We start from the raw sequence: 43226 nt of genomic DNA, 5'->3' as shown, positions 1-43226 counted from the left end.
ATTCTTACGAGCCATTAGCTCAGTTGGTAGAGCACCTGACTTTTAATCAGGGTGTCGTAGGTTCGAGTCCTACATGGCTCACCATTTAGGTGACAAGTAAAGAGACCTCAAAGGGTCTCTTTTTTGCATTGTACATACTTTTTTACTTCACGACTGAAGTTTGTCGCGGACGGAGCGAAGTTTTTGCTCCATCGAGGCGTTCTTGTCACGGCGGTCGTCGATTTTGATCGATGTAGAGACCCGTTGGGCTCCATGCTGGAACGGGGCTTCGTGCAGACGCTGAAGCACCTGAAATAAATCTTGTAGCTCTCCTTCGATAATGGTGCTCATCGGCGTCATTTGGAATTGAATCGGTTCCGGAGCTTGTTCCAGCAAGCGGTGCAGATCGGCGACATATCCGCTTAAGCTGGTCGTTGCGGTTCCGATGGGAATAACGGTTACTTCGACTATAGCCAACGGTTTTCCCTCCTTAGTAGCTTGTATAACACAGCATGTGGTTATTTTACCGTAAAGGATGGGCAAGGTATAGTCTACAGTTCCATTCGCTTCATGGTCGCCTTGATATAATCGGCAGAACGGGCTGCTAGTGCCATGACCGTATTGGTCGGATTACCGCCTCCGGACGTTACGAATATACTGGCGTCGCATATAAATAGATTCGGAATATCGTGCGTTTGCCCGTAGGAGTTGACGACGGACGTCTCGGGATCGTTGCCCATACGGCAGCCTCCCATTAAATGAGCCGTATCGGGGACAATGAATTCGGGTTTGCCGCCCGCGGCGCTTAAAATTTCGCTCATCGTTCCGGTCGCATGCTGGATAAGCCGGTTGTCGTTTTCCCCATAGCTGAAAGTGACTTTCGCGCGAGGCATGCCGAAAGCATCCTTTTCATCGCTGAGGGTAATGGCGTTGTCCGGGTTCGGGAGCACTTCCCCGACCAAAGTAACTCGTCCGAAGTAATTGTAGTCGAGTACCACTTCCCGCAAACGTGTCCCCCAAATCGGACCGTTCTTACCTGATTGGGTAATCCCGTTAGCAAAGCTCACGGGCCTGACCCCGTGGGCGTGCAGCGTATAGCCGCGGGCAAAATCGCGTTCGGGGGAAGTACCGTAAAAGTCCTGCGTCGTCGCAAGCACCGGCGTTCCTTTATACAGGCGGACCTCCTCTTCGAATCGCGCATAGACATCGTGGCTGCTGTGGGTCATGAACGCTTTTCCGACCCATCCGCTGCTGTTGGCAAGTCCGTTTGGAAACCGGCTGTTGGCTGAATTCAGGAGTAAGCGCGGAGTTTCTACGACATAGGCGGACAAAATGACCAGCCGCGCCCGCTGCTCATAGGTCACATCGTTATGAACAAATGTCACTCCTGTGGCCCGGCCGCTCTCGTCCGTATTTACTTGGGTCACTCTGCAATCGGCCAGCACTTCCGCACCGGCTTCAATCGCTTTGGGAATATGAACAATCAGGGTGCTGAATTTGGCGTTTGGCATACAGCCTTGGTTGCAAAAACCGCGATTGATGCAGGGCGGGCGGTCTTCGAAGGGCGCGGACAATATGGCCAGCGGACTGACAACCCAGCGAATGCCGAGCTTTTCGCAGCCTCTGGCAAATACCTGCGCGTTCGGGCTGATCGGATCGCGTTCGGGATAAGGATAGGGGCCGTGAAATTCGCCCCAAGGGAAAAGTTTTGGGCCCGAGACGGCGATTTCCTTCTCGATCTTGGTATAGTAAGGTTCAAGATCGGAATAGCCGATCGGCCAATCTTCTCCGACGCCATCGAGCGTTTTGATTCGAAAATCGCTTTCATGAAGACGCAAAAAGACGCCGGTAAAATGCGTCGTTCCTCCGCCAACGCCCCAGCCGGAATTGTTATGCCCCATTTGCAGCGGGTCATGACCATCCACGATTCGCGCCTCCTGCCAGCCCAAGCTCTGCATAGCCAGTTCATCACTGGCAAAATCATGCTGCGGGTCCCGGAACGGTCCGGCTTCCAGTACGACGACGCTCATCCCGGCTTCGCTCAGTTCTTTGGCCAGTACGCCACCCGCCGCCCCGGCTCCCACAATGACAACATCGACCGTCTCGCCCTCATATTTACGCTTCATGCTGCTGTTTCTCCTCCTTGGGCTCCCATGGATCAAGCTGTCCCGGATGCATACGTACATAACCGCGCGGATAAGCGGGACCTCCGTATCCGATCTCCGACCATATTTCAGGGTGAGAATAATAAGCTTCGACTGTGAGGTTCAGCAATTTCTTGAACAATGCGGCCTGCGGCACGTGCTGCCATACTTCGAGAGGCACCGCTTGATTGCGGCTGACATCGAGCATGAGCTGCTTTTTTTGCTTCGATTGAAGGTGAAAGAAGCGCTCGGTATGGATCGTTTGACAGGCGACATCCAAGGCATGAAGCCCTTCGCGCACCAGTACGGCTGCCTCAGGCTCACCGCTTTTACGCTGGCTTTCTTGTCCGCCTGCCAGTGTCCGATCGATATGATCCACTACAAACTGGATGATGTCCGGACGTTCGTCATCAACCAAGAGAGAGCACCAGGCCCGCAAATGTTCAGACTCGACGGTCGTCAGGAACACATAATCGCCGGTCGTGTGCAGCCGGGAAAGCACGATTCGCTGGGTATGATCGTCCCAAGCGTCTTTTTCGTGCATGACATCGTAGGAAGGGTACCTTGTGAGCTTTTTCATCGTTCTACCTCCAATAATAGGCGAGAAGCCCAAGGACACTCAAAGCGCTGAACAGGACCGGAAGCACGACAGGAGGACCGACAAGAAAGTTGCGCATCGTATAGCCGCCGACGCGAACGCCTACCCCGTGGAAATGAAAGTAAAACCCGATGCCGCCTGCAACAACGCCGAACCACATAAGATAGGAAAAAAGGTAAAGCAGCCAATCCAGCCGGTAATAGGCAAGCAATACGGCAAGCAGGCTGAAGATAGGGGCAGAGACGACGGGAACCCACATGGCTTTATGGTGAAAGTTTTGACGGTAATGTGAAATGGTCACTTGTATCCAAATGGCAAAAAAAGCGACGCCCACGAACAAAAAAACGACGCGTGCCATGGGCCATCCGATCCAGTTCATACGATTCTTCCTCCGTTTCTGTTAGCGGTGATGACGCGGATAGGTTAACGAGCCGAACGGCATGAGAGCCAGCTTCGCATTGGGGTCTTGCAGCAGAGCTTGAGCCGTAGCGCTCAAATCGTCGGCCGGATAAAAGCCCAGCAATTCAATCAAGTGGCGAGGCAATGAGGAATGGATGAATACCCGGGCGCACGATAGGACTTCGTCCACATGCAAAATTTTGTGGGCACCCAGTACGAATCGTTCCCGCAGCTTGTCCGTCATTTTTCGACGGTCGCCCACCGTCTCGATCCAATGCTGAAACAGGCCGTTTCCCATCCCTTCGGGACACTCCGCCACAAGAAGCAGGGTGCCTCCGGGCTTTACGAAAGCGGCGGCATTGCGGAGCGCCTTTAAAGCTTGATACATTTGCAAATCTTTCGGAGCCCCCCCGGCCGACACGGCGATGACATCGTACAGTTCGGTTACTTGCCGGGTAAACCAAGCGGCGGCAAATTCGGCTCCTTTCCGATGGGCTTCCGCGATATGTCCGGCTATGGCTTTCAGCACATGACGGTTGTGGTCGACGATCACATTGAGCAGGAAATGGATCGGAACGAGCCGCTCGGCTTCCTCCAAATCGAGGTGCAGCGGATTAATCGGGCTACCGGGAACGGCCTTATACGTTAAGGATAACGCATGGTGGCTTTCTATCGTGCGTTTGGATGCCACCCCAGGTACGAGCGCTTTGACGCCACCGGAGATGCCTACCATCGCATGCGGCTCGATATTGCCCGTAGCAATGCGCAGCGGCGTTTCGGCGACCATGCGGTTGAGCTCGACCGGAGTGCCTAGCGACGTTGTCTCCATATAAATGCAATCCTCGGGTTCGGCCGAATGATTATGCACGCGTACTCTCGCGTAGACTTCTGCGCCGACCAGCCGTTTCAATTCGTCGGGCGTGTGCTTGCGATGGGCGCCGAGCGCTACGACAATATCGACTTGATCGTCGTCAAGACCAGCCACGTTAAGCTCTTCCAGCAGCGGTGGCAAAAGCAGCCCAGTCGGGCACAAACGAGTACCGTCGCTGACCAGAATAACGGCTCGGCTCTTGCCCCTGGCAAGCTCGCGAAGCCTCTCTGCCCCGATAGGCGCCGCCAATGCTTCGCGAATCCGGCTTTGGGACAATTCGGGAGACGTCTCTACAGCTTCGAGCCCGTACATCAAGGTATCGTACGTCCTGCCCGGAGGCAGTTCCAGCGAGACGGTGGTGCAGCCATAACGCAGCTCGGGAATGGCACAGGCCTCCTTCCTCTTGCAGATTAACAATGGATGAGGATGGAAAATTCATTGTTATTATTACCGTATCTTAATCTCTTATCCACAGCTAAACGCGATTAATGATTTACGTCCTGAGGCAGTTCCTTTTCTTGCGGTTCCTGGGCCTGATTGTGATACAATAGATGGTAACTAGTTAGTTAATGCAGTTAATACAGACAAAAGGTTGGGAGCGAGGAGATGGATTGGGAACAAGTGAGGGAGCAGCTTGAAGCCATATTGAATACCCCGGTTCAAACCACCAGATGGGCATGGGACGCGTGGCGGCACGAAGCGGAGAAGCATAAGGCTGAGCCGGGGGGCGAAGGCGGAAGCTTGATTAGAGAGGGCAGGCTTCTTTTTTTGGCGCAAAAAGAAGGGCAGGAGGCGCTGCTTCTGACCATACAGGCAGATGCCGTATCGCCTGTGGAGCGGCGGCTCGTGGAGCTTACGCTGGAAAGCCGCAAAACGCAGGATAAAGAGCCTCTGTCGCTCGTCAACGAGGAGGAGCGCAAAGCGGGGATGGTGCGCGATTGGCTCCGCACGCAGCAGGAGCTCGGCTTGACGCAGGCCGAGATGCCCGATGCTCTGGTGACGCAATTGTCGCTTTACTCCAAGAAAATTCCGCTGCTGTTGTATGGGGATTACACAACCTCACGGCGGGCGCACGACCGGGAGCTGAAGAAGCTGCTGGAATCGTTCTTCGATGCGGATATGACCTTGATTCCTCTGACGGATAAGGAGTGGCTCATCCTCGGCTCGGAGAAAATCATGTCGATGGATTCCGGTGACGATAAGGAAGACTCGGACGGCGAAACGCTGGAAGACCGGCTCGCAGCCGTCGGCTACGGCTTGCACGAAATGCTCGAGAACGAATGGGTAGGCGAGTGCCATCTGGCCATCCACTACCCGATTATGCCGGCGAAGTCGTTATATGCCGCGGTGCTTCAGCTCAGGGAGACGATGATGCTGGGACGCACGTATCATGTGGGCAGCAACATGCATTTGCCATGGGAGCTCCAGCTGGAAAGGCTGGTGCATGTGGTGCCGGAAGCGGAGAAGGCGAGCTTTCTGGAGCACGTGCTGAAACGGCTCGACGTGGCGTTCGATGCGGAGACAATGACGACGCTCGAACAGTTTTTCCAGCTGGACTGCAACGTCAGCGAGACGGCTAAAAAGCTGTATATCCACCGCAACACGCTGTTGTACCGCTTGGACAAATTCAAGCACGAGACGGGATTGGACGTGCGGACGTTCAACAACGCCGTGCTTGTGAAGATTGCCATGCTATTGTACAAAGTAACGAAAAGAAAGTAATTTTTTTGTAGAGATTGTGCATAGTCATGATACGCCTTGTTACGGTATGATTTAACCAATGAACACGATACTAATTCGTAGGGGGAATCAATCATGGCAGGTGTACGTTTGAACCACATCGTCAAAAAATATCCGGGCGCAGAAGAAGCTACGGTGAAAGACTTCCATCTCGATATTCAGGATAAGGAATTTTTGGTTCTGGTAGGCGCTTCCGGCTGTGGTAAATCCACGACGCTGCGGATGATCGCCGGGTTGGAGGAAATCACGGAAGGCGAACTGTATATCGGCGACCGTCTCGTGAACGACGTCGCTCCGAAAGACCGCGATATTGCGATGGTATTCCAATCCTACGCTTTGTATCCCCATATGAACGTGTATCAAAACATGGCATTCGGTTTGAAACTGCGTAAATTCAAAAAAGCCGACATCGACGCCCGCGTGCGCGAAGCGGCTAAAATTCTCGATATCGAGCATTTGCTCGACCGCAAGCCGAAGGCGCTCTCCGGCGGTCAGCGTCAGCGCGTTGCCTTGGGCCGGGCGATTGTCCGCGAGCCGCAAGTGTTCCTGATGGACGAACCGTTGTCCAACTTGGACGCAAAGCTGCGCGTACAAATGCGCGCCGAAATCACGAAGCTCGTAAAACGTCTCGAAACGACGACCATCTACGTAACGCATGACCAAACGGAAGCGATGACGATGGGCGACCGGATCGTCGTTATGGATAAAGGCATCATTCAACAAGCGGCATCTCCGGAGGAGATTTACAACTATCCGGTGAACATGTTCGTAGCCGGCTTTATCGGTTCCCCGTCCATGAACTTCGTGCACGGCGGATTCGCTGAGCAAGGCGGCAGCTTGTACTTTAAAGCATCGGGCTTTAATGTCGAAGTACCGGAAGGCAAAGCCAAAATCCTCCGCGAAAAAGGCTATGCCGGCAAGGAAGTCGTGCTGGGCGTACGTCCGGAAGATTTCCACGAGGAAGCGATCTTTATGGAAGCTTCTCCGAACACCATCATCAACGCTCATGTCGAAGTGGCGGAGAACCTTGGTCATGAAATGCTCTTGCACCTTAGCGGAATCGGCAGCCAAATGGCCGTTGTTCGTGTAGACGGCCGCTCGAACGCCAAAGAAGGCTCCAACGTGAAGCTCGCTGTGGACATGAACAAAGTTCACTTCTTCGATAAAGATACGACGAATTCCATTTTGCTGAACGCTTAATGCGGATCGAACGGAATAAAAGGTCAGTCCTGACGGGCTGGCCTTTTTTGCTGCGGCTGACGGCTGGCATTGGAAGGGAAATCGCGATATGCTAGGCGTAGCCTCAACGAAGGAAGGGTTCGTCGGGACAGTGCGGCTGTACGAAGAACCAGGAAGTGAGGAGATTCATGAGCATCGAGCAATTGAAAGTGTTTGTGACCGTGGCGGAGCTGCAGCATTTTTCACGTGCCGCGGAGCTGCTGCACTTGTCTCAGCCGGGGGTCAGCATGCATATCCGCAGCTTGGAAAACGAGTTCGGGACGAAGCTGCTTCATCGTTCGTCGAAGCGGGTGAAGCTGACGGAGGCGGGGGAAATCCTGTATCGTCAAGCGAAGGCGATACTGCAGCAATACGAGACGGCGAAGCATGAGATCGACAGGCTGAACCAGGTCGTTTCCGGCAGTTTGAGCGTCGGGGCAAGCTTTACGATCGGTGAGTTTCTTCTGCCCAAGCTGCTGGCGAGCTATGCGCGGCTGTATCCGGGGGTGGAGGTACAGGTCACTGTCGGCAATACGGATGAAATCGAGCGGCTCGTGCAAGCGCATGAGCTGGAGGTCGGGCTGGTCGAAGGAGAGCTGCAGCGGTCGGGGATTCGCTCGGAGACGTTCATGGAGGACGAGATGATCGTGGCCGTCCCGGCAGGCCATCCGCTTGCGGCGTACCGGGAAGTGACGCCGGAGGCACTGCAGGATCAAGTCTGGATCTTCCGCGAGGTCGGCTCCGGTACCCGGGCCTACAGCGACCGGCTGATCCGCGAGTGGGGACTACGGGTGCAGCGGGCCTATGTATTGAGCAGTACGCAGGGCGTCAAAGAGACGGTGGCGGCCGGACTTGGCATTGCCGTACTGTCGCGCTGGACCGTAGGTCGGATGCTGGCGACGGAGGAGCTGAAGGAGCTGCGGATTCGGGGCCAGCGGTTGACCCGTTTGTTGTCGCTGATCCAAGGCGAGGAGCGGGCGGGCACGCTTGCGCTGGATCGTTTCGTCCAGCAGGTGAGAGGGCTTCGCACGGCCTCTTCCGGTTGATTTATGCGACTGATTCCTTTAGGATGAGGATAATGGGATAAAAAGGAGAAAGATCACGATGCCGAAAAAAGTGAAAGTATCGGATTTGGTGAGAGAGTTCCATCTGGAGATTATTTGCGGCGAAGAGGGACTGAAGCGTCCGATCGTCACGGCGGATTTGTACCGTCCCGGGCTCGAGATGGCTGGATATTACGAATTCCATCCGACGGACCGGGTCCAAATTCTCGGCAAAACGGAGCTGACGTTCTTCGACGGATTGTCGTCGGAGGAGCGGATGGACCGGATGCACCGGCTGTGTGCGCCGGAGGAGACGCCCTGCATTATTATCAGCCGCGGGATGGACGCGCCGATCGAGCTGCTGGCCGCGGCCAACGAACATCAGATTACGGTCGTTCGGACGGCGATGGCGACGACGATTTTGGCCAGCCGCGTAACGAACTTTCTGGAAAACCGCCTTGCCCCTACGACGACGATTCATGGGGTGCTGGTTGATGTATACGGTATCGGTATGCTGATCTCCGGGTCCAGCGGGATCGGTAAAAGCGAGACGGCATTGGAGCTGGTGAAGCGGGGACACCGGCTGATCGCGGACGATGCGGTGGAAATCCGTCAAACGGCCGACCATCAGCTGATCGGCAACGCGCCCGAATTAATCCGGCACCTGCTTGAAATCCGCGGCATCGGGATCATTAACGTCATGACGCTGTTCGGCGCCGGTGCGGTGCGTACCGAGAAGAAAATATCGGTCGTCGTCAAGCTGGAGACTTGGCAGCAGGACAAACAGTACGACCGGCTCGGTCTGGACGAGGAAACGACGCAGATTATCGATACGAACATACCGCTTGTAACGGTTCCGGTGCGGCCGGGACGAAATCTTGCGGTTATTATTGAGGTTGCGGCGATGAACTTCCGCTTGAAACGGATGGGCTATAACGCTGCCCTGCAGTTTACGAATAAGCTGACCGAGTCACTGGCCGAGGACATGGACGATTTGTAAGGGAAGCCCCGATTTGAAGGGGGATAATTTTGGCGTAAGGAAGGAGTCACAAGCATGTTTCTCGCGATTAATCCGATTGCTTTTGCGATCGGTCCGCTGAGCGTCCGTTGGTACGGCATCATCTTGGGGACGGCGGCGCTGGTCGGTCTGCTGCTCGCGATTCGAGAAGGCAAACGGTTCCGCATGTCTCCGGACTTCTTTATGGATCTGGTGTTGATCGGGGTGCCGTCGGCGATCGTTGGCGCAAGAATTTATTATGTCGCTTTCAAATGGGAAGATTATCAAGATAATCTATGGAAAGTTTTTGCCGTTTGGGAAGGTGGTATTGCGATCTACGGGGCGTTGATCGGCGCCATTATCGCGGCGGTCATTTACGTGCGGCGGAAAGGTTATTCGTTCTGGCGTATTGCCGATATTTGCGCGCCGGGCTTAATCATCGGACAAGCGATCGGGCGTTGGGGCAACTTCATTAATCAGGAAGCGCACGGCGGACCGGTGGCGGAGTCGTTCCTCAGGAACAATCTGCATCTGCCGGACTGGCTCGTCAATCAAATGCTGATTGAAGGCCAGTATTACCATCCGACGTTTCTATATGAGTCGCTTTGGAACATCGTAGGACTCTTCCTGCTGTTCGTGCTGCGTCGGCGTTCGTTTTTGCGGGCGGGGGAGCTTTTCTTCAGTTATTTCATTTGGTATTCGATCGGGCGGTTTTTCGTAGAGGGCCTGCGGACGGACAGTCTTGATTTTACGGGACCAAGCTGGCTGGCCGCGCTGATGAACGGCATGTGGTCGCCGATGAAAGCTATCGGCTTCGAGCCCGGATTCATGACCTACGGAGGCAACGTGCGGATTTCGCAGCTTCTGGCGGTGCTGATCGTGCTGGCCGCGATTGCGCTTATCGTCGTTCGCCGCCGGACGGGCGCAGCTTCGGAGCGTTATAGCGATCCGATTGTACGGATCGGACAAGCCCCGGAGGAAGCTAGCGAAGCCGGTAATGTAGACACTCGGCCGGATGGCAGCAAGGAAGCAGACGTAAAGGCAAAGGAGTAGCAGCATGATACAAACTGTGTTATTTGATCTGGACGGAACGATTGTCGATACGAACGAGCTGATCATTCAGTCGTTCTTGCATACGTTTGAGGGAATCACCGCAGAGCCGGTAACCCGGGAGCATATTGTTCCGAACATGGGACGGCCGTTGATCGAGCAAATGGTGTTCTTCTCCGGACGGGAGCAGGTGGACGATTTGGTGCAAAAGTACCGGACGTTCAACATTGCGCATCATGACGAGCTGGTGCGGGAATTTCCCTATGTACGCGAGACGGTGGCCAAGCTTCATGCCGCCGGGGTCAAGCTGGGCGTGGTGACTAGCAAAATCCGGCAGACGACGGAAATGGGACTGAAGCTGATGGGGCTGTACGACTATTTCGGTACGATCGTAACGGTGGACGACGTCGAGAAAGCGAAGCCGGACCCGGAAGGGATTCACAAAGCGGTCCGGGAGCTCGGCGGTGACCTCTCGTCCGCGCTAATGGTCGGCGACAGCCACTACGACATCGAAGCGGCGCACAATGCGGGTATTCCGTCGGTAGCGGTCGCTTGGTCGCTCAAAGGGACCGAATATTTGAAACAGTACAACCCGACCCATATCATTCAAGATATGCGCGATATTGTGCCGATCGTCGGGATCGAGGGGAAGTAGCGCTTGAGAAACACGGACAACTATCCGGTGGAAGGGCCGAATTCGCTGTGGCAGGTATATAAGACGATCAGCCGTTTCAAGGCGGTCCGCAATTTTATTTTTATTCAAATTTCCAGATATGCCCCCTCCTTGCCGCTGAAACGGTGGATCTACCGCCGTGTGCTTGGGATGAAGGTAGGGGAGCATGCCTCCTTTGCGTTGATGGTGATGGTGGATGTGTTTTTTCCGGAGAAGATCGAGGTCGGAGACAATACGATTATCGGCTACAATTCGACGATTCTAACACATGAGTATTTGATCAAGGAATACCGGCTCGGGCGGGTGAAGATCGGCTCTCATGTGATGATCGGAGCGAATACGACGATTTTGCCCGGGGTGACGATTGGCGATCACGCGGTCGTAGGTGCGGGCTCGGTTGTGCATAGGGATGTGGCGCCGTACAGCTTTGTGGCGGGGAATCCGCTTCAGGTGATCCGGGAGGATGTGCGCTTGATGGAGAAGGATAAATGAGTCGGCTCGTTTTAGAAGTTGCAAATTTAATATTTTGCAAAAGTTAACATTATGTTCTATAATACGGCTTGTACAATAAAAAGGCTTGCAAGGGCGGTCGGCTAGTCTCCCGGAAGGGAGGTGATGCCTGTGGAGGTTAAGGACACGCTGACTTTAATGATCGGCTTCGGGATGCTGGTTATTGCGCTGCTTACGCTGATAGTTAACATCATCCTCGCTCTTATCCAAAACAAAAAGAAATAGACCGCCCATCGCGAATGGAATACGGTCTATTTCACGATCATTCCTTATTCAGCCGACCGCCTTTGAAGCGGTTATTGTACCTGGGGAGCACGGTGGCAGCCGTTGCTCCCTTGTATTGTTTATTATATGCTCTTGCCTTTATTCGTGCAACCGGGATCCATGCAATCGAATCATTGACGAATCAAGCGTTCCCGTGATAAACTTACGATTACATTCTTTATTTTGGTAGTATGGTAGCGCACTAAAGCAAAATTAATGATAGCAGGGTGAAGACGGTGTCCAAACCGAAGGTGTTTGAAAAGCCGACAGGCGTAAAAGATTACCTCCCCGAAGCGGCGGCCAAGCTCCGCCGCATCGAATATAGAGTCATGCAGTGCATGGAGCGCTGGGGCTATAGAGAAATTATTACTCCTACATTAGAGTATTACGATACCGTCGGGGTGGCCAGCTCGACGGAGGACAAAAAGCTGTTCAAGCTGCTGGATCGGAACGGCACGACGCTTGTGATGCGTTCCGATATGACGGCGCCGATCGCACGGGTGGCCTCCTCGCTGCTCAAGGAGCATCCGTTCCCGCTGCGGCTCTCGTATCAAGCGAACGTGTTTCGGGCGTTCGAAGCCGAGGCGGGGCGGGATGCGGAGTTTTTCCAGACGGGCGTAGAGCTCATCGGCGATGCTTCCAGCGAAGCGGATGCCGAGGTGATCGCTCTAGCCATCGCTTGCTTGCAAGCGGCCGGTGTGAAGCAGTTCAAGATCGCCCTCGGCCATGTGGGCTTCCTCAACGGTTTGTTCCAAGAGACGCTGCAGCAGCGTCAGGACGCACAGACCGCGCTGAAAGCTTGCCTGCTCAGCCGCGATCATGTCGGCTACCGGGAGACGATCAAGTCGCTCGGCCTCCCTCGGGAAGTGCAGCAAGAACTGGAAGGTATTCTCCGGCTGCGCGGGGGAGAAGAGATTTGCCGTCAGGCGCGGCAGGTGACGAAGGACCCCGTCGCCCAGCATGCCATTGCGCATCTGTGCGAAATCTGGGATGTGCTGGAAGCCTACGGTGTCAGTGAGCATGTACTGATCGATCTGACGATGATCGGCGATTTCTCGTACTATACGGGGATGACGTTCGAAGGCTATGCTGCGGATATGGGTTTCCCAGTATGCAGCGGAGGGCGATATGACAACCTGCTGGCGCAGTTCGGGCGTCCGGCGCCGGCGACGGGCTTCGCGCTCAAGACGAACCGGATCCTGGAAGTGATCGGCAAAAGCAAAGCGGAAGAAGCGCCGCAGCGCGTGCTGATCGTCTACACGGAGCGTCATCGGGCGGCGGCACTGGCTAAGGCAAGGGAGTACCGCTCGCGAGAAGGCTTTATTGCGGAGACGCGTCTTTTGGCGGACGGACAACAAGGGCTGAATGCGGTACGGCAAGCAGACGGCGCGCTGCAAGTGCATGGTTCCCGCTATTGCGACATCATATCGTTTACGGAGTAAGGAGGGGCAGCGCATGCAGGACTTATTGAAGGTGGCAATGCCCAAAGGGCGTATTTATAAACAGGCTTCCAAGTTGTTCCGCGAAGCGGGGCTCGCGATCCCCGAGGAGACGGACGATTCGCGCAAGCTGATTATCGCTGTTCCGGAAGCCCGGATGGAATTTATTATGGCGAAGCCGGTCGATGTGCCGACCTACGTCGAATATGGAGTAGCGGATATCGGCGTCGTTGGCAAAGACGTGCTGATGGAGGAGAACCGGGACGTATACGAGTTGCTCGATCTCGGGATTGCGCGCTGCCGCATGTCCGTCATCGGGCTGCCGGATTGGCAGCCGGTGCTGAACCCGCGGGTGGCGACGAAATATCCGAACGTCGCCTCGCAATATTTTCGGGAGCAGGGGGAGCAGGTGGAGGTCATCAAGCTGAACGGCTCGATCGAGCTGGCCCCGCTGATCGGGCTGGCGGACCGGATCGTCGATATGGTGGAGACCGGCAGCACGATCCGGGAAAACGGGCTGGCGGAGCATGAGCAGATTTTTGCGATTACGAGCCGGCTCATCGCCAACCGCGTCAGCTACCGGATGAAAAACGACGCCATTCAGGCGCTCTGTGACCGGCTTCAGCCGGTCATTGCTGCTGCGACGGCAAAGGTATAGCCTCATAGCCGGCTGTATAGCCGGAAGCATAGGAAGAGAAATTTGTATACATCAAAGGAGGCTGCGGTCATGAGAGTGATGCCCGCATCGGAATTTTCGCTGCAGCGGGAAGTCGAATATGGCACGCCCGAGCAAAACGAGAGCGTACAGCGCATCATCGAAGAGGTGCGACGGGATGGGGATGCCGCGCTGCGCAAGTTCGCGCAGCAGTTTGACGGCGTCCAGATAGAGGAGCTGCGCGTCACGCAGGAGGAGATCGAAGCCGCCTATGCACAGGTGGACGAGAGCTTCCTGGCGGCGCTCCGCGAAGCAGCTGTGAATATACGCCGCTTCCATGAGAAGCAAATGCGCAATTCGTGGATGGACCTGCAAGCCGACGGCAGCATTCTCGGCCAAGTGATCCGCCCGCTGCGCCGGGTTGGGCTGTATGTGCCCGGCGGCAAGGCGGCGTATCCGTCGTCGGTGCTGATGAATGCGATCCCGGCACAGGTCGCGGGTGTGCCCGAAATCGTGATGGTAACGCCTCCGGCCACGGCCGGGGTGGAGGGCATCAACCCGCACATTCTCGTCGCAGCCGCGGAAGCGGGCGTGCGCGAAATCTACCGCGTCGGCGGCGCGCAGGCGGTAGCTGCGCTGGCGTACGGGACGGAGTCGATACCGGCGACGGACAAAATCGTCGGCCCCGGCAACATCTACGTCGCGCTGGCGAAGCGCAGCGTGTTCGGCGCGGTAGACATCGACAGCATCGCCGGGCCGAGCGAGATCGTCGTCCTGGCCGACGAGACGGCTGACGCCGCCTATGTGGCAGCGGACCTGCTGTCGCAGGCCGAGCACGACGAGATGGCGTCGGCCATTCTCGTCACGCCGTCGTGGGAGCTGGCCGAAGCGGTCCGCCTGGAGGTGGAACGCCAGTTGAGCGAGCTGCCGCGCCGCGACATTGCCGCGCAATCGATTCGCGATTACGGCGCGATTTTGACCGTGGACAGCCTGACGGAAGGCGTCGGTGTCGTAAATCGGCTGGCGCCGGAACATCTGGAAATCATCGTGCGCGAGCCGTTCGATTATTTGAGCCGGATCGAGAACGCCGGGGCGATTTTCCTCGGGCCTTACAGCTCGGAACCGGTGGGGGACTATTTTGCGGGGCCGAACCACGTGCTGCCGACGAATGGCACGGCACGGTTCTCGTCGCCGCTGAACGTCGACGATTTTCTGAAAAAATCGAGCGTCATCTACTATAGCAAGGAAGCGCTGCTGCGCGACGGGGAGAACATTATAACGCTGGCCCGTCACGAAGGGCTGGACGCGCATGCGCGGGCAATCGAAATTCGCTTGAAGAAAGAAGGGGACCAGCGTGGCTGAGCAAAACAAGCAAGCAACCGGGCGCCAGGCCGAAATCGCACGCAAAACGAACGAGACGGATATCCGGCTCGCATTTAACGTAGACGGTACCGGCGTATCCGAGATCGAAACGGATGTGCCGTTCTTGAATCATATGCTCGATCTGTTCACGAAGCACGGACAGTTCGATTTGAAAGTGGACGCCAAAGGCGACGTCGATATCGACGATCATCATACGGTCGAGGATATCGGCATCTGCCTCGGACAGACGCTGCGCGAGGCGCTCGGCGACAAGAAGGGAATCAAGCGCTACGCCAACGTATTCATCCCGATGGACGAAGCGCTGGCGCAGGTGGCGATCGATATCAGCAACCGGCCGCATCTGGAATACCGGGCCCAATATCCGTCGGCGACGGTCGGCAGCTTTACGACGGAGCTGGTGCACGAGTTTTTGTGGAAATTTGCGCTGGAAGCGCGGATTACGCTGCATGTTATCGTACACTACGGGCATAACACGCACCATATGGTCGAAGCGGTATTCAAGGCGCTCGGACGGGCGCTCGACGAGGCGACGAGCATCGATCCCCGCGTGCAGGGCGTGCCGTCGACGAAAGGGGTCCTGTAATCCATGATCGCCATCATCGATTACGGCATGGGCAACTTGCACAGCGTCGCTTCGGCGGTGGAACGGCTCGGTTACCGCGGCGTGATCGTTTCGGACGAACAGGAGCTGCTTGAGGCGGAAGGAGCCATTCTTCCCGGTGTCGGGGCGTTCGGCGATGCGATGGACCACCTGCGCGAATCGAAGCTGGATGTGGCCGTGAAGCGCTATGCGGCAAGCGGGAAGCCGCTGTTTGGCATCTGCCTGGGCATGCAGCTTTTGTTTAGCCGCAGCGAGGAGCACGGTTTGCATGAGGGGCTGAACCTGCTGCCCGGAGACGTCGTCCGCTTCCGCGGCGATTATAAGGTGCCTCATATGGGATGGAACAAACTGGAATTCCGTCAGGCAAGCCCGCTATTTGAAGAGGTAGAAGAAGGGCACGTGTACTTCGTTCACTCGTTTCATGTGAAGCCGGAGCAGCCGGGCGATCTGCTGGCGGTGACGGATTACTATCAGCAGGTGACGGCTATCGTTGGCCGCAATAACATATTCGGGATGCAGTTTCACCCTGAGAAAAGCGGCAGCGTCGGCATGAAGCTGCTTGGCAATTTTCTTGCGCTGTGTACACATAAATAGATGAGCCGTGCGCTGGGCTCCGGTACACCGGACTAGGCTTGCAGACGATCGGCGCGATTCATATTTCCAAGGTTGGAGGAACGTTTTCATGTCTTCATTCATCATTTATCCCGCCATCGACATTCGCGGGGGCAAGTGCGTGCGTCTGATCCAAGGTGATTACAATCAGGAAACCGTATATAACGAAAATCCGCTGGAGGTCGCCAAAGCCTGGGAAGCGCAAGGAGCCAAATGGATTCATCTCGTCGATCTGGACGGAGCGAAGGCGGGCTACCCGGTTAACGACAAGCTGGTCGGTGATATCGCCAAAACCGTGAACGTTCCGATCCAGCTCGGAGGCGGCTTGCGTACGGAAGCGGACGTGGATCATATTTTGTCGCTCGGCGTTTCGCGCATTATTCTCGGGACGGCGGCCATCGAAAACCGAGAGTTCGTGAACCGGGTGCTTCAGAAGCACGGGGACAAGGTCGCTATCGGCATCGACGCCCGGGACGGGTATGTGGCGACCCGCGGCTGGCTGGAAACGTCTGCGGTCAAAGCAGATGAGCTTGCCGCAGAGCTGGCGAAGGCAGGCGCGAAGACGTTTATTTTCACGGATATTTCGCGCGACGGCATGATGGGCGGCCCGAACGTGGAGGCGATCGTCCACCTGGCGAAGGTGTCGGGGCAGTCGGTGATCGCTTCCGGCGGCGTAAGCCGTTACGAGGATTTGGAGCGGCTGGCGCAGCATGCGGCGGACGGCGTAGGCGGCGCCATCGTCGGCAAGGCGTTGTACACCGGCAGCATCAAGCTGGAGGAAGCGCACGGACGGGTGTAAGGCAGAAAGGAGGACGGCTTATGCTGGCCAAACGGATCATCCCTTGTCTGGACGTGAAGGACGGGCGGGTCGTCAAGGGAGTCAATTTTGTCAATTTGCGCGATGCCGGCGATCCGGTCGAGCTCGCATCGATCTACGACCGCGAAGGTGCCGACGAACTGGTGTTCCTGGACATCTCCGCCTCCCATGAGGGACGGGCGACGATGGTCAACGTCGTGCAGCAGACGGCCGGCCAAATCACGATCCCGTTTACGGTCGGCGGCGGAATTTCGAGCGTGGACGACATGAAACGGCTGCTGCGGGCAGGCGCGGACAAAATCGGTATTAACACGGCTGCGGTCCGCAATCCTCAGCTTGTGTCTGACGGGGCGCGCCGCTTCGGCTCACAGTGCATCGTCGTCGCGATCGATGCCCGGTACAACCCGGAGTGGAGCGAATGGGAAGTGTTCACCCACGGCGGACGCAACGGCACGGGCATCCGGGCGCTCGAATGGGCCAAGCGGATCGAAGAGCTTGGCGCCGGCGAAATTTTGCTGACGAGTATGGATGCGGACGGTACGAAGGACGGTTTTGACCTGCGGCTGACGCGGGCGGTTTCGGAGCTCGTATCGATCCCGGTCATCGCTTCCGGCGGGGCAGGCAAGAAGGAGCATTTCTACGACGTGTTTGCGGAAGGCAAGGCGGATGCGGGGCTGGCCGCCACGATTTTTCACTACAAAGAGATGACGATCCAAGAGGTTAAGGACGACCTCAGGCATAAAGGAGTGGAGGTCCGGTGAGCGGGCAAACGGCAGGAACCTTAGAGGAGTTAACGGCGGCGATCAAATGGGACGCGAACGGCCTCGTGCCGGCCATCGTGCAGGATGCGGCAAGCAAGGACGTGCTGATGATGGCCTACATGAATCAGGAGTCGCTGAAGCTGACGCTGGAATCGGGCGAAACGTGGTTTTGGAGCCGTTCGCGCAGCGAGCTGTGGCATAAGGGCGCGACGTCCGGCCATGTGCAGAAGGTCAAGGCATTGAGATACGATTGCGACGGCGACACGCTGCTGGTGCTTGTGGATCAAGCGGGGCCGGCTTGCCATACCGGGCGGTACAGCTGCTTCTACAACGAAGTGAAGCTCGGAGCTTTGGCGGACGGCGGGGAAGCTGCGGAAGAATCGCCGTCTGCGGACCGGTTTGCCATGCTTGGCCGACTGGAGTCGGTGATCGCCCAGCGCGACGCAGAACGACCGGAAGGCGCGTATACGACGTATTTGTTTGAAAAAGGCATCGATAAAATATTGAAAAAAGTCGGCGAGGAAACGGCCGAGGTCATCATCGCGGCGAAAAACCGCGACAACGACGAGCTGCGGTACGAAGCGAGCGACCTGATTTTCCACCTGATGGTGCTGCTGCGCGAAGCGAAGCTGCCGCTTGACGAGGTTATGCGCGAGCTGGACCGCCGGCACAAAAAATAACGGCGCCGAAGGAGGGGCAGGCTGGCCCTCACCGCCTAAAAGGAGAATTCACCCGAATGCGCATCGATTATCATACGCATCATGTGCGGTGCGGACATGCGTCGGGGGAGCTTGAAGAGTACGTGTTGAAGGGCATTGAGATCGGACTGGACCAATTGGGGCTGTCCGATCACATGCCCTTGCTGCATGTCGACCCGGCTTCCTATTACCCGGGCATGGCCATGCCGATGGACGAGCTGCCGAACTATGTTGAGGAAGCGCTTCGTCTGCAGCATAAATACAAAGACCGGATCGACATCCGCGTCGGACTCGAAGGGGACTATATCGAAGGCTACGAAGCGGAAATCGAGCGGATCATCAAAGCGTATCCGTGGGATTACGTGATCGGGTCCGTTCATTTTCTCGGCGAATGGGACATTACGGATTACCGGCAGACGGACGGCTGGAAGGAACGGGACGCCTACGAGGTTTACGTTCAATATTACGATGCCGTCTGCAAGGCGTGCCGGACGGGCTTTTACGACTACATCGGGCATATTGACGTGATCAAGCGGTTCGGTTTCAAGCCGGAGCAGAGCGTGGAGCACTTGGAGCGTCAGGCGCTGGACGCTGTCCGGGACGCAGGTATGGCCATCGAGCTGAATGCATCGGGTCTGCGCATGCCGGTGGAGGAAATGTTCCCCAGCTTTCGCATGCTCAAGTACGCCCGCAAGCTGGGAATTCCTGTAACGCTCGGATCGGACGCGCATCAGCCGGAGCGGCTTGCACAGTACCTTGATCAGGCGACCGACTTGCTGCGGCAGGCAGGATTTAACGAATTAGCCACATTTAAAAGCAGGAAACGCGCCACGGTGCCTATTGGATTCGCTTCATTTGATGTATAATGGGGACGTGGGCATTTTAAATATTGTGTAAACCGGCCAACCGGAGCCTTTTAGAAAAGGTCCATCCATCGTCAAATGACCCATTGTAACATAAGCAAAAGCGGAGGTAACCATGTACAGCGACAAAATGAAGATTTTCTCGGGTTCGTCCAACCCGAAACTGGCGGAGCGCATATGCGAAGAGCTTAAAGTGCCGCTCGGCAAAATCAAGCTTTCCCGATTCAAGAGCGGGGAAATTTACTGTCTCTACGAAGAAAGCATTCGGAACTGCGACGTCTTTCTGGTGCAAACGTTCTCTCATCCGATCAACGAGAATTTCATGGAGCTTCTCGTCATGATGGATGCTGCCAAGCGGGCTTCGGCGAGAACGATCAATCTTGTCGTTCCTTACTATGGTTATTCCCGCCAAGAGCGCAAAGCCGCGCCTCGGGAACCGATCTCGGCCAAGCTGGTGGCGGACCTGCTGACGACAGCGGGCGCGGACCGTGTCATCACGATCGATCTGCATGCCCCGGCGATTCAAGGCTTCTTCAACATCCCTGTGGACCATTTGACAGCGCTGGACTTGGTTAGCGATTACATTAAAAAGCTTAATATTCAAAACCCGATCATCGTTTCCCCGGACGCGGGACGCGCGACGACAGCCGAGAAGATGGCGAACATTCTCGATGCGCCGTTTGCGATGATGATCAAGAAAAGACCGGCTCACAACGAAGCGGTCATTACGCATGTTATCGGGGACGTAGCAGGTCGTACGCCGATCATCATAGAGGATTTGATCGATACCGGCTCGACCATCGTCAACGTTGTGGAAGGTCTGAAGGAGCGCGGCGCTCACGACGCTTTCGTCTGTGCGACGCACCCGGTATTCTCCGGCCCGGCCTTGCAGCGACTGGATCATCCGAACATTAAGGAAGTCGTCATTACGGACTCCATCGCTATTCCGGACAACCATCCTGAAAGATTCCGGGTGCTCTCCGTTGCCAATCTGCTTTCGGACGCGATCAACATCATCATGTCCGGCGGCTCGCTCAGCTCGCTGTTCAAATACGGCGGCGTATAATAATTATTACCACACGACTCCGGCTGTCGAAACCTTACGGTTTTGGGCCGGATTGTGTTATACTTAGGAATCATTATTACTCCGGCGATGTAGAAATGAAGCTCTGAAATGCACAGGCGGGTTTCTCATGTAATTCCGGACGGGTCACGGAGGTGCCTGAATTATGGAGAAGAAAAAACGTGTGCTGCCGAAACCCAGCACCAATGTCATACCGATGAAAATGGACGCCACGTTCTTTTTCGAAAAAGCCGTTCAGTCCTTGGACCGTTATCATTATGATAAGGCATTGAAATATTTTCGTCGTGCGGCCGAGTACGAGCCGGAAAATCCGGTCAATCACTGCAATTTGGCCGGGCTGCTGTCCGAGATGGGAAATTACGAGGAATCCAACCGCATTTTGCAGCACGTACTGGACCGGATCGATCCGACGATGACGGAATGCTACTTCTATATGGCGAACAATTACGCTAACATGGAAAATTACGAATCGGCGGAAAAAGCGATCATTCATTACCTTGAGAACGATCCGACGGGGCAGTTTCTGGATGAGTCCGAGGAAATGATGGAGCTGCTCAGCTTTGAGCTGGATCGCCCCACGAAGCTGTCAACGATCAAGAGCCGGGAAGGCTTGTTCGATCACGACCGGGCACGCTCGATGCTGGAGGAAGGAAAGTTCTCCGAAGCGGTTCGTCTCTTGGAAAATATCATAACCAAGCATACCGATTTTATGGCTGCGCGCAACAACTTGGCCTTGGCCTATTACTATATGGGGCATTTTGACAAGTCGGTTGACATGATCCGGCAGGTGCTGGAGATGGAGCCCGGCAATTTGCATGCGCTCTGCAACCTGGCGATCTTTTACCAGCATTTCGGCGACCGGGAGAGCTTGGCTGAATTGCTTGAAGTGCTGCGCAAAACGTACCCGTTCCATCAGGACCACGTATTTAAGCTGGCCACGACGATGGGGATCTTAAGCGAGCATGAGAAAGCGTTCCGTCTGTTCAAGCGGCTATTGAAAACGGGCGAAGCGGGTCTCGACCCTTGCTTGTTCCATTACACCGCCGTAGCCGCTTATAATACGAGGCGGTTCGAGGAAGCTCAGCGCCAGTGGAAACAGGCGGAGAAGTTCGATCCGGGCTCGGAAATCCCGAAATTCTATCTGAATTTGCTAGATAGGCACCGGGAGGAAACGAAAAAGCCTTCGGTCAGCTATCACTACCATCTGCCGTTCGAGGAGCAATTTCGCGGGCTGGAGCGTGCCGAGGGCGGGCTGCCGGAGCACATGAAGCGTGATCCGCTTGTCCGGTCGTCGTTCTTCTGGGCGCTGCGTCACGGAGACGGGGATACGAAGCTGCAGGTGATTCAAGCGTTCGGGCTCATTGCGGACGACGAAGTGAAGGACGCGCTCACGGAATTTATTATGCTGCCGGACGAGGACGATTACTTGAAGCAGGTGGCGATCTTCGTGCTGCGCAGCATCGGGTTGAAGGAGCCGTTGACGGCCGTGCTGAACGGTAAGCGGACGACGGTCGAGCCGTCGCCGTTCTCTCCGGGGCTCCCCGTGTGGGAGAGCAAGTGGCAGGCCATCATGGAAACGGCGCTGCGGCATATGGCCCGGCGTTACGATATGGTGCAGCAGTACGATTTGCAGACGCTTTGGGTAGAATATTTATCGCGGGTGTTTCCGAACGTGCCCAAGATAACCAAGATCGAAGGCTGGGCGGCTGCGCTTGAATATTTGACGGCGAAGATGCACCGGCGTCCGATCAGTTATCACGAGGCGGCGGAGCGCTACGGGGTATCGGTGGCGACGGTAAGCAAGAATGCGAAGCTGATCGACGATGCTTGCGGTTTAAAAGAGAAAATGGACGCCATTTTCAAAAAATTGACCGGCATGGAGTCTCAATCTTAATATAGAGAACAGAAGATGCGATAGGAGGAACCTCTATGTACAAATCGATCGTAATCGGAACCGGCCCGGCGGGACTCACGGCTGCCATTTATTTGGCCCGCGCCAACCTGAACCCGCTCGTCATCGAAGGACCGGAGCCAGGCGGACAATTGACGACGACTACCGAAGTCGAGAACTTCCCAGGGTTCCCCGAAGGAATCATGGGTCCGGAGCTCATGGACAACATGCGGAAGCAAGCGGAGCGTTTCGGCGCTGAGTTCAAAACCGGCTGGGTGAACAAGGTCGATCTGTCCAAGCGCCCGTTCAAGCTGAATGTGGAAGGTCTCGGCGATATCGAAGCCGAATCGCTCATCATCTCGACCGGCGCTTCGGCGAAGCTGCTCGGCATTACGAACGAGAAGGAAAGCATCGGCCGCGGCGTCAGCACCTGCGCAACGTGTGACGGCTTCTTCTTCCGTGGCAAGAAGATCATTGTCGTGGGCGGCGGCGACTCGGCGATGGAGGAAGCGAACTTCCTGACCCGTTTTGCGACGGAAGTACGGCTGGTGCACCGCAGAGACGAGCTGCGCGCCTCCAAAATCATGCAGGACCGCGCGCGCCAAAACGAGAAAATTACATGGAGCCTGAACCGCACGCCGCTGGAAGTCGTTTCCGGTGAAAAGGGTGTGACCGGCTTGAAGGTGAAAAACAACGAGACCGGCGAAGAGGAAATTATTGAAACCGACGGGATCTTTGTGGCGATCGGCCATAAGCCGAACACGGACTTCCTCGGCGGGCAAATCGTTACGGACGAAGTCGGGTACATTCTGGTCAAGCCGGGTACGTCCCTGACCAATGTAGAAGGCGTCTTTGCCTGCGGCGACGTGCAGGACAGCAAATACCGCCAGGCGATTACGGCGGCCGGCAGCGGCTGTATGGCGGCGCTTGACTGTGAGAAGTTCCTGGAAGGACATATGGTGCACGACTGGAGCAAGTCCCTGTAACAACGCCATTTAGGCGTGGAACCCCGCGTTCTGCGCCTTTTTCATGCTTAAAAAAATTACCTTCCGCCATAAGCTTCTCGGGGGCGCTCTTCCGTGATTAAGCGGTCGGAAAGCGGTCATTGACACTTTCTCGACACACTCTCGGAGGAGTCCCCGGCTTCCCCTTGGCTAATCTTGACCTTCTAGGGAGGTTGGCTTATAGTTGGAACAGGAGCTTATAGATAACGGATAGGGTACGAGGTGATTCGACAGGTATGGGAGAACGTGTTTATGTAGGAGTCGATTTGGGAGGAACCGCGATTAAAGTCGGATTGTGCGATGCGCAGGGCAAGCTGCTGCAAACGTACGAAGGTCCGACCGGTACCGAACATGGCGCAGAGGTAGTGCTGGAAAATATCGCGCAGTATGTGCGTAAGCTGGTTGACGAATCCCCATATGAATGGGAGCAAGTCGCCGGCATCGGTGCGGGAATCGCCGGGTTCATGGATATTCCCGAAGGCTTCATCAAGCTGTCGCCCAACCTGGGCTGGCGCAACGTGCCGGTTAAGAAGATTTTGGAAGAGAAGCTTGGCAAAACGGTTAAAATCGACAACGACGCAAACGTCGCTGCGCTCGGGGAAGCATGGAGCGGTGCAGGCGCGGGCATTCCGAATGTCGTCTGCTATACGCTCGGCACCGGTGTAGGCGGCGGGGTTATTATCCACGGCCGCATCTATCAGGGTTACAACGGCATGGCCGGCGAGCTCGGCCACATGGTTGTTGTGCCGGACCTCGAAGCCATCGAATGCGGCTGCGGCAAGAAAGGCTGTCTGGAGACCGTATCGTCGGCGACAGGTATTATCCGCATGGCTAAAGAAGCCGTGGAGCGGGGCGAGCATACATCGCTGGCGCTTGTCGAGAACATTATGGCGAAAGACGTGTTTGACGCGGCCAAAACGGGCGACGAAACGGCGCTGCGGATCATTAATCGCGCCGCGCTGTATCTCGGCAAATCGATGGCGGCGATTTCCGTCGTTCTGAACCCGCAGCGCTTTATCGTAGGCGGCGGCGTATCCAAGGCAGGCGACATCCTGTTCGATGCCATCCGCAAGTACTATAACGAGCATGCCCAGGAAACAGCCAAAGAAGGCGTGGACATCGTCCCTGCCGTTCTCGGCAACGATGCCGGCGTCGTCGGCGCAGCGGGCCTCAACCTGCACAGCTAGCGGCAGGCAACCGACCTGCACGGCTCATCAAGCCTGCGCATCGGTCTGGAAACCGTTGGAGCCCAGAAACCCGGGCTCAATTTTCACGTATAAACAACCGGCGCAACAAATTGCAAAGCGCCAACAGATAGATATATAGCGAGGAATCCCGTGGGCGAAAGCGGCGGTGAAGAGCCCGTAGAGTTTACGTGGTCCCTTTTAAATCGCGTTCCCGCCTTAGTGAGTAATTGATAGGAACGCGATTTAAACAGGACCCGAAGGGCCTTCACCGACGCGCAGCCATACACCGGATCTCCGAGCGTCCTCAGGAGGAGCAGCCATGGAAGATATGCAAACTCTCGGAAAGCTGGTCATCATTACGGGCATGTCCGGAGCCGGCAAGACGATTGCGGTGCAGAGCTTGGAAGACTTGGGCTTTTTTTGCGTGGATAACCTTCCTCCGGTGTTGATTCCCAAATTTGCCGAGCTAATCGAGCAGTCTAAAGGCCGGATCGGCAAAGTTGCGCTGGTCATCGACCTGCGGGGGAGAGAGTTTTTCACTTCGCTGTCCGAATCGCTGCGCTACTTGAGCGAGAACTATACGCTGACGCACGAGATTTTGTTCCTCGACGCGATGGATTCGACGCTGGTGCAGCGGTATAAAGAAAGCCGGCGCAAGCACCCGCTTGCTCCGACAGGAGCCCCGCTGGAAGGGATTCAGCAGGAGCGCAAGCTGCTGGAGGAGCTCAAGGGCCACGCTACGCAGGTGATCGATACATCCAGCCTGAAGCCGGCGCAGCTGAAGGAAAAAATCATATCCCGGTTCACCAACCTCGAAAACAGCGGCATTTCGATCAACGTCATCTCGTTCGGTTTCAAGTACGGCATCCCGATCGACGCCGATCTTATTTTTGACGTCCGCTTTTTGCCGAATCCGCATTATGTGGACAATCTGCGCCCCAACACCGGGCAAGACCCGGATGTGTACGAATATGTCATGAAGTGGACCGAAACGCAGGAGTTTCTTGCGAAGCTGCTCGACATGCTCCACTTTCTCGTTCCCCAGTACAAGAAAGAAGGCAAGAGCCAGATTGTCATCGGCATCGGCTGTACGGGCGGCAAGCACCGTTCGGTGGCAATTGCCGAATATCTCGGCAAAATGATGGGCAACAGCGAAACGGAAGTCGTTCGGGTCAGCCACCGCGATTCCGAACGCGACCGGGTTGAGGTGAAGAAATGACGTTTGACCGGGAGAGGGAAACGTACATTCCGCGTATCGTCGTCATTGGCGGGGGGACCGGGCTGTCGGTCATGCTCCGGGGGCTAAAGCATAAGCCCGTGGACATTACGGCGGTTGTCACCGTAGCCGATGATGGGGGAAGCTCGGGCATCTTGCGGTCGGAGCTGGAAATGATTCCGCCGGGCGACATCCGCAACGTCTTGTCTGCGCTGGCGGACGTAGAGCCGCTGCTCGGTCAGTTGCTCGATTACCGTTTTGATAAAGGCAACGGATTGGCAGGTCACAGTTTGGGTAACCTAATGTTGGCAGCCATGTGCGACATTACCGGCGATTTCGTCACCGGCGTGCGCGAGCTAAGCCGGGTGCTGGCCGTGCGCGGGCGCGTTCTTCCGGCTTCCGATCACTCGATCGTACTGCGGGCGTTGATGGAGGACGGCTCGGTTGTCGAGGGCGAGTCCAATATCCCGAAGGCAAGAGGCGTTATCCGCGAACTGTCCATCGAGCCGAAGGACGTTCGGGCACTCCCGGAGGCGCTGGAGGCGCTGCGAGAGGCGGACGCGATTCTGGTCGGTCCGGGAAGCTTGTATACGAGCATTTTGCCTAATCTGCTGGTGCCGGAAATCGCGAAAACGATCATCGAGTCGAATGCGCTCAAAATTTTTATTTGCAACGTGATGACGCAGCCGGGCGAAACCGACGATTACAAGGTCAGCGACCATCTCAAAGCGGTGCGAGACCATGTCGGCAGCGAGCTGTTCGACTACGTGATCGTGAATAACGGGAACATCCCGGAGCAGGTGCAGAGCAAGTATGCCGAGCAGGGGGCCAAGATCGTTCCGCTTGATTTGGACGAAGTGACGAAGCAGGGCTATAAGGTCATTGCCGATCAGCTCGTTCTGTTCCGGACCTATCTGCGTCATGACGCCGAGAAGCTGAGTCAACATATTTATCAACTGGTGGAGAGCTGGATGTTCAAGAAGAGGTGATTCCCATGTCCTTCGCCGCCCAGACGAAAAAAGAACTGACCATGATGGAGTCGGAACGCTGCTGTGAGAAAGCCGAGCTGTCCGCTCTCATCCGCATGAACGGGGCTGTGCAGTTGACCAGCCAGAAGATCGTCCTCGATATCTCGACGGAAAACGCCGCGATTGCAAGACGCATTTATTCGCTGCTTAAAAAATCGTTCAAGGTGCATACCGAGCTGCTCGTCCGCAAAAAAATGCGGCTCAAAAAAAACAACGTGTATATCGTGCGCGTGCCGAATCAAGTGCAGGACCTGCTGTCGGAGCTGCATATCGTCTCCGAAGGATTTTTGTTCACCCCGGGCATCGAGCCGGAGATCATTAAACGCGACTGCTGCAAGCGAGCTTATTTGCGCGGGGCGTTCCTTGCGGGCGGCTCCGTGAACAATCCGGAGGGGTCGTCGTACCACTTGGAGATTTATTCGATGTACGAGGAGCACTGTCAGGCTCTGGTTCGGCTGGCCAACGAGTTCGATCTGAATGCCAGATGCATCGAGCGGAAAAAGGGCTTCGTCCTTTACATGAAAGAAGGCGAGAGAATCATCGAGTTTCTTAGCTTGATCGGTGCTCACCAAGCGCTTCTCCGGTTCGAGGACGTCCGGATTATGAAGGATATGCGCAATTCCGTGAACCGCTTGGTCAACTGCGAAACCGCCAACCTGAACAAGACGATCGGCGCTGCCGTCCGGCAGATCGATAACATCCGGCTGCTGCAGAAGGAAGTGGGGCTCGATAACCTGCCCGACAAGCTTCGGGAGGTGGCGGAGATCCGGCTCAAGCATCCGGATATGAACCTCAAAGAGGTCGGCGATCTGCTAAAAGGTAAAGTCAGCAAATCCGGGGTGAACCACCGGCTGCGCAAGATCGATGAATTGGCTGAAAAACTGCGGAAATCGTGAGTAGAATCGGCCAATTATAGATTTTTTGTGTAAATTTGCAATAATTCTAGTGCAAACTGCCGAAAAATGATATAATGTTTGAAAAATCGCTTTTTTTTAATCAGTTTCGGGTAGACTGTCTTCCAGATTGCGCTTCAATCCCGAAATCGTTAGTAAACCGTTTGTTTATGTCCCGCAGGACGATGTATTCGTTTACGCTAAGGGCGTTATGCCCTTCCTTATTTTTAGGAATTCAAAGATTGTAGGGGGTATTGGTTGCATGTCGAGACGCCCAGTAGTCGTCAAGTTGAAAACAGGCCTTCACGCCAGACCGGCAGCGCTTTTCGTGCAGGAAGCGAATAAGTTTTCTTCGGAGATTTTTGTGGAGAAGGACGAGAAGAAGGTTAACGCCAAAAGTATTATGGGCATTATGAGTTTGGCTATCAGCACAGGAACCGAAGTTCACATAAGTGCAGAAGGTTCGGACGCCGAACAGGCTGTAAACGCTTTAGTCACATTGGTCAGCAAGGAAGAGCTGGAAAACCAATAAACCGCCACAGGGCTTCCGATCCGGAAGCTTTTTTCTTTGTGGCGTTCCTTATTTTGTCACATATGATACCTAGAAATAAAGCGCAACCTTTTTTGGGCTGATGCGTCTAATTTGACGTGTCATTGAACCGGAAAAGGTTTTTTTCTGTATCGGGCACCACTAGAAGCGCAGAAAGAGGAGTAGAGGGAATGAAGCCGTTGAAGAAAGAATGGGTCGTTCTGCTGGTTATGGCCATGCTGTTGTCATTTGGCATTGCGCCGCTGGCATCCGCCGCAGAGAAAGAAGCGCCGGTGTCGCCTGCCCCAGGGAAAGGAACGCCGCCGTCGTCCGACCCGGGGAAACAGACGCCGCTCACGTCCGCCCCAGAGAAAGAAGCGCCGATGTCGTCCGGAACGACCTATGTGCTACTGTATATCGATAAGCCCGATGCCTTCTTGAATGGCAAGCAGGTGAAGCTGGATGCGCCTGCGACGATACTGAAGGACAAGACGTTCGTGCCTGCCAAGTTTTTGGGCGATGCGTTCGGGATGAAGGTCGAATGGAACGATAAGACGCGCCAAATCGAAATGGTGACGCCAAGCCACAACATTATGATCGACATCGATAACAAGTCGGTGTGGATCAACGGCTACTGGATGAAGTTCGACGACGTAGCTGCCATCGTAAACGGCCGCTTGATGATTAAGCTGACATGGCTGGCCGATTACATGGGAGCAAAGTATACGTACAACAATGAGCTGCGCCGCGTGGAAGTGCTGCATGTGAAGACGCCGACGGGGATTTACGATCCGAATCGGGGCAACTCGAATCCGGTAGCGAAATTTACGTTTGCCAAGCCGAGCTACAAGATCGGAGAGCCGGTCAAGTACGTGGATCTCAGCTATGACCCGGATGCGGAAGGCATCCAGCGGTATGAGTGGACTGGGAAGCAGGAAGCCTTTTTCACTCCGGGGACGTATCCGATCACGCTGACCGTAACGGATATTCACGGCAATAAGAGCGAGACGTATACCCGGAATCTGGTCATCACCAACGAAACTTATCTGAGTGCGATCGAATATCCGATCTTCATGAAGCCGGTCGGATCGTTTATCAAGACCGACTGGAGCATGCTCTGGGGAGCGTTCTGGGAGCTGCCGCAGCTGCCGAAGACGGTAAGCGAAGATCGTTCGCGCAAGCTGCTCGTCAGCGATAGCCCGGAGACGTTCACGGAGCTGGGCGTTTTGTACCAGGATGAAGTGGAAGGCAAAGGGCGTCTGTATGCCGATCACGTCAACGGGACGAAGGAAAAGGTCAGCCTGGCGATTCTCGCCAAAAACATGACAGACAAGCCGATTACGATCAAAACGACGAACAAAGGCGAAGTATGGCCTTCAGTGTATGCCAATTTGATCGGCAGCGAAGCGACGGTCGATTTTCTGATGAACGACCAGATCAACGATACGATGACGATTCCGGCTCACCAAACGTTTATTTACAAGCAAATGCCGGACTTCTATCCGGATCAGGGCGTTAACTTGTTCTACGATGTCGAGACGGACGGAAAAGTACAATTCTCGTTCGTGGTGGACCGCGAAATTTCCCAAAATTCGCAGACTCTGCCGCTGCTTGAGTTCAACGGGCACGTGAGAGGTTCTTTCCCGGTGTCCGAGATGACTTGGAAGATCGATGCAACTTCCTTCACGCAGCCATCCCGACTCGTGATTGGAGACGGGATTACTGATCCGTTCCAGCCGGGATACGATCCGATGCGCAAGATGGAAGTGAAGAACGACGGCAACTACGGTGTCATTTATAAGATTCATGCCGACAAGCCTCGGAAGATGGCCGTCATGATTTTGCCGAAAGGCGGCGTGTACAAAGGACCGTTCAAAATTAACGGCGACATCCGTCTGGCTCCAGAATCCGGTGTGATGACCGCATTCGACGGCATGCAGATTTTGGCCAAGACGACGGGCAAAGAAGATTCGCTCGATATCGAGTTCAGTCCGCCGGCAGGCTCGGCGCTGCCGATCGATTTGATCTTCTATCCGCTCGACGATCGCGCTGAATAAGATATAAAGCAAGGCCTTGCTCTACCGCCGCCAATGCGGTTGTGGAGCAAGGCCTTTTTTCTAAGTAAAAAAGCCCGACCATTCACACGGTGGCATCCAAAGATGCGCCGTGGAACGGCCGGGCTTTTCGTGCTGACCCGATCAGGTTATACGCGCTCGATAACTTTGTCGATCAAGCCGTAGTTTTTCGCGTCCTCTGCGGACATGAAGTTGTCGCGATCGGTGTCTTTTTCGATGCGCTCGAACGATTGACCCGTACGCTCGGCGAGAATCGTGTTCAGCTTGTCGCGCATTTTCAGGATGCGCTTCGCGCGGATCTCGATATCGCTGGCTTGGCCTTCGGCCCCGCCGAGCGGCTGGTGAATCATAACCTCGCTGTTCGGCAGCGCGAAGCGTTTGCCTTTCGCACCAGCGGCGAGCAGGAAGGCGCCCATCGATGCCGCCATGCCGACGCAGATCGTGGACACGTCCGGCTTGATGAACTGCATCGTGTCATAGATCGCCATCCCCGACGTAATGGAGCCGCCAGGGCTATTGATATACACGCTGATGTCTTTATCCGGATCGGTTGCGGCCAGGAACAGCATTTGTGCGATAATCGAATTGGCTACAACATCGTTGATCGGACTTCCGAGAAAAATAATCCGGTCCTTGAGCAGACGCGAATAGATGTCATAAGCGCGTTCTCCTCTTGCATCCGGTTCGACTACCATTGGAATAAAACTCATCGGCTGCAGCCTCCTTATATTCAAACTATAACCATCATAAACGAAAAACAAACAAAGGTCAAGAAAGGTCAAACCAAAGAAATAAAAAAACCAGTTTTGAGAAAACTGATTAGTGTGTAAATGGCGCGCCCGCAAGGAATCGAACCTTGATCTCAGGCTCCGGAGGCCTACGTCATATCCATTGGACCACGGGCGCATATTCAATTTGGTGTGCTGTGTCTCGTAAGTGACAGCAAAATTTATTATAAGCCATAAGCCCAAGAAAAGCAACCTTTTGGCGATAAAAAATTTTTCCTTACTTTAAATGCTGCAGAATAGCGGCTTCGGACGGCTAACGGAATGTCGAACGGTGACGAAGACACTTGATGTGAGGGGAAGAATGGGTTATAATGGGGACACTAAGTGAAACAACTTAGTACTTTTTTTAGAGTATGTGGGACTTAAAATGCATCACCGGGACGAAAAACGTCCAACAAAGCTTCAATCTTAAGCGGGTGTGAATCCATGAGAGAAATCCTCGACATTCAAAAGCAGCTTTTGCCCGATCTGGTCGACACCATGAAAAAGCGATATACGATTTTGCATCACATCATGGTATCCGGCTTGGTGGGCCGTCGGACGCTGGCGCTGTCGGTGGGTGCGACGGAGCGGGTGCTCCGCGCGGAAGTGGATTTTCTGAAGGAGCAGGGCTTGATCGAAGTCGAAGCTTCCGGTATGCGGATCAGCGGAGCGGGCAGGGAACTGCTGGAGCGGCTTGAACCGCTAGTCAAAGACTTGTTCGGTCTGGCGGAGCTGGAAGAACGCATACGTTCGCACTTCGGCTTGAAGCAGGTGATCATCGTCCCCGGCGATTCGGACGTTTCTCCGCATACGAAGAAAGAGCTTGGCCGTGCCGGCGCCTCCGTCCTTCGGAAGCTGGTCGGCGAGGACGAGACCATTGCCGTAACCGGTGGCTCCACGATGGCTGAAGTAGCCTACCATCTGACGCCGGCGACTCCGATGAAGGGCTGCTGGTTCGTACCGGCCCGCGGCGGACTCGGAGAAAGCGTCGAGCTTCAGGCGAACACGATCGCCTCGACGATGGCGAAGAAAGCGGGCGGCCGCTACCGGCTGCTGCACGTGCCGGACCATCTCGGAGAGGAAGCATATCAATCGCTGATGCAGGACAGCCACATCGCGGAGATCATCGCCTTCATCCGCGGCGCGCGGATTGTCGTTCACGGCATCGGAGAAGCTATGGTAATGGCCAGACGGCGCAAGGTGGACCCGGAGACGACCGAAAGTCTGCGGCGCGACGGCGCGCTTGCGGAAGCGTTCGGGTACTATTTTGACCGGGACGGAAACATTTTGCACAAAATGCCGACCATCGGGCTCCGCATCGAAGACATTCACAGCATGGACCATGTGATCGGAATTGCCGGAGGCAAAAGCAAGGGCGAGTCGATCGCTTCGGTATTGAAGCACGGTCACGAGGACGTGCTGGTCACCGACGAGGCGGCTGCCTGGGAAGTTGTTAATCGTTTGCTATCTTGACGGGCTCTGCCTGTCTTGACATATCGCTGCCGCGGTTGTAATTCTACGAAACCTTGCCGGGAGCAGCGGACACCAAATCATTTCTAGGAGGCTTTCAACATGGTAAAAGTTGGTATTAACGGTTTTGGACGTATCGGTCGTAACGTATTCCGCGCAGCACTTGGCAATCCTGAGGTGGAGATCGTCGCTATCAACGACTTGACGGACGTAAAAACGTTGGCTCACCTGCTTAAGTACGACACGACTCACGGCCGTCTGAACGCTACGGTGGAAGCTACCGAAGGCGCGCTCATCGTGAACGGCAAAACGATTAAAGTGTTCGCCGAGCGCAATCCGGAAAACCTGCCTTGGGCTGCAAACGGCGTTGAAATCGTCGTTGAATCCACAGGGATCTTTACCGCAAAAGAGAAAGCCGAGCTTCACCTGAAAGGCGGAGCGAAGAAAGTTATCATCTCTGCACCTGCAACGAACGAAGATATCACGGTCGTTATGGGCGTTAACGAAGATAAATACGATCCGGCTCAACATACGATCATCTCCAACGCATCCTGCACCACGAACTGCTTGGCTCCTTTCGCCAAAGTGATTAACGACAAATTCGGTATCGTTAAAGGCATGATGACGACGGTTCACTCCTACACGAACGACCAGCAAGTGCTCGACCTGCCGCATAAAGACCTGCGCCGCGCTCGTGCAGCTGCTGAAAACATCATTCCTTCGACGACGGGCGCAGCAAAAGCCGTTTCCCTCGTACTGCCGGAGCTGAAAGGCAAGCTGAACGGTATGGCAATGCGCGTTCCTACGCCGAACGTTTCGGTTACGGACCTCGTTGTTGAGCTGAGCAAAAACGTAACGGTTGACGAAGTCAACAGCGCTCTGAAAGAAGCCGCTAACGGCCCGCTGAAAGGCATCTTGAACTACTCCGAAGAGCCGCTCGTATCCAGCGACTACAACGGCGACCCGGCTTCCTCCACGATCGACGCGCTGTCCACGATGGTTGTCGGCGACAACATGGTGAAAGTGGTATCCTGGTACGACAACGAGTGGGGCTACTCGAACCGTGTCGTTGATCTGGTAAGCTTTATCGCGAAAAAAGGTCTGTAATGGTAAAATTGTGGTGATGTTCTGAAGCATTTGAAAAAGATCTCGCTGTGACGGGGCAAATGGGATGTACCTCCGGGCTCTGTTGAACTCTCGTTTCTTGATTAAAAGGGTAGTTGAGGAAACGAGAGTTCACAGGAGCCGCGCTAACGCTCTACGGCACATCCCATCTGCTGCCGCGCGAGATATTTTTCTTAGCCTGAGGAACCGTCCCCACAATTTTTTGTGTGTGGGTAGGAAGAGACAAAACCGCTGGGAGGCATGGAAGATGAATAAGAAAAGCGTTCGTGACGTAGAAGTTAGCGGTAAGCGCGTATTTGTCCGGGTCGATTTCAACGTGCCGCTGGAGAACGGAAAAATTACCGACGATACGCGGATTCGCGAAACTCTTCCGACGATCAAGTACTTAATGGATCGCGGAGCGAAAGTCATTCTGGCCAGCCATTTGGGCCGTCCGAAGGGACAAGTCGTCGAAGAGATGCGGCTGACTCCGGCTGCGGCACGCTTGTCTGAGCTGCTCGGCAAGCCGGTTGCGAAGGCGGACGAAGCGATTGGTGACGCAGTTAAGGAACAAATTTCCAAGCTGAACGACGGCGACGTGCTGCTGCTTGAGAACGTGCGCTTTTACGCGGGCGAAGAGAAGAACGATCCGGAGCTGGCGAAAGCTTTTGCCGAGCTGGCGGATCTGTACGTGAACGACGCGTTCGGCGCCGCGCACCGGGCTCATGCTTCCACGGAAGGCATCGCGCATCATCTGCCGGCTGTATCCGGATTGCTGATGGAAAAAGAACTCGACGTTCTCGGTAAAGCGCTCAACAACCCGGATCGTCCGTTCACCGCGATTGTCGGCGGAGCGAAGGTGAAAGACAAAATCGCCGTTATCGAGAAGCTGATCGAGATCGCGGACAACATCATCATCGGCGGCGGGCTGTCCTACACCTTCTTCAAAGCGAAAGGCCATGAGATCGGCAAATCCCTCGTGGATAACGACCGTCTGGAGCTTGTGCAGGAATTCGAGCGCAAAGCGAAGGAAAAAGGCGTGAACTTCCTGCTGCCCGTTGACGTTGTCGTCGGCGACGATTTCAGTGCTTCGGCAAATACGAAAATCGTAGATGTCGACCAAATTCCGGCGGATTGGGAAGGCTTCGACATTGGACCGAAAACCCGCGAGCTGTTTGCCAAAACAATTGCGGAATCCAAACTGGTCGTATGGAACGGGCCGATGGGCGTATTCGAATTGAAGCCGTTCGAAGACGGAACGAAAGCGGTAGCGGAAGCTTGCGCAGCGACGGCTGGCTATACAGTCATCGGCGGCGGCGACTCGGCGGCGGCTGTGGAGAAATTCCATCTTGGCGACAAAATGGATCACATCTCCACCGGCGGCGGAGCTTCTCTTGAATTTATGGAAGGCAAGGCGCTTCCAGGCGTCGTGGCTTTGAACGATAAATAGGAGGCGGGGCATATGCGCAAACCGATCATTGCAGGCAACTGGAAAATGTTCAAAACGGTAGGAGAATCGCTGGCCTTCATCAGCGAGGTGAAGGGCAAAGCGGAAGCAGCGGGCGTCGAGAGCGTCATTTGCGCGCCGTTTACGAACCTTCCTGCCTTGGTAGAAGCGGTGAAGGGCACGACGCTGAAGGTCGGCGCTCAAAACCTGCATTTTGAAGACAACGGCGCGTTTACGGGCGAAATCAGCGGCGTGATGCTGAAAGATCTCGGCGTAGAGTATGTGATCATCGGGCACTCCGAGCGCCGGGCTTATTTTGCGGAAACCGACGAAACGGTGAACAAAAAAGTGCACGCGGCGTTCAAGCACGGCTTGACTCCGATCGTATGCGTCGGCGAGAAGCTGGAAGAGCGTGAAGCGGGCCAAACGAAAAACGTGTGCAAAGTGCAGACCGAAGCGGCGTTTGCCGGCTTGAGCGCGGAGCAGGCGGCGCAAGTCGTCATCGCTTACGAGCCGATCTGGGCGATCGGAACGGGCAAATCGTCGACTGCGGCGGACGCTCAGGACGTGATCGGATACATCCGCGAGCTGGTCGCTGGCTTGTATGGAGCCGAGACGGCAGCGGCGGTACGGATTCAATACGGCGGCAGCGTGAAGCCGAACAATATCGCCGAGTATATGCAGCAGCCGGACATTGACGGCGCACTGGTAGGGGGCGCGAGTCTGGAGCCGGCATCCTACATCGATTTGATCAAGGGGGCCGAGTAACATGGCCAGACCGAAACCGGTAGCATTGATCATTTTGGACGGCTTCGGCCTTCGCGGCGAGACGCAGGGCAATGCGGTAGCGCAGGCGAACAAGCCGAATTACGACCGGTATTGGAACCAGTTTCCCCATACGACGCTGACCGCTTGCGGTGAGGCTGTCGGGCTGCCGGAAGGGCAAATGGGCAACTCGGAAGTGGGTCATCTCAACATCGGTGCCGGACGGATCGTGTATCAGGATTTGACGCGGATTTCCAAGTCGATTCGCGAAGGCGAGTTTTTCGAGAACGAAACGATTCTCGGCGCCATACGTCATGCCCGTGAGAACGGCAAGAAGCTTCATCTGTACGGTCTGCTGTCTGACGGCGGCGTACATAGCCATATCGCACACCTGTTCGCATTGCTGGAAGTGTGCAAGAAGGAAGACTTCCATGAAGTCTACATTCACGCGTTCCTGGACGGCCGCGATGTGGCGCCGGACAGCGCCGTGAAGTACATGGAGCAGCTGCAAAACAAAATTGCGGAGCTCGGCGTAGGCCACATTGCCACGGTGCAAGGACGGTACTATGCGATGGACCGCGACAAGCGCTGGGAGCGTACGGAGAAGTCGTATCGCGCGATGGTATACGGGGAAGGACCAACCTTCGAGGATCCGATGAACGCCATCAAGGAATCGTACGTTCGTTCCGTATTCGACGAATTCGTCATGCCGACGGTCATCGTGAAGAAGGACGGTACCCCTGTCGGTCTGGTCGAATCCGGCGATTCGGTCGTGTTCTTCAACTTCCGTCCGGACCGGGCCATCCAGCTGTCGCAGGTGTTCACGAACAGCGACTTCCAAGGCTTCGAACGCGGAGACAAGTGCCCGAAAGATTTGTACTATGTGTGCCTCACGCTGTTCAGCGAAACCGTGGGCGGCTACGTTGCGTATAAACCGAAGAATCTCGATAACACGCTCGGCGAGGTGCTGGTGCAGAACAACCTGAAGCAGCTCCGCATCGCTGAGACGGAAAAGTACCCGCACGTCACATTCTTCTTCAGCGGCGGTCGCGACGTCGAGCTTCCGGGCGAAACGCGTATTCTCATCAACTCCCCGAAGGTAGCGACATATGACCTGAAGCCGGAGATGAGCGCTTACGAGGTAGCGGAAGCGGCGGTGAAGGAGATCGAGGCCGAACGTCAGGACGTCATCATCCTGAACTTCGCCAACCCCGACATGGTCGGACACTCCGGTTTGCTGGAGCCGACGATCAAAGCGATTGAAGCGACGGACGAGTGCCTCGGCAAAGTCGTCGACGCCATTCTGGCGAAAGGCGGGGTCGCGCTGATTACGGCCGACCACGGCAACGCCGATATTGTGACGAATCCGGACGGTTCGCGCAATACCGCACATACGACGAATCCGGTCCCTTTTATTCTTACCGATAGTCATGTTACACTAAGAAACGATGGCATTTTGGCGGATATCGCCCCGACGATGCTCGAGTTTCTGGGTGTGACGCAGCCGGCGGAAATGACCGGGAAATCGATCGTTGCAACACGCGGTTGACCCTTGTGCAAACGGAATAAAAAACGAGAAGGAGTGTTCTAGCAATGACTGTAATCTCCAATGTATACGCACGTGAAGTGCTCGACTCCCGCGGTAACCCGACGGTAGAAGTGGAAGTATATCTGGAATCCGGAGCGCGCGGCCGCGCTATCGTTCCATCCGGCGCATCGACAGGCGCTTACGAAGCCGTAGAGCTTCGCGACGGCGACAAAGGCCGTTACCTCGGCAAAGGCGTACTGAAAGCTGTTGAGAACGTGAACGACCTAATCGCACCGGAAATCATCGGCATGAACGCCCTCGATCAAGTTGGCATCGACAAGCGCATGATCGAGCTGGACGGCACGCCGAACAAAGCGAAGCTTGGCGCGAACGCGATTCTTGCTGTATCTATGGCCGTAGCTCGCGCAGCGGCTGAAGCGCTGGACATTCCGTTGTACGTATACCTCGGCGGATTCAACGCCAAGACGCTTCCGGTTCCGATGATGAACATCATCAACGGCGGCGCACACGCGGACAACAACGTGGACGTGCAGGAGTTTATGGTATTGCCGGTAGGCGCTCCGACCTTCAAAGAAGCGCTGCGTACAGGCGCGGAAATTTTCCACAGCTTGAAAAACGTATTGAAAGAGCAAGGCCTGAACACGGCTGTTGGCGACGAGGGCGGTTTTGCTCCGAACCTGAGCTCCAACGAAGCGGCGATTCAAACGATCATCACGGCAATCGAACGCGCAGGCTACAAGCCGGGCGTCGACGTATTCCTGGGCATGGACGTAGCTTCCACCGAGTTCTTCAAAGACGGCAAATACCATCTTGAAGGCGAAGGCAAGTCGTTCACTTCCGCTGAGTTCGTAGACTTCCTCGCTTCCTGGGTAGACAAATATCCGATCATCACGATCGAAGACGGCTGCTCCGAAGACGATTGGGAAGGTTGGAAGCTGCTCACCGAGAAGCTTGGCGGCAAAGTACAGCTCGTTGGCGACGATTTGTTCGTAACGAACACGAACCGCCTGTCCCAAGGTATCGAGCAAAATATCGGCAACTCCATCCTCGTTAAAGTGAACCAAATCGGTTCCTTGACCGAGACGTTCGACGCAATCGAAATGGCAAAACGCGCGGGCTACACGGCGGTAATTTCCCACCGTTCCGGCGAGAGTGAAGACAGCACGATCGCAGACATCGCGGTAGCTACAAACGCAGGCCAAATCAAAACTGGTGCGCCTTCCCGTACCGACCGCGTAGCGAAGTACAACCAATTGCTCCGCATCGAGGACCAACTGGCAAGCGTTGCTCAATACGCAGGCAAATCCGCATTTTACAACCTGAAAAACTTCAAATAAGTTTGCAGTTGTAAAGTACAGGACTTAATAATAAAATAGGTTTGAATGCTCTCGACAACCGGAGTTGGAGATCCGTGTGTCTGCCGGAGAGTTTACGTGGTGCCTTTGAAAACGGGTTGTTACCGACAGGTAAGTTAATGAGAACCCGTTTTCAACAGCACCCGCAGGCAGACAGCAAGGAATCGGAAACGGCAAAGGTTGTCGATTTTGCACTTCAAACGCTGACACTCACCCGGAGGGGATCACATGAGTAATTTGATAAAGACCGTATTTTTTCTGATTTTATCGGCCTTTCTTACGCATCTGATTCCCTTCAGTGATTTTTTCCGCAATCTCGATACGATGATTCACGAGTTCGGCCATGCCATCGTGACGTTGGCGCTCTCCGGCAAAGTGATGTACATCGAGCTGTTCGCCAACCACAGCGGCGTGACGTATTCGCAGGTAACGAACCGGTGGAGTCTCCTTCCCATTGCGCTGGCAGGATATACGACGGCTTCGTTGTTCGCGCTATTCATGTTCCGGATGCGGGCTAGTGACAAGCATCGGCTCGGACTGCAGGTGATGACGGCGATTGCCATCGTGGCGCTTATCCTGTTCGTGCGCAACGAGTTCGGAATCTTCTGGCTGCTCGGCTTCATTATCTTGAATACGATCATGCTGGCGTTTATGCCGCGCTGGCTCAGCGATCTGTATTACCTGCTTCTTGCCTTCCTCACGCTGGAAGAGTCGGTTTTCGGACCGTTCTCCTTGATCCTGTATGCTTGGAACGATCCGGCGAAGGCGGGCGATGCGACGAACCTCAGTCTGGTGACTCCGATCCCGGCGATCGGGTGGGCCGTGCTGTTGACGCTGTTTTCCTTATGGTGCGCGGTGCGGGCGCTGAAGTTATTTCTCGGCGGACGCAAATCATCACGATCCTCTCGTCCGGCGCACCGGCAGCAGTTCGAAGAGTAAAGATTTTGTAAAATACGCCTGGACGATCCAACAGGATTTGTCAGTGCGTATTTTTTGTGGTATACTTAGCATGCTGTCTATTTTCGGACAAGTCCGTTTATTTTTGCAGGAGGTGGAATCATGGAATTAGCATTGAAGATCATCCTGGTCATCGCTTCGCTTGGCTTGATTGCGGCCGTTTTGCTGCAGCCGGGAAAAAGCGCAGGTTTGTCCGGTGCCATCTCCGGAGGGGCGGAGCATCTGTTCGGAAAGAAGAAGGCGCGGGGGCTGGAGTTGTTTTTGTCCCGTTTGACTATGGGTCTCGCCGTTGTATTCTTCGTCTTATCTTTGATTGTGGCGTACTTTGTAAAAGGCGCGTAAACATAAAAAGGCGACAGCAGGGGAATATTACTCCTGCTGTTTTTTTGTAGCTTTTCACATGGATAGAGCTCGCTCCAGGAAGGAAGGAATATCCGGAAGGGTGCGAGACGGAGGCGGGGCGCTTGAAACGAGTATACAAGACAACGGAGCCTTTTCGGCTGGAAGGTACCGGTAAGCAGGCTTCGACGCAGCTGCTGCTCATTCACGGCTTTACGGGTTCTCCGTCGGAGCTTCGGCGGCTTGGCTATTATTTGAACGATCTGGGCTATACTGTTAATGCGGTCCTACTGCCGGGGCATGGAACGACCCCGGAGGATATGATCCGAACCGGCCTGCATGATTGGTCCGGTCATGTACTGCGCAGCTATGATGCGATGGCTGCCAGTCGGGCTCGCGAGGGCAAAATTGTGGCGATCGGCCATTCCATGGGAGGGCTATTGGCTTTGGAGCTGGCGATGAAGCGAAAGCTTGACGGCGTGGTTTCGCTAGCGGCACCGATGTTTTTGTCCAGCCGGAAAACTTCGTTGGCCCTGCTGCTGCAGTATTTTATCAAATACATCGAACGTAGGCCGTCGGCGGCTGCGCAGCTGGTGGAGGAAGCCTGTACATATGACAAGACGCCGGTCCGGTGCGTAGTCGATCTTCGGAAGCTGATGAAGCTCGTAAAAGCGGACTTGGGCCAAGTGTCGGCGCCGTTATTTGTAGGGCAGGGAGAGAAAGACGGGATGGTCCTTCCGAAAAGCGCAGAGTACATTTACCGGCATGTCTCCTCGCTTGTCCGTCAAATCGAGTATTACCCCCATTCCTCTCATGGCTTGCTGCTTGACGACTGGCGGGAACGGGTATACGAAGATATATCCCGTTTTTTGGCGAGGCTTGACCAGGTCGGGACATGGAAACAGGCGGTCGTGGAAAATCAGACATAGGTTATAGAAAGAAAAGGCAGGTGAGAACATTGATAACGCGTGAAGCTTTGCTAGATTTTATGAAAGAGACGGCATATAAGCCGATGACGTATCATGAGCTGGAGCAGCACTTTGTGTTGGAGAGCGCGCAGGAATTCAAGGAATTCCTTAAGCTGCTCAATGAGCTCGAGAATGAAGGACTTATTCTACGTACACGCAACGAGCGGTACGGGGTGCCGGAGCGGATGAATCTGCTGCGCGGCAAGCTGCAGGCGCATGCCAAAGGCTTCGGCTTCCTCATCCCCGACGACCGGGATCATCCGGACGTATACATCCATGCCAACGACATGGGAACGGCGATGAACGGGGATATCGTGCTCGTTCGGATCACGTCCAAGAGTCCGTCCGGCGGCCGGATGGAGGGCGAAGTCGTACGGGTGGTCAGCCGGGGCAATACGCAAATCGTCGGTCTGTTCCAGTCCCACGAGGAGTATGCGTTTGTCATTCCGGACGATAAGCGGGTAGTGCGGGATATTTTTATTCCGAAGGAATCGTTCGGCGGTGCCATGGATGGCCATAAGGTCGTCGTAAAAATCGTATCGTACCCGGAAGGACGAGCAGCGGCGCAAGGCGAAGTGGTGGAGATTCTGGGTCATAAAAACGATCCGGGCGTGGATATTCTCTCCATTATCCGCAAGCACCAGCTGCCCGAAGCGTTCCCGGACGAGGTGATGGAAGAAGCGTCGGCTGTGCCGGATACGATCTCGGAAGAGGATCTGAAGGGCCGCCGCGATTTGCGCGGGAAGCGTATCGTTACCATTGACGGAGAAGATGCTAAAGACTTGGACGATGCCGTCAACGTGGAGCGGCTGCCAAACGGCAACTATGTGCTTGGCGTGCACATCGCTGATGTCAGCTATTATGTGCGCGAGGGCTCGCCGCTCGACAACGAAGCGTACAACCGCGGATGCAGCGTGTATTTGGTGGACCGGGTCATTCCGATGCTGCCGCATCGGCTGTCCAACGGGATCTGCTCGCTGAATCCGCAGGTGGATCGGTTTACGATGTCCTGTGAGATGGAGTTCGACGCGGATGCGAACGTGGTGCGCCATGATATTTTTACAAGTGTGATCAAGACAAGCGAACGGATGACGTATACGAACGTCCGCAAGCTGCTGAGCGAGGAAGCACCGGAGCCGGAGCTGCTGGAGAAATACGCGTATCTGATGGACGACTTTCGTTTAATGGAAGAGCTGGCGATGAAGCTGCGGTCCAAACGGATGCGCCGCGGTGCGATCGATTTTGACTTTCAGGAATCGAAAATTTTGGTCGATGCGGAAGGCAAGCCGACAGATATCGTGAAGCGGGACCGGACGATCGCCGAGATGATCATCGAGGAGTTCATGCTTGCGGCGAACGAGACGGTGGCGGAGCATTTTCATTGGCTCAAGGTGCCGTTCCTGTACCGGATTCACGAGGATCCGGATGCGGAGAAGCTGCAGCATTTTATGGAGTTCATTACGAACTTCGGCTATGTTGTCCGGGGCAAAGGCAATTCGGTGCATCCGCGGGCGCTGCAGACGCTGCTGGAAGAAATTAAGGGTACGAAGGAAGAGACGGTCATCAGCACGGTGATGCTGCGCTCGATGAAGCAGGCGAAGTACGATTCGCAGAGCTTGGGCCACTATGGTCTGGCCGCGGAATATTACTCGCACTTCACGTCGCCGATCCGGCGCTACCCGGACCTCATCATACACCGCGTTATTCGCGAGGTGCTGGAGAGCGGCACGCTCAGCGAAGCGCGGCACGAATACTTGGCTTCGCGGATGGACGATATTGCGAAGCAATCGTCCGAGCGGGAGCGGGTGGCCGTCGATGCGGAGCGGGAGACGGAGGCGCTGAAGAAGTCCGAATTCATGCTCGACAAAGTCGGCGAAGAATTCGACGGCATCATCAGCAGCGTCACAAGCTTCGGGATGTTCGTGGAGCTGGAAAATACCGTGGAAGGGCTCATCCGTCTATCCGATCTGACGGACGATTATTACCACTTCCACGACGCTCAGCACGCGCTCATCGGCGAGCGCACGTCCAAAATTTATCGCCTCGGCGATGAAGTGAAGGTGCGCGTCTCGCGGGTGAACATGGAAGAGCATACCATCGATTTCGAGATGGTCGATATGAAGCCGCGGCCGCAGAAAATGAACCTGGTCGACGCGCTGAACGCTGTGCGCAAGACCAAGCGCGACGGCCGTCCCGGCCGGGCAGGCAAAGCCGCCGCAGGCGGAGCACGCGCTGGACGCACCGAGCGCGCCGGGAAGCGTGGAGCAGGCGGCAGCGGCA

The 43226-nt window shown here is 55.4% G+C and carries 42 protein-coding genes and 2 tRNA genes; 37 read left to right on the top strand and 7 right to left on the bottom strand.

All coding sequences use genetic code 11. From position 1 onward, the window contains the following. The first annotated feature begins 8 nt into the window (after positions 1-8). A tRNA-Lys gene (locus PEL01S_RS29785) sits at positions 9-84 on the top strand. 63 nt (positions 85-147) lie between these two features. Here the strand turns inward: PEL01S_RS29785 and PEL01S_RS29780 are convergent. From PEL01S_RS29780 to PEL01S_RS29760, 5 genes are all read right to left on the bottom strand, one after another. Beyond that, positions 148-456 carry an MTH1187 family thiamine-binding protein gene (locus PEL01S_RS29780; RefSeq protein WP_127462812.1) on the bottom strand — a complete coding sequence of 103 codons (309 nt, stop codon included), beginning with the start codon at positions 454-456 and terminating at the stop codon, positions 148-150. A gap of 74 nt (positions 457-530) precedes the next feature. Further along, positions 531-2105: a GMC family oxidoreductase gene (locus PEL01S_RS29775; protein WP_127462811.1), complete on the bottom strand. Its 1575-nt coding sequence runs from the start codon at positions 2103-2105 to the stop codon at positions 531-533. After that, positions 2095-2703 (bottom strand): gluconate 2-dehydrogenase subunit 3 family protein, encoded by a 609-nt coding sequence (locus tag PEL01S_RS29770; RefSeq protein ID WP_127462810.1) that lies wholly within the window; start codon positions 2701-2703, stop codon positions 2095-2097. Before PEL01S_RS29770 ends, PEL01S_RS29775 begins: the two co-directional genes overlap by 11 nt. A 4-nt stretch (positions 2704-2707) precedes the next feature. Further along, on the bottom strand, positions 2708-3100 hold the full coding sequence (locus PEL01S_RS29765; RefSeq protein WP_108530389.1) for a hypothetical protein: 393 nt from the start codon (positions 3098-3100) through the stop codon (positions 2708-2710). A gap of 21 nt (positions 3101-3121) precedes the next feature. Further along, a complete protein-coding gene (locus tag PEL01S_RS29760; RefSeq protein WP_204343620.1) occupies positions 3122-4408 on the bottom strand; it encodes a nickel-dependent lactate racemase family protein in 1287 nt (428 codons plus the stop codon). A gap of 189 nt (positions 4409-4597) precedes the next feature. On the opposite strand from PEL01S_RS29760, the gene PEL01S_RS29755 reads away from it, so the two are divergent. From PEL01S_RS29755 to PEL01S_RS29630, 26 genes are all read left to right on the top strand, one after another. Beyond that, on the top strand, positions 4598-5713 hold the full coding sequence (locus PEL01S_RS29755; protein ID WP_063179022.1) for a PucR family transcriptional regulator: 1116 nt from the start codon (positions 4598-4600) through the stop codon (positions 5711-5713). 93 nt (positions 5714-5806) lie between these two features. Continuing rightward, positions 5807-6931 carry an ABC transporter ATP-binding protein gene (locus PEL01S_RS29750; RefSeq protein WP_036692603.1) on the top strand — a complete coding sequence of 375 codons (1125 nt, stop codon included), beginning with the start codon at positions 5807-5809 and terminating at the stop codon, positions 6929-6931. A gap of 167 nt (positions 6932-7098) precedes the next feature. Further along, the gene (locus PEL01S_RS29745; RefSeq protein ID WP_127462809.1) at positions 7099-7995 is read left to right on the top strand and encodes a LysR family transcriptional regulator; all 897 of its coding nucleotides are present in this window, start codon (positions 7099-7101) and stop codon (positions 7993-7995) included. A 58-nt stretch (positions 7996-8053) separates the two neighbouring features. Then, positions 8054-8992, top strand: coding sequence for an HPr(Ser) kinase/phosphatase (gene hprK, locus PEL01S_RS29740; protein ID WP_063179026.1), 939 nt, complete (start codon positions 8054-8056; stop codon positions 8990-8992). Between the two features lie 54 nt (positions 8993-9046). Then, positions 9047-10042: a prolipoprotein diacylglyceryl transferase gene (gene lgt, locus PEL01S_RS29735; protein WP_127462808.1), complete on the top strand. Its 996-nt coding sequence runs from the start codon at positions 9047-9049 to the stop codon at positions 10040-10042. Positions 10043-10046: 4 nt separating this feature from the next. Further along, the gene (ppaX, locus tag PEL01S_RS29730) at positions 10047-10694 is read left to right on the top strand and encodes a pyrophosphatase PpaX (protein WP_108530384.1); all 648 of its coding nucleotides are present in this window, start codon (positions 10047-10049) and stop codon (positions 10692-10694) included. 3 nt (positions 10695-10697) lie between these two features. Next, entirely contained in the window at positions 10698-11204 is a 507-nt protein-coding gene (locus tag PEL01S_RS29725; protein ID WP_127462807.1) for an acyltransferase, read from the top strand. Between the two features lie 123 nt (positions 11205-11327). Further along, the gene (locus tag PEL01S_RS29720; protein WP_204343532.1) at positions 11328-11447 is read left to right on the top strand and encodes a putative holin-like toxin; all 120 of its coding nucleotides are present in this window, start codon (positions 11328-11330) and stop codon (positions 11445-11447) included. 275 nt (positions 11448-11722) lie between these two features. Further along, a complete protein-coding gene (locus PEL01S_RS29715; RefSeq protein WP_127462805.1) occupies positions 11723-12928 on the top strand; it encodes an ATP phosphoribosyltransferase regulatory subunit in 1206 nt (401 codons plus the stop codon). A gap of 13 nt (positions 12929-12941) precedes the next feature. Next, positions 12942-13583 (top strand): ATP phosphoribosyltransferase, encoded by a 642-nt coding sequence (hisG, locus tag PEL01S_RS29710; protein ID WP_063179036.1) that lies wholly within the window; start codon positions 12942-12944, stop codon positions 13581-13583. Between the two features lie 69 nt (positions 13584-13652). Continuing rightward, positions 13653-14942 (top strand): histidinol dehydrogenase, encoded by a 1290-nt coding sequence (hisD, locus tag PEL01S_RS29705; protein ID WP_127462804.1) that lies wholly within the window; start codon positions 13653-13655, stop codon positions 14940-14942. Then, positions 14935-15546 (top strand): imidazoleglycerol-phosphate dehydratase HisB, encoded by a 612-nt coding sequence (gene hisB / locus PEL01S_RS29700; RefSeq protein ID WP_063179039.1) that lies wholly within the window; start codon positions 14935-14937, stop codon positions 15544-15546. The genes hisD and hisB overlap by 8 nt, the downstream gene beginning before the upstream one ends. Before the next feature lie 3 nt (positions 15547-15549). Then, a complete protein-coding gene (gene hisH, locus PEL01S_RS29695) occupies positions 15550-16158 on the top strand; it encodes an imidazole glycerol phosphate synthase subunit HisH (protein WP_127462803.1) in 609 nt (202 codons plus the stop codon). 88 nt (positions 16159-16246) lie between these two features. Next, positions 16247-16975, top strand: a complete 729-nt coding sequence (gene hisA / locus PEL01S_RS29690; protein WP_127462802.1) for a 1-(5-phosphoribosyl)-5-[(5-phosphoribosylamino)methylideneamino]imidazole-4-carboxamide isomerase — start codon at positions 16247-16249, stop codon at positions 16973-16975. A gap of 20 nt (positions 16976-16995) precedes the next feature. Next, on the top strand, positions 16996-17754 hold the full coding sequence (gene hisF, locus PEL01S_RS29685; RefSeq protein ID WP_010500401.1) for an imidazole glycerol phosphate synthase subunit HisF: 759 nt from the start codon (positions 16996-16998) through the stop codon (positions 17752-17754). Continuing rightward, positions 17751-18434, top strand: coding sequence for a bifunctional phosphoribosyl-AMP cyclohydrolase/phosphoribosyl-ATP diphosphatase HisIE (gene hisIE / locus PEL01S_RS29680; RefSeq protein WP_127462801.1), 684 nt, complete (start codon positions 17751-17753; stop codon positions 18432-18434). Before hisF ends, hisIE begins: the two co-directional genes overlap by 4 nt. A gap of 56 nt (positions 18435-18490) precedes the next feature. Next, a complete protein-coding gene (gene hisJ / locus PEL01S_RS29675; RefSeq protein ID WP_127462800.1) occupies positions 18491-19318 on the top strand; it encodes a histidinol-phosphatase HisJ in 828 nt (275 codons plus the stop codon). A gap of 112 nt (positions 19319-19430) precedes the next feature. Then, positions 19431-20381 (top strand): ribose-phosphate diphosphokinase, encoded by a 951-nt coding sequence (locus PEL01S_RS29670; protein WP_063179049.1) that lies wholly within the window; start codon positions 19431-19433, stop codon positions 20379-20381. Positions 20382-20544: 163 nt separating this feature from the next. After that, entirely contained in the window at positions 20545-22293 is a 1749-nt protein-coding gene (locus tag PEL01S_RS29665; protein WP_127462799.1) for a tetratricopeptide repeat protein, read from the top strand. A 35-nt stretch (positions 22294-22328) separates the two neighbouring features. Continuing rightward, the gene (gene trxB / locus PEL01S_RS29660; RefSeq protein ID WP_108530374.1) at positions 22329-23276 is read left to right on the top strand and encodes a thioredoxin-disulfide reductase; all 948 of its coding nucleotides are present in this window, start codon (positions 22329-22331) and stop codon (positions 23274-23276) included. Between the two features lie 254 nt (positions 23277-23530). Further along, on the top strand, positions 23531-24481 hold the full coding sequence (locus PEL01S_RS29655; protein ID WP_063179054.1) for an ROK family glucokinase: 951 nt from the start codon (positions 23531-23533) through the stop codon (positions 24479-24481). 319 nt (positions 24482-24800) lie between these two features. Then, on the top strand, positions 24801-25700 hold the full coding sequence (gene rapZ, locus PEL01S_RS29650; protein WP_010500408.1) for an RNase adapter RapZ: 900 nt from the start codon (positions 24801-24803) through the stop codon (positions 25698-25700). Next, positions 25697-26686 carry a gluconeogenesis morphogenetic factor MgfK gene (gene mgfK / locus PEL01S_RS29645; RefSeq protein WP_063179058.1) on the top strand — a complete coding sequence of 330 codons (990 nt, stop codon included), beginning with the start codon at positions 25697-25699 and terminating at the stop codon, positions 26684-26686. Before rapZ ends, mgfK begins: the two co-directional genes overlap by 4 nt. Before the next feature lie 5 nt (positions 26687-26691). Further along, complete coding sequence (gene whiA, locus PEL01S_RS29640; protein WP_063179060.1) at positions 26692-27621, top strand: DNA-binding protein WhiA; 930 nt, start codon at positions 26692-26694, stop codon at positions 27619-27621. 259 nt (positions 27622-27880) lie between these two features. Then, positions 27881-28150, top strand: coding sequence for an HPr family phosphocarrier protein (locus PEL01S_RS29635; protein WP_010500412.1), 270 nt, complete (start codon positions 27881-27883; stop codon positions 28148-28150). Between the two features lie 188 nt (positions 28151-28338). Next, positions 28339-30204 carry a stalk domain-containing protein gene (locus PEL01S_RS29630; protein WP_127462798.1) on the top strand — a complete coding sequence of 622 codons (1866 nt, stop codon included), beginning with the start codon at positions 28339-28341 and terminating at the stop codon, positions 30202-30204. Between the two features lie 146 nt (positions 30205-30350). Here the strand turns inward: PEL01S_RS29630 and clpP are convergent, their stop codons facing one another. Both clpP and PEL01S_RS29620 read right to left on the bottom strand, forming a co-directional pair. Next, the gene (gene clpP / locus PEL01S_RS29625; protein ID WP_010500415.1) at positions 30351-30932 is read right to left on the bottom strand and encodes an ATP-dependent Clp endopeptidase proteolytic subunit ClpP; all 582 of its coding nucleotides are present in this window, start codon (positions 30930-30932) and stop codon (positions 30351-30353) included. Positions 30933-31053: 121 nt separating this feature from the next. Then, positions 31054-31128 (bottom strand) — tRNA-Arg (locus PEL01S_RS29620). A 308-nt stretch (positions 31129-31436) separates the two neighbouring features. On the opposite strand from PEL01S_RS29620, the gene PEL01S_RS29615 reads away from it, so the two are divergent. The 10 genes from PEL01S_RS29615 to rnr all read left to right on the top strand — a co-directional run. Beyond that, on the top strand, positions 31437-32465 hold the full coding sequence (locus PEL01S_RS29615; RefSeq protein WP_063179064.1) for a sugar-binding transcriptional regulator: 1029 nt from the start codon (positions 31437-31439) through the stop codon (positions 32463-32465). A 99-nt stretch (positions 32466-32564) separates the two neighbouring features. Beyond that, on the top strand, positions 32565-33569 hold the full coding sequence (gap, locus tag PEL01S_RS29610; protein WP_010500417.1) for a type I glyceraldehyde-3-phosphate dehydrogenase: 1005 nt from the start codon (positions 32565-32567) through the stop codon (positions 33567-33569). A 265-nt stretch (positions 33570-33834) separates the two neighbouring features. Then, positions 33835-35016: a phosphoglycerate kinase gene (locus tag PEL01S_RS29605; protein ID WP_127462797.1), complete on the top strand. Its 1182-nt coding sequence runs from the start codon at positions 33835-33837 to the stop codon at positions 35014-35016. A gap of 12 nt (positions 35017-35028) precedes the next feature. Continuing rightward, positions 35029-35781: a triose-phosphate isomerase gene (tpiA, locus tag PEL01S_RS29600; protein ID WP_127462796.1), complete on the top strand. Its 753-nt coding sequence runs from the start codon at positions 35029-35031 to the stop codon at positions 35779-35781. Position 35782: 1 nt separating this feature from the next. After that, positions 35783-37327, top strand: a complete 1545-nt coding sequence (gene gpmI / locus PEL01S_RS29595) for a 2,3-bisphosphoglycerate-independent phosphoglycerate mutase (protein ID WP_063179068.1) — start codon at positions 35783-35785, stop codon at positions 37325-37327. Between the two features lie 44 nt (positions 37328-37371). Beyond that, the gene (gene eno, locus PEL01S_RS29590; RefSeq protein ID WP_127462795.1) at positions 37372-38664 is read left to right on the top strand and encodes a phosphopyruvate hydratase; all 1293 of its coding nucleotides are present in this window, start codon (positions 37372-37374) and stop codon (positions 38662-38664) included. Positions 38665-38910: 246 nt separating this feature from the next. Then, complete coding sequence (locus PEL01S_RS29585; RefSeq protein ID WP_127462794.1) at positions 38911-39621, top strand: M50 family metallopeptidase; 711 nt, start codon at positions 38911-38913, stop codon at positions 39619-39621. Between the two features lie 120 nt (positions 39622-39741). Further along, positions 39742-39981, top strand: a complete 240-nt coding sequence (gene secG / locus PEL01S_RS29580) for a preprotein translocase subunit SecG (RefSeq protein ID WP_025845137.1) — start codon at positions 39742-39744, stop codon at positions 39979-39981. Positions 39982-40103: 122 nt separating this feature from the next. After that, positions 40104-40907: an alpha/beta hydrolase gene (locus tag PEL01S_RS29575; RefSeq protein WP_127462793.1), complete on the top strand. Its 804-nt coding sequence runs from the start codon at positions 40104-40106 to the stop codon at positions 40905-40907. A gap of 29 nt (positions 40908-40936) precedes the next feature. Continuing rightward, positions 40937-43226, top strand: a 2290-nt coding sequence (rnr, locus tag PEL01S_RS29570; protein WP_174807030.1) for a ribonuclease R, incomplete at its 3' end; no start/stop codon positions are given.

The sequence above is a fragment of the Paenibacillus elgii NBRC 100335 genome, from assembly GCF_004000865.1.
GTDB classification, from domain to species: domain Bacteria; phylum Bacillota; class Bacilli; order Paenibacillales; family NBRC-103111; genus Paenibacillus_G; species Paenibacillus_G elgii.
This window is presented reverse-complemented; position numbering and strand designations above follow the sequence as displayed.

Excerpts from the sequence above, each read along its gene's own strand:
- PEL01S_RS29775 (WP_127462811.1), bottom strand. The coding sequence starts at position 2,105 with ATGAAGCGTAAATATGAGGGCGAGACGGTCGATGTTGTCATTGTGGGA.
- PEL01S_RS29770 (WP_127462810.1), bottom strand. The coding sequence starts at position 2,703 with ATGAAAAAGCTCACAAGGTACCCTTCCTACGATGTCATGCACGAAAAA.
- PEL01S_RS29765 (WP_108530389.1), bottom strand. The coding sequence starts at position 3,100 with ATGAACTGGATCGGATGGCCCATGGCACGCGTCGTTTTTTTGTTCGTG.
- PEL01S_RS29755 (WP_063179022.1), top strand. The coding sequence starts at position 4,598 with ATGGATTGGGAACAAGTGAGGGAGCAGCTTGAAGCCATATTGAATACC.
- PEL01S_RS29750 (WP_036692603.1), top strand. The coding sequence starts at position 5,807 with ATGGCAGGTGTACGTTTGAACCACATCGTCAAAAAATATCCGGGCGCA.
- PEL01S_RS29745 (WP_127462809.1), top strand. The coding sequence starts at position 7,099 with ATGAGCATCGAGCAATTGAAAGTGTTTGTGACCGTGGCGGAGCTGCAG.
- hprK (WP_063179026.1), top strand. The coding sequence starts at position 8,054 with ATGCCGAAAAAAGTGAAAGTATCGGATTTGGTGAGAGAGTTCCATCTG.
- lgt (WP_127462808.1), top strand. The coding sequence starts at position 9,047 with ATGTTTCTCGCGATTAATCCGATTGCTTTTGCGATCGGTCCGCTGAGC.
- ppaX (WP_108530384.1), top strand. The coding sequence starts at position 10,047 with ATGATACAAACTGTGTTATTTGATCTGGACGGAACGATTGTCGATACG.
- PEL01S_RS29720 (WP_204343532.1), top strand. The coding sequence starts at position 11,328 with ATGCCTGTGGAGGTTAAGGACACGCTGACTTTAATGATCGGCTTCGGG.
- hisG (WP_063179036.1), top strand. The coding sequence starts at position 12,942 with ATGCAGGACTTATTGAAGGTGGCAATGCCCAAAGGGCGTATTTATAAA.
- hisD (WP_127462804.1), top strand. The coding sequence starts at position 13,653 with ATGAGAGTGATGCCCGCATCGGAATTTTCGCTGCAGCGGGAAGTCGAA.
- hisH (WP_127462803.1), top strand. The coding sequence starts at position 15,550 with ATGATCGCCATCATCGATTACGGCATGGGCAACTTGCACAGCGTCGCT.
- hisA (WP_127462802.1), top strand. The coding sequence starts at position 16,247 with ATGTCTTCATTCATCATTTATCCCGCCATCGACATTCGCGGGGGCAAG.
- hisF (WP_010500401.1), top strand. The coding sequence starts at position 16,996 with ATGCTGGCCAAACGGATCATCCCTTGTCTGGACGTGAAGGACGGGCGG.
- hisJ (WP_127462800.1), top strand. The coding sequence starts at position 18,491 with ATGCGCATCGATTATCATACGCATCATGTGCGGTGCGGACATGCGTCG.
- PEL01S_RS29670 (WP_063179049.1), top strand. The coding sequence starts at position 19,431 with ATGTACAGCGACAAAATGAAGATTTTCTCGGGTTCGTCCAACCCGAAA.
- PEL01S_RS29665 (WP_127462799.1), top strand. The coding sequence starts at position 20,545 with ATGGAGAAGAAAAAACGTGTGCTGCCGAAACCCAGCACCAATGTCATA.
- trxB (WP_108530374.1), top strand. The coding sequence starts at position 22,329 with ATGTACAAATCGATCGTAATCGGAACCGGCCCGGCGGGACTCACGGCT.
- PEL01S_RS29655 (WP_063179054.1), top strand. The coding sequence starts at position 23,531 with ATGGGAGAACGTGTTTATGTAGGAGTCGATTTGGGAGGAACCGCGATT.
- rapZ (WP_010500408.1), top strand. The coding sequence starts at position 24,801 with ATGGAAGATATGCAAACTCTCGGAAAGCTGGTCATCATTACGGGCATG.
- mgfK (WP_063179058.1), top strand. The coding sequence starts at position 25,697 with ATGACGTTTGACCGGGAGAGGGAAACGTACATTCCGCGTATCGTCGTC.
- whiA (WP_063179060.1), top strand. The coding sequence starts at position 26,692 with ATGTCCTTCGCCGCCCAGACGAAAAAAGAACTGACCATGATGGAGTCG.
- PEL01S_RS29635 (WP_010500412.1), top strand. The coding sequence starts at position 27,881 with ATGTCGAGACGCCCAGTAGTCGTCAAGTTGAAAACAGGCCTTCACGCC.
- PEL01S_RS29630 (WP_127462798.1), top strand. The coding sequence starts at position 28,339 with ATGAAGCCGTTGAAGAAAGAATGGGTCGTTCTGCTGGTTATGGCCATG.
- clpP (WP_010500415.1), bottom strand. The coding sequence starts at position 30,932 with ATGAGTTTTATTCCAATGGTAGTCGAACCGGATGCAAGAGGAGAACGC.
- PEL01S_RS29615 (WP_063179064.1), top strand. The coding sequence starts at position 31,437 with ATGAGAGAAATCCTCGACATTCAAAAGCAGCTTTTGCCCGATCTGGTC.
- gap (WP_010500417.1), top strand. The coding sequence starts at position 32,565 with ATGGTAAAAGTTGGTATTAACGGTTTTGGACGTATCGGTCGTAACGTA.
- PEL01S_RS29605 (WP_127462797.1), top strand. The coding sequence starts at position 33,835 with ATGAATAAGAAAAGCGTTCGTGACGTAGAAGTTAGCGGTAAGCGCGTA.
- tpiA (WP_127462796.1), top strand. The coding sequence starts at position 35,029 with ATGCGCAAACCGATCATTGCAGGCAACTGGAAAATGTTCAAAACGGTA.
- gpmI (WP_063179068.1), top strand. The coding sequence starts at position 35,783 with ATGGCCAGACCGAAACCGGTAGCATTGATCATTTTGGACGGCTTCGGC.
- eno (WP_127462795.1), top strand. The coding sequence starts at position 37,372 with ATGACTGTAATCTCCAATGTATACGCACGTGAAGTGCTCGACTCCCGC.
- PEL01S_RS29585 (WP_127462794.1), top strand. The coding sequence starts at position 38,911 with ATGAGTAATTTGATAAAGACCGTATTTTTTCTGATTTTATCGGCCTTT.
- secG (WP_025845137.1), top strand. The coding sequence starts at position 39,742 with ATGGAATTAGCATTGAAGATCATCCTGGTCATCGCTTCGCTTGGCTTG.